We start from the raw sequence: 55773 nt of genomic DNA, 5'->3' as shown, positions 1-55773 counted from the left end.
CGCTTTCGCCAAAGATTGGTCCACAGTCCGCTTCGGCGTGGATGCGAGCTATGCGCCGTTCGAATCGAAAGCGACCGATGGCAAGCTGGTCGGCTTCGACGTCGATCTCGGCACCGAAATCTGCCGTCGTCTGAATGCGAAGTGCGTGTGGGTCGAGCAGGACTTCGACAGCATGATTCCGGCACTGAAGGCGAAGAAGTTCGACGGCGTGCTGTCGTCGATGTCGATGACGCCGAAACGTGCTGAACAGATCGCTTTCTCGTCGAAGCTGTTCAATACGCCGACGCGCCTCGTCGCGAAGCAGGGCTCGGGCATCGTGCCGACCGCTGAATCGCTGAAGGGCAAGACGGTGGGCGTCGAACAGGGCACGATCCAGGAAACCTACGCCAAGACCTATTGGGAGGCGAAGGGCGTAAAGGTCGTGCCGTACCAGAACCAGGACGCGGTCTACACCGACCTGCAGTCGGGCCGTCTGGACGCAGCGTTGCAAGACGCGGTGCAGGCTGACCAGGGCTTCCTGAAGACGCCGCGCGGCGCGGGCTTCGCCTTCGTCGGGCAGAACATCGACGATCCGAAGATCCTCGGCAACGGCGCGGGCATCGGCATGCGCAAGGAAGACGAGGATCTGAAGATCAAGGTCGACAAGGCGATCGCCGACATGATCAAGGACGGCACGTACAAGAAGATCGAGCAGAAGTACTTCGACTTCGACGTGTACGGCGGCTAAGCCCGCGCGCAACACCTCGGGCCCGCTTTACCCGATCGCCAGGCCCCGCGCGCATGCGCGCGGGTCGCTCCTTCAACAAGGACACTCCCATGCTGTTTCAAGGCTTCGGTCCGCTGCTCCTCGCGGGCACGTGGGTAACCATCAAACTCGCGGTGCTGTCGCTCGCGGCGTCGTTCGCGCTGGGACTTCTCGGCGCCGCCGCGAAGCTGTCGACCAATCGCGTGCTTTCGCGCATCGGCACGATGTACACGACGCTGATCCGCGCCGTGCCCGACCTCGTGCTGATGCTGTTGCTGTTCTACAGCATCCAGATCTGGCTCAATGAGCTGACCGACATGTTCAGCATGGAGCAGATCGACATCGATCCGTTTCTCGCCGGCGTGATCACGCTGGGCTTCATTTACGGCGCGTACTTCACCGAAACCTTCCGCGGCGCGTTTCTGTCGGTGCCGCGCGGGCAGATCGAAGCGGGCTTCGCGTACGGCATGAGCGCGCGGCGCGTGTTCACCCGCATTCTGTTCCCGCAGATGATGCGCTTCGCGCTGCCCGGCATAGGCAACAACTGGCAGGTGCTCGTGAAGGCCACCGCGCTCGTGTCGATCATCGGTCTCGCGGACGTCGTGAAGGCATCGCAGGACGCCGGCAAGAGCACCCAGTCGTTCTTCTTCTTCACGCTGGCGACCGGAGCCATCTACCTCGCCATCACCACCATTTCGAATCTGGTATTGATCCGCCTCGAGAAGCGCTACTCGATCGGCGTACGGAGGGCCGCGCTGTGATCGAACTGATTCGTCAATACTGGCAGAACTACATTTTCACGGACGGCTTCAACTACACCGGCCTCGTCATCACGCTGTGGTTGCTGGTTGCATCGATCTTGCTCGGTTTCGTGCTGGCCGTGCCGCTCGCGATCGCCCGCGCGTCGCGCAACCGTTACATCTGCGGGCCCGTCTGGCTTTTCACCTACGTGTTTCGCGGCACGCCGTTGTACGTTCAACTGCTGCTGATCTACACGGGGCTCTACAGTCTGCATTTCGTTCATTCGCACGCGATGCTCGACAGCTTCTTTCGCAATGCGATGAACTGCACGCTGCTCGCGTTCGCGCTGAACGAATGCGCGTACGCCACCGAGATCTTCGCGGGCGCGATCCGCGAGACCTCGCACGGTGAGATCGAGGCGGCCCAGGCTTACGGCATGTCGAAGTTCAAGCTGTATACGCGCATCATCCTGCCGTCGGCGCTGCGCCGGGCCCTGCCCTCGTACAGCAACGAGGTGATTCTGATGCTGCACGCGACCACGCTCGCGTTCACGGCGACCGTCCCCGACATTCTGAAAGTGGCGCGCGACGTCAACTCCGCGACCTACGCGACGTTCCAGGCGTACAGCATCGCGGCGATCCTGTATGCGGCGATCGTGTTCGCGCTGATCTGGGGCTTCCGCAAGATGGAAATCCGTTTGCTGGCTTATCTGAAACCGCAAGGGCACTAAAGCGCATTCGCGCCATGATGGAGCATACGAGCATGTACAAGCTGACAGTCGACGACCTGCACAAGAAGTTCGGCGACAACGAGGTATTGAAGGGCGTCTCGCTGAAGGCGAAGGCGGGCGACGTGATTAGCCTCATCGGGTCGAGCGGCTCCGGGAAAAGCACCTTCCTGCGGTGCATCAACTTTCTCGAATCGCCGTGCTCCGGGCGCATTACGCTCAACGGCGAGGAGATCAACACGAGCAGGGATCGCAACGGCTCGCGACGCGTGACCCATCCGAAGCAGTTGCAAACGATGCGCACGCGTCTCGCGATGGTGTTCCAGCATTTCAACTTGTGGGCGCATATGACGGTGCTCGAGAACATCATCGAGGCGCCGATCAGCGTGCTGGGATTGAGCCGCGGCGAAGCCGAGGAACGCGCTCGCAAGTATCTGACCAAGGTCGGTTTGCCGGCCAGCACGGAGAAAAAATATCCGTCGCATCTGTCGGGCGGTCAGCAGCAGCGCGTCGCGATTGCTCGCGCGCTCGCGATGGAGCCGGAAGTGATGCTGTTCGACGAACCGACTTCGGCGCTCGATCCCGAGCTCGTCGGCGAAGTGCTGCGGGTGATGCAGGCGCTTGCCGAAGAAGGCCGCACGATGATCGTCGTCACGCACGAGATGGGCTTTGCGCGCAACGTGTCGAATCATGTCGTGTTCCTGCACAAGGGCAAGATCGAGGAGCAAGGGCATCCGCATCAGGTGCTGACGAATCCGCGTAGCGAGCGGTTGCAGCAGTTTCTGGCGGGGCGGTTGAAGTAGCGGCGGCAGGGTATGGCGCGTGATTCAGTCTCGTGCCTTAGCCCGAATCATCCGCAGAACGACTGCGCCACTCACCAGGTTGCCCCCGCGTAGGAGAACTCGCGCAATCGCGCGTCGAGCGTGATCAGCGTGCCGCCAAGCGCCATCGCCGTGGATGCGATCAGCCGCTGATGCGACGTGAGCGTGGTGGGCAGCGCCGCGGCCTGGACGGCGATCGCCATATCGACCGGCACCACGCGCAGGCCCTCGACCGACGCCAAGGTCGACAACCAGCGCCGTGTATCGACACACAGTTTGAGCCGGCCATCCTCGACGTATTCCGCTACCTCGAGGACGCTAATCATCGAAATGGCGATTTCGCCCCACCCGCATACTCGAAAAGGAGTTACCGATATCGGAAGCGCCTGTTACCGCGTCACAGCCAGCGCGCGACAATACGTTGGTATGACTGATGATCAGGGGCGCACCGACGTAACTTGTTGTCCGCAATGGGCGGGTGACCGAGGCTTGGTGAAAAGCCTGTCCAGGCGCAGCGCCCCTCCCGCAGGACTTTATCCGGGGTTTTTTAGGATGGCTTCTTGTTGCACAATCGGGCCTCCTTCATTGGCTGTAAGGTACGATGACTTCACTTTCCCTCGGTTCTTTCCATGAGGTCCGTGAAAGGCGGCACCGGACATTTCTTCTCAATCAGTCTTTACAGATCGTTCAACCTTTACATCGAATCTAACTGGTTGTTTGACGTCGACCGGTGGTTCCATTTTGCATTGCCGGCGAGCGTGCCCCGCGAGTCGCACGACGACATTGTGCAGGGCATGGACGAAGCGCGCGCAGCGTGGCTGCGATATAGCCCATCCATGCTGCTGTCACTCCAGTCGTACGAGTTGCGCGATATGCTCGGCCGGAGTCACAACCGCTTTCATATGTACAGGATGAAAGACCATGAGGTTGCCAAAGCCCTGTACAACGAAGTGAAGGACGGTAGTCTGATCTTCGTCCCTGAGCGGGACGAGATACGCAAGTGCGTGCAGGCGATACGAGAGCAGCGGGAAGATGCTTCCCGGTCAGACTCTGAGCGCACTCGGCTACCGAACGACGCGGACATGCTAAGGTCGATCGACGGAAAAATCCCGCGCGCGCCGCACAATCTTGGCAACGCAAAGCCTTTCGGGTATACAAGGGACGCGCTAAGCGACGACGTGCAAAAGATTTCTGCGCGCGGAGTGAGTGAATTTCACGAGACCGAATGCTTCGCGGAGTACGAGCGAAATCTTGACGAATGCAATCTCTACAAGCGAATGACGAACGCTGCCTATACTTTCATCACATGCAAGCAAAACGCTTTCACACTCTATAACCAGTGCCGAGGATACTAAGCATGGTCGCCCCAAAATCGTTTGTTGTTTCCTATAACCCGGAATTGCAGCAATTCGAAGTATTCTCGGTGAAGGATGAGGACCTTGCCCCGCTAAGGAGCAAAAATGTTGTCGCACCGTGGCGCCTCGAAGACATTCCCGGCGAGGAATTGACAGAGAACATCGCAAGCCGACTCGGAGCGACAGCACTCGGCATCCTCTCGATATATCACGCCGAAGTGAAACAACGTTTGCGCGTAAAGCCGGATCAGTTCCCGTTTCCCTAAGCCGTTCGCCTAATAGCGCCTATTCTGACGTGGGAACGAAAGACCGTGCAGTTATCAATTTTTATGACGATGCAACACAAACGGTGAAGACTTGTGTTGTTCTTCGCGACCGGGTGCAAAGTGCAATGGATAGAGTTGTAGTACATGCCACCGAGCCGGAAAATCCTGGTGCGCCAGGAACAGATGAGCACGCCAGGTTTCTCGGTGGAACGTCACTTCTCATTATCGAGCGAAGTCGCACCGACTACGGATTCAACACCACCCACCCGTCCCCATCGACCGCAATCTTCACCGCATCGAGGCTCGCCCCCGCGCACGGCCCCTCGATACAGCGCCCATCTTCGAAGCGAAACAACGCGCTGTGATGCGCGCACATCAACACCTGCGATCGATAGCACAGCACATAGCCGGGCTCGAAATCGAGCGGCACAGAAAAATGCGGACAGCGGTTCGCGTAAGCCCACACCTGCTCGCCCCGCCGCACCACCACGACAGGCACGCCGGCGGCCGTTGCATCGACGACCCGCGCGCCGCCATCGGGCACGTCGGCGAGCGGACATAGCGGCGTTTCGTTCATCGCTCAGACTCTCCGTTCCGGGTTGCCGAGGCTCCAGTCCCACGGGCGAATCTCCACGCAATCGAACAATCCCGCCTGCATGTACGGATCGTTGCTGACGAACTCCATCACGTCGTCGATACGCTCCGCTTCGACGACCAGCAACGTGCCATTCATCGCATCGCATTGCGGCGCGAGCGTCGGACCACCAAGGCGCACGAGCACGCCGCGATGGGTACCGCCGCGCAGCCACGTGCGATGCACCGGACGCACCCGTTCGCGCACTTCGCGCATGCCGGGCTTGTCGGTCGCGAATACCGCGAAAAAACGTGCCATCGCCATCAGCTCCGATCGAGGATGAAGTCGTAGCGCGCTTCGCGGAACGGTCCATCGAAACCGAAGCGGCGCGCGAGTTCGTGATCCGCGGAGCACTCGCGGTAATCGACCATCAGCGACGGCTTCACGCCAAACACCGCGTCCGAACCCAGATAAGGGTCTTCGCGGTCGAACACATGCGTGACGAGCGTACGATGCCCCGGCGCGTCGATCATGAAGTGCAGATGCGCGGGTCGCCACGGATGCCGTCCGGTCGCTTCGAGCATGCGGCCGACCGGGCCGTCGGTCGGAATCGGATAGCTGACCGGCACGATCGTCGAAATCGCGTAGCGGCCTTCGGCGTCGGTACGAAAACGTCCACGCAGATTGCCGTGCGGCTGCTCGGTGTCCTGCCCCGAGTACATGCCGTTCCCGGCGGTCTGCCAGACGTCGAGCACCGCGTTGGCAAGCGGCTCGCCGTCCGTCGACAGCACGCGTCCATGCACGAGCGCGGGTGTGCCGGGCGTGAACGCGATGTTCTCGCCATACGCGCGCTCGGGCATGCCGCGAATGTAGAACGGGCCAAATACAGTAGTGTCGGTGGCGCCCGTCGCCAGACGATGGTTGATCGCGTCGACCAGCATCGATACGCCGAGCGTATCCGACAGCAGGATGAATTCCTGGCGCACGAGGTCGTCGCACATCTTGCCGGTGTCGGTCAGAAAGCGAATGGCCGACATCCATTCGGCCTCGGTCGGCTCGACTTCGCGCACGAACGCATGCATGTGCCGCACGAGGCTTTGCATCAGCGTGCGCAGCCGATCGTCGGGTGTCCCGGCGAAGCTTGCTACCACCTGCTCGGTCAGGGCCTGCTCGGCCTCTTTGCTGTCTGTCGACATGTCTTCCTCCATCGATTGATCTGGCGGCGCCGCGTTGCCCGGCGCTCAGACGGGTTCGGCACCCTGCCACGCCCGTTGCAGCAGCGCGCGGATCGCATCGCGTTCCACGGGACGCGGGTTCGCATACGGATTCTTGCACGCGAGATCGGCCGCTTCGTCGAGTCCCTGCTCGGGCATGCCGATCTGCGCGAGCGCCAGCGGAACGCCGAGCGCGCGATTCAGTTCGAACAGCAGCGGACCCGCGTCGGCCTCGCGCTTGCCGCCGAGCGCGCGCGCGACGCGCGCGAGCGCATCGGGCGCGGCGCCGTGGTTGTAGTGTGCCGTATGCGGCAGCATCGCCGCATGGGTTTGCGCATGCGGCAGGTTGAACGTGCCACCCAGCGTATGACAAAGCTTGTGATGCAGGGCCATGCCGACCGCGCCCAGACAGGTGCCCGCGAGCCACGCGCCGTACAGCGCGCTGCTCCGCGCGGCGGCATCGTCCGGTGCGCGCACGATCGTGGGCAGCGCTTCGCCGAGCGCGCGGATTGCTTCCTCGGCCATCAGGCTGATCACCGGATTCGCGTCCTCGGCATACAGCGCTTCGACCGCGTGCGCCATCGCGTTGATGCCCGACGCGGCGGAAATGCCCGCCGGCAACGACAAAGTCAGCGACGGATCGTAGATCACCGTGCGCGGCAGCACGCGCATATCGCGGCCCGTGCGCTTCAGACGCCCTTCGGTGAGCCCGTAGATCGGCGTCATCTCGGAGCCCGCATAGGTGGTGGGCACGGCGATGATCGGCAGCGACGATTCGAGCGCGATCGCCTTGCCGAGGCCGACCGTCGAACCACCGCCCACCGCGACGCAGCAGTCGGCATCGAGCGCGGCGGCCGCATCGCGCGCCGCGCGAGCGACTTCGATCGGCACGTGCATCACGGCTTGCGCATGCACACCCGCCGCGCGCTTGCCGAGCACCTCCGCGACCCGCTCGGCCAGCGCGTGCTGCTCGGGAGTCGCCAGGATCAGCGCGCGCCTGGCCCCTAGCCGCTCGACCTCCGCCGGCAGCGTCGCGAGCCCGCCCCATTCGAACACCACACGCGACGGCGTGCCCTGATAGACGAAGCGCTCCATGCGGCCCTCAGCGTTTGAAATGCGGCGGCACGTTGCCGTCGACGTTGACCCACACCGAGCGCGCTTCCGTGTAGTCGTGCATCGCCTCGAAGCCCATCTCGCGGCCATAGCCCGACTGTCCGACGCCGCCGAACGGGCTGCCCGGATTGACGCGCTTGTAGCAGTTGACCCAGCACATGCCCGCATGGATTCTCGCGGCCATCGAATGCGCGCGCGACAGATCGCGCGTCCACAGCCCGCTGCCGAGTCCGTAGTCGGTGCCGTTGGCGATCGCGAGCGCTTCGTCGTCGGTACGGAAACGCAGCACCGTGACGAACGGGCCGAACACTTCGTCCTGCGCGACGCGATCGTTCGGACTCGCAGCTTCGACGACGGTCGGGCGCACGTAGTAGCCGTTCGCAAGTGACGCGTCGCTCGGCGCGCTGCCACCGGTCAGTACGCGACCGCCCTGCTGACGCGCGATGTCGACGAACGCGAGCACCCGTTCCTGATGCTGCTTCGACGTGAGCGGCCCCATCTCGGTGTCGGCAATGAGCGGATCGCCGAGCCGGATCGACGACGCCAGCGACACGAAGCGTTCGAGGAACCGATCGGCGATGCGCTCGTGCAGGATCAGCCGGGAGCCCGCGATGCACGCCTGGCCCTGGTTGTGGAAGATCGCCCACGCGGCGCCGTTGATCGCGGCGTCGAGGTTCGCGTCGTCGAACACGATGTTCGCGCCCTTGCCGCCGAGTTCGAGCTGCACACGCTTCAGGTTGCCCTGCGAGGCCTCGACGATGCGCCGCCCGGTCGCAGTCGATCCGGTGAACGCGATCTTGCCGACACCCGGATGCTCAGCGAGCCGCTGCCCCGCCGTATGACCATAGCCCGCGACGATGTTGACGACGCCCTCGGGAAAACCGACCTCGGCCATCAGCTCGACGATGCGCAGCGTGGACAGCGGCGTGATCTCCGACGGCTTCAGCACGACCGTGTTGCCGGCCGCGAGCGCCGGACCCATCTTCCAGCTCGTGAACATCAGCGGGAAATTCCACGGCACGATCTGTCCGACCACGCCGATCGGCGCGCGCTGCACGTAGTTCAGAAAGCCCGCTTCGACCGGAATCACCGAGCCTTGCAGCTTGTCGGCCATGCCGCCGAAGTAGCGAAAGCATGCCGCCGTGCGCGGCACGTCGAGGGAGCGCGAATCGCGGATCGGGTGGCCGGTGTCGAGCGATTCGAGTTGCGCGAGTTCTTCCGCGTTGGCCTCGATCGCGTCGGCGAGCTTAAGCAGCAGCCGACCGCGTTCGGCGGCGGGCAGCGCGGCCCATTTCGGGAACGCGCGCGCGGCGGCATCGACAGCCAGATCGACATCGGCGGCGGTGGCCGCGGCGATCTGTGTGATCAGCGAGCCGTCGTGCGGATTGAGCACGTCGATCGTGCCGCCTTCGACGGCGTCCGTGAAACGGCCGTCGATGAACAGTTGGGTTTGCATGAATGGTCCTCGGTGAATGCGGGCGCGGGGCTCTTGAATCGAACCTTCAGAAATCGACGGGGTACGGCTTCAGCTCGCCGCTTTCGTAACGCTTCGGCAAATTCGGCGTCGCGTTCTCCCATACGAGCAGCATCGAGCGCTTGGTCGAATAACCCTGATGGCGGATATCGGCCGGCATCGCGCAGATGTCGCCCGCACGCATCGTGATGCGCGCGCGCGGCGCGCCGGTGTTCTTGTCGCCGATGTCCCAGACGATCTCATCGGACAGTTGCAGGAACCACTCGACGCGATCGTTGCCGTGAAACACCGGCAGGATGTATTCCTCGGTGGTCGGGCAGAACAGGCTCTGGCCGCACACCGACGTGACCGACGGATTCCAGGTAACGTCCGAGCGCGATAGATACTTGAACAGGTTGAACGCGTGCAGCTGGCCCTCGAAGCCGGGCTCGACATGCACCTCCGGATCGTCCTGCGTGACGTCGGCGAACGCGCGGTTCACCGGCAGATCGTCGCGCAGCGGCGAGTCGCCTTCGAGGCCCGGCATGCGGCGCGTCGCGATGCGCGTGCGCTCGATCGCGGCATCGTTGTCGCCATGCTTGCGGCCGAACGCGGTGCCGGTTTCCTCGGGTGCCGCGAACGGGTCGAAGCCTTCGTTGGTCCAGTCGTGCAGGATCGCCTTGAAGGTCGCCATGATCGTCGGCGTCTCGAAGGTCTCCATGTAATCGACACCCGCGTCCTTCATGATGCCGTTGAACGAACCCGCATACACGTCGACCTTGCCGTGGTGATTGCGCGTGCCGAACACCTGGTCGAAATTAACCCAGCCGTAGAAGAAGCCCCATGCGACGTCGCGCATCATCGCGCGCAGGAACGCATCGGCCGGCACCGCGTGGGTGCGGGTCTGGCCTTTCGCGGGCCAGTTGATCTTGACGAAGTACTCGTCGCGCAGGAATTCGAACGCGCCGAGCGTAAAGCGGCGATAGCCGGTGACCGCGTCGGGTTCGCTGGCGCGCACGGTGTCGGCGGCGAAGCCGGCCGGGTGATCGAGAGTTTCGAGGGATGCCATGTTTTGTCTCCTATGTCGACCAGAGTTGGCGCTTTAGCGCTTACTCTGGTCCCATGCAACGTAGTTGCGGGGTGGGTGCATGTTCTGCGTATCAGTGCAGGCAGATGTCGGCCCACTTCTCCACCGACAGTTCGCCGAGCATCGTTTGCACGAGCGCGACGCCGGGTTTCTGCGCGGTGAAGCGATATGCGCAGCCGGCCGGCAGCAATGCCTGATGTCCGCGACGCAGCACCACGTAACCCATCGTGCGGCCGGCGGGTTGCGCGCCCGCTGCGATGGTGCCCGTGCCGCTCCTCGGCGGGTTGTCGAGCTTGATGAAATCGATGCGTACTTCGCCGTCCATCAGGATCGCGAACTCGTCGTGCGCGCAGGCGAACCATTGCGATTGGCCTTCGGTGCGCAGCGCCTCGATCACGTAGTCGAGGTTCTTGCCGACCACGACCTTCTCGTAGGGCGCCGACCCGGAAGCGACTTCGAAGATGTTGGAAAACACGTAATGGCGCGCTTCGCCGCTCGTGATTTCGATTTCGCCTTTGCGGTAGCCGTCGAGCGAGCCAAAGACGGTGTGGAATGACGACTCGGTCATTGCTGTCTCCTAGTTGGAAGCGGGTGTCGTTTGATTCAACTTTAGAAGCGCAACAGGATGGCAACAACCGGCGATCGGGCGATTACAGCATTCGGACTTTGCAAATAATCGCCGCGTGAATAGCCTTACGTCACCCAGCCACGCTCGATCAGCGGCCGGTCCCACGCGGGCTCGGGACCCAGGTACTCGGCCAGGAACTCGACCAGCGCTTTCACCTTGAGCGCCTGTCGTTGGGTCGCCGGATACACGGCCGCGAAGTTCAGCGGCGACAGCGTGTAGCCGGTCAGAATCGGCACCAGCGAACCATCGAGCAGCGCGGCGCTCGCGACCAGCGTCGGCAGACAGACGACGCCGCCGCCAGTCAGCGCATAGTCGCGCAGCAGATGCACCGAGTTCGAACGGATCATGCCCGGCAGCTCCATTTCGACCACCTCGTCGCCGTGCGTCATGGTCCAGCGATTGCGCGACGGGTAGCCCGAATAAAGCGCGGTGGTGTGTTGCAGCAACTCGCGCGGATGCTGCGGCGCGCCATGCTCCTTCACATACGCGGGCGTCGCGCAGAACAGACGCCGCACTTTGAACAGCCGTCGCTCGATCAGCGATTCGGCGATCGGCGGAAAGATCTGGAAAGCGACGTCGAAGCCCTCTTCGATCGGATCGACCACCCGGTCGTTGACGATCACATCGAGCTGGATGCCGGGATAGCGTCGGTTGAATTCCGCAAGCGGCGCGCCGAAGTGGCCGAGCGCGAAACCCGGCAGCATCTGGATGCGCAAGCGGCCGGTCGGTGTCGCGCGCAATTCGCGCATCTGGTCGGTCAGTTCGTTGACACGCCCGACCACCTCTGCGCATTCGCGATAGAACGCCTCGCCCACTTCGGACAGGCGTACGACCCGGGTGCTGCGATGAAAGAGCGGCGCGTTGACGAACTTCTCCAGCTGCTGGATGCGCGTCGTGATCACCGAACTCGTCACGCCCAACTGCCGCGCCGCTTCGGCGAAGCTGCTCGTCTCGGCCACGCGTACGAAGGCCTCGATGCTCAGAAAACGATCCATGCTGGGTCCTTGTCCACTCGTCCAGCCTATCAGTGTATCCGGGCTGGGGCGCGTGAACGCGCCGCCCGGTCGGCGACAACGGCCTCGTTGTCGAGCGCTGCGCCGACCGGTTGCAGCGCATCATTCCGGTTGCTCGCTGGCCGGCAGGTCGAGCGACGGCGCAAGCCGCTGACGACGCACTCGGGCCGGCGCGGTTTCCTCGAGCAGCAGGCTCACGCCGATACCGAGCAGGACCGCGCAGATCGGCAGCCACAGGATGTTCTGAATGCCGAAGTGCGTCGCGACGAAGCCCGCCAATGCCGGCGCAATGCCGCCACCAAAAATCTCGCCCGCGCCGACGACGATGCCGATCGACGTCGAGATCATGCCGATCGGCGCAGCTTCGGTCGCAACCGGACCGGACAGCAGCGACACGAGTCCGAGCGTGAAGAACGACGCGACGAACAGCACCGCGAACAGCTGCACCGGCTGCGCACCGAGTCCGCGGAACAGGTACAGCATCACGGCGGTGCCGGCGAAGCCGACGATGCTTGCCACGCGCCGCCCGGTCAGATCCGACAGCCCCGGCAAACCGAACTGTCCGATAAAGCCGCCAAAGCCGATCGCCGAGACGACGACGCCCATGCGCTGCGTGTCGAGCGACAAATACTCGGTCAGGTACAGCGGCAGCATCGCGCCGAGCACGAACACGCCGGTCATCGCGCAGAAAAGCGCGGCCATCGCGATCGGGATGTTGCGGCTCTTCAGCACGTCGCGCCAATTGCCGCGTTCGGCCGGGCAGGCGGGCCGCTTTGGCGTAGCTTGCGGCGCGGCTTTCGGTTCGCGAATCACGAAGAACATCAGCACGCCGAGAATCAGCCCGGGCACCGACACCAGCGCGAACACCCAGCGCCACGTGACCACGCTGAGCAGCTGCGTCGCGATGATCGGCGACAGCGCGAGGCCGAACAGCGCGAAGCCGCTTTGCTGCAGGCCCAGATTGAAACCGCGGCGCTTCGGATGCGACGCATCGGCGGTCGCGGCGAAGCTGGTCGGGCAGAACGAGCCTTCGGCGACGCCCATCAATGCGCGCACCGCGAGCAGGCTCATCAGGCCGCCGGCAAGTCCGGAGAAACCGGACAGCAGCGAAAACGCCAGAATCGCCGGGATCAGCACCTTGCGGCGCCCGATCTTGTCGGAGATGCCGCCCATCAGCGCCGCGAAAATGCCCCAAGACAAGCCGAGGATGCCGATGCAGTTGCCGACGTCCTGCGCGGTCAGATGCAGGTCCTTCATGATGGCCGGAAAGAGCGGCGCGATCAGCCAGCGGTCGAGTCCCACGAGGCCGAAGCCGAGGGCCAGCAGCACGACGGCCTTCCATTCGTAGGCCACGTCCCAGTCGTTCGATTTCATCTGTGTCTCCATGTCTCCGTAGTCCGGCCGCATGGCGCGCGCACGGCATTCGCTTGCGCCGCGGCGCGCCGCCGGGTTCGTCGAATTCAGCAACGGGTGTCGTGCCGCGCTTCGTCGATGCGGCAGCGACGCGGCCAAGATTGGCCCAAGTGCGGCGGCTCAGGTACGGGACAAGCGGCGAATGCGGTATTCGTGAATCGCAAATAATCGCGAGGGATAGCGCGGCGGCGAGCGTGGGCAAGGCTTGGCGGTATGCGGATGGGGTGAATTGGATGCGCGTGGAGGCACCCCAGGACAAGCCCGGGTAGACGCGCGGATGTGCCGCGGGCGGGGAGGGGGCGCGGGCAAGCCGTTGCGGCGCGCTCGCGCGTGGCCGCGACATTCCGGACATACGCGCCCGATATACTCCCCTCACCTTTGAACGTCTTTCAGCCACGGGCGGTCATTCGGATCATGAAAGCAACGGACCTCGAACAACGCATCCTCAAGCAGTCGCTGCTTTGCACCGTGATGATCGCCGGACTCGGCATCGCGGTCGGGATTCTGAGCGGCTCGCTGGCGATCATCTTCGACGGCATGTTCTCCGCGCTCGACGCCGCGATGTGCAGCCTGTCGTTGCTCGTCACCCGCCTGCTTCAACAGGAGAGCAGTCGACGCTTCCAGCACGGCTTCTGGCACATCGAGCCGCTCGTGCTCGTGTTCAACGGCAGTCTGCTGGCGGTGCTGTGCTTTTACGCTTTCATCAACGCGGTCAAAGGCCTGCTCGACGGCGGCCGCGAACTCGAATTCGGCTGGGGGGTCTTCTACGCCGTGGTGGTCGCCGCGTTTTGCTTCTTCATGTTCTGGCGCGAACGGCGCGTGAATCGCGTGATCGACTCCGAACTGCTCGGCCTCGACATCAAGAGCTGGCTGATGTCGGCGTGCATCAGCTCGGCGCTGCTGCTGGCGTTTTCGATTGCATGGCTGCTCGAACGCATCGGGCAAGGCCACCTGACGCCGTACATCGACCCCGGCGTGCTGGCCCTGCTAACTCTCGTGCTGATCCCGATGCCGATCGGAACCGTGATCGGCGCGGTCAAGGAAGTGTTGCTGATCACGCCGCCGGATCTGGAGCGCGAGTTGCGCGACCTGATGCAACAACTGACCGCCGACTATGGCTTCGTCAAGCACTCGCACTACGCGACACGCGTCGGCCGAGGCCTGTTCGTCGAGGTGCATATCGTGTTGCCCGAGGCGATGGAGCACGCCGGCGTGCGCCAGCTCGATCATATCCGCGAAAGAATCTCGCGCGCGATCGGTGAGTCGGGCCCGGACCGCTGGTTGACCGTCGCGTTTACGCGCGACCCGCGCTGGTTGTAACGACGCGTTGCGGGCGTGCGTTGCCATTCCCGTTTCCAACATGCGCAGGCGATCAATAACGAACAGGGAATCGGTGTGTGTCGCGGCTAGTCACCGAACGGATTGCCGGTGTCCTCGACTTCGGTACTGAGGTTGTATTCCGCACGCATGGCCTTCAGTACACCCTCGATGTCGCGCTCGAAGCCAATCGCATTGCCGAAGTGGGTCATGTTCCAGTTGCAGCCAGTCTTGTCAGCCTCTTGCAGTTGCGGCCGCGGCACGCGAATCTTCACGCCATCATCGACGATTTCCGGCAGTCGATGAATTCTCCGATTGACCTCCTGCTGAAGCTGCGAGGCATTAAGCGTCTTGCGTATCATCCTGGGTCTCCTTCCGGTTGCTCGAGCCAGTCTAGCGCAAGCGAGGCGGTTCGCGACCCGGGCGCTGAAATGCAAGAAGCGCCGACGCGCGCGCGAGTCTGGCGGCTTTAGACGACGCTAGTTGTGCGCCGCACCACAAATCCGTCTATTTTCGCTGTCGCCCGCCTGAATTGTTTCCCCGATAGCCAGACATGCGGATTCCGAGGAACATAGTCGTGCGCTAAAAGTTGCACACGTGTAAAACCGGTGGGGGTAAGCATGGGACAACTCGACTTCAGCACCTTCGAACATGAAGGTTGGGAGCGGGTCGCGCAGGCCTATCATGAGTATTTCGGTGATTTGACCGCGCAGTCGAACCAGGCCATTCTCGAGACCCTCTGCATTCGTCGGGGTGCGCGTTTTCTCGACGTCGCATGCGGCCCCGGCTACCTCGCGGCGGCCGCCGCACTGTGCGGCGCGGATGTCGCTGGCGTGGATTTCTCGGTCGCGATGGTCGACAAGGCGAGACGCGTCTTTCCGGCACTTGAGTTCCGCGTCGGCGACGCGGAGGATTTGCCATTTCCCGACGAAAGCTTCTCGGCTGTGGGGATCAGCTTCGGAATGCTGCACTTCGCGCACCCCGAGCGCGCACTCGCGGAGGCGTTTCGTGTACTGCGACCCGATGGCAGAATTGCCTTCACGGAATGGGCGACGCCGAACAAGGCGGTGGGCTTCGACATGGTGTTGAAGGCAATCGAGCAGCACGGGACGACCGATGTGCCCCTGCCGCCGGGACCAGCCCTCTTCCGGTTCAGCGATTGGCAGGAATCGAAGCGCACGTTGCTCGATGCCGGGTTCGTCCAACCCGAAATGCGGGAGTTGGACCTCACGCTCGTGCTTCATGCTCCCAATACCCCTTTTCATGCACTCCTGCGCGGCGGCGTGCGGTTTTCCGCGTTGCTACACGCGCAAACGCCGGCCGCGCTGGCGTCTATCGAACGGGCCGTCGCACGCGACGCCGAGGCGTATCGCAGCGATAACGGGGACCTGCGGCTTCCGATGAGCTGCGTTCTGGCCTCCGCGGTCAAGCCTTAGGGCGCTCGAAGAATCAGTGTTCATGTCCGGCGGCTTGGACTGTGTAGCGTGACCCGAACTAGACCGTCGCGGCCAGCTTGAATTCATCGAACCTGGCTACCGGTGGCGACAGTTCCTTGATTTCCAGGCGGTCCACCAGCGCTCCATGCGCACCGTCAACCAGCCAGTCGCAAATTCGCTCGAGGTCTTCAGCGCGCCCTTGCAACACAGCTTCGACCGATCCATCCATCCGGTTGCGCACCCAACCCGTGATCCGTCGAGCCGTGGCCTCCTCGATGCAAGACTGCCGGTAACCTACCCCCTGCACACGACCGTAGACTCTCACCAGTCTGGTCCGCAAATCGGTATCGAACTGTGGTGTCATGGTGCACGCAACTCCAGGCTGAATAAAAGGCAGCGCAGTTGCCTCAACCTCCGCGCATCTCGTCGCTTTCGCCTGCGGAGTCAGTCGCCTCCCAATCCGCCTGGGTCGTTGCTGGTGGCGTCGCCGGCTGGACACGTGTCCACCACGCGGTATTTGCCGGTGCATGAAAGCGGAACTGCGTGCTCCATGTGGCCCAAAACTCCTGCTGCGCGGTCTGGGACGTCGGAAGAACAAAACCTAACTGCTCGGCGAGTGCCGGCAGATAAAGGTCAAACGCCGATTTGACAACGTCGCCCCAGCTTCTTGCCTCAAGAATCGCCAGCCGATACGCGATTACCGCAATAGCGGCCGCAATCGCGGCATTCTGCAAAAGATCGGCTAACACGTAATTGCCGCCCAGCCCGTCCGCAAGCCAGATGTCAAGCGCTCGCACGAACGTAAAGATGGACGTAAATGAACCCAGAACGACGAGTCCGACCAGAAAGTCAACTGGAGCTCTCGCGTCCGCAATGATTGCCTGATAGTCCTTTGGGATCACGGCTAGAAGACGCGGCCAGACGAATATGCTGTCGACCTTGTAGACTTCGCTCGAGTAACCCTCGAATGCACGCAACGTGTTCCCAAAGGCCGTAGAAAGAACGAGGTTTTCATAGCGAGGGAAATCACGCGCGTTGCGCTCCTGAGTGCGATACAGCCTCGCCCTTACGGTGGCTCTGTTCAATTCGGCTTTTCTGTATTCCGACGATTCCTTTGAGGCTTTGAGCCGCTCGATCGTACTGTTCTCAGTATCGAGTTCGGTACGGAGGCGTTCTATAAGGCCCAGCTGACGATTGCGGCGGTCGCGCTCATCGCGCTTCCAGGCCTCTCGATTGAATGGCCATTTGTATCCTTCGAGGACCTGATAAAACCAGTTGTTCAGCACCATCAAGAGCAGCGATAGAACCCATACGATTATGAGGAAAGTAAACAAGCCGCCGACCTTTTCGCTGTCCGAGGTCGCTTTGTTCAGCAAATCGCCAAACAGCGGGATGTCCGCATTAGCTGCGAGAAAACCTGTAAAGCCAAGCAGGGCTGGCAAAAAGAAGCCGAGGATAAATGCTTTGTCCAGTAGTTTAGATAGGCCCGAGAGCATCGGCGGTTATCCTTGGCAAGTTCAGCGACGCACTGGCGGCGGGTTGTCGTCATCGGGGTCTTGTTGCGACTGTCCCGGAAGACCTCCGAATTGAAGAGCCCTGTGAACGGCATTCAAATCAATGCTTGCCAGTTTGCTCGGTGGCGTTGCTGAGCCTGAGTCGTCTACCAGATGTTGATAAAGGAAATCGACTACCGCTTTGAGGGCATTGAGGGCGCTCGCGTAGTCTTGTGCGGTCGCCAGGTCATGGACTTCTACGGCCCGCCTCATCACCAGTTCGCGTAGCGGTTCCGGTGCCGATTCATATTGGCGAGCAAACGCCGCGTTGCGCTTGATCTCTTCGAGCTGGTCGATCGCTATCGACGCACTCCTGCGGGTCTGCCCCCTGGGGACATGCATGGCGGCCCGCCCGGCTACTTTGGTCAGCAGTTCGACGATATCCCGAGACGAGTTTTGTTTCATCTTGGTCCTCCAGGAGGAGGCAATTTGCCTCCCGGCCCCGCCCGGTCGTCAGTGCTCGAACCGTTACTCGATGTTAGTACAGCTGTTCGGTAGGAGGAAACAGTAAATCGTGTGCGCATGCCGCAGAGGCGTCGCGTCGGACTTCGCAATAAATGAACTATCGCGAGGCTTACACACTGCCGTCCTTCCCTGTCACAGGATGTTGCATGCGTCGCCGTCAAGGTCGAAGCGCCCGATTCTCCGCGGGAACGTGTTGGTTTCGAACCGTCTCGGCCCGCTCAAACTGTCTTGTGAATCCCACCATCGAATCCACGTTGCCGCTGTCGCGCGAGCAGCCAACGCGTATGCAGCCTTCCAGCGGCACGCTTGCCTGGCATCCCGATGCGTCGGCACAGCCTTTGCTTGCAGAAGCTGCGTCAATCGGAGATAGCCATCATGCGATGTTTTGCGGACTTCGTTCCCAGGCAAGCGGTGCGCGGCAGCGTGGCCGTACTGGCTGCCGCCCTACTCATAGCGGCATGCGGAATCGGCATTGCGGCATTCGTTGGACTGCTCCCGAAATCCGACGGGGTAGCGACTGCAGTGACTGCTACGCCGCTGGTCGAATTGCAGACCACGATGATGAATCTCATCGAATCCGGTTTCGAGGACGCTTCCGCCGCTCCTGATTGATGTTGGACAAGGTTCGGCTCCGACTCTGCCGCCATTGGCTATGCTTCTGTCTGTGTCTTGCGCCTACCGCGTACTGCACGAACATGGGAGCGAAACGTGGCAAGTATCGACTTCGAAAACCTCCAGCAGTTGTTTCCAGTCACCGACGATATTCCAGAGACCGCCCGCCTGGCGGAGCCCATTCATCAGCGCGTCTCGCTCGTCGATGGAGAACTGAAGGCATGGGATGGAAACTGCAAGACCGTGCTATCTCCGGTCTGCGTGCGACAAGCCTCCGGCGACGCTGAACAGGTCGTAATCGGCAGTTATCCCGTCATGGGCGAAGTCGAGAGCGATGCCGCGCTCGACGCCGCCGTGCGAGCCTACGACCACGGCCGCGGTGAGTGGCCGACGATGACGGTCGCGCAGCGCATCGGTTGCATGCAGGACTTCATTCGTCTGATGGCGGCCAGGCGCGATGAGATTGTGAATCTGATCATGTGGGAAATCGGCAAGAGCCTTGCCGATTCACAGAAGGAGTTCGACCGCACCATCAGCTATATGCAAGACACGATCTCGGCGCTAAAGGAGCTGGACAATAGCAACTCGCGCTTTGTCATCGCCGAGGGCACCATCGGCCAGATTCGCCGCACACCGCTTGGCGTCGTACTGTGCATGGGGCCTTACAACTATCCGCTGAACGAGACGTTCGCGACGCTCATTCCGGCATTGCTGATGGGCAACACCGTCGTATTCAAGCCGCCCCAATATGGCACGCTGCTGTTCTTCCCGCTGCTCGAGGCATTCCGCTCCGCTTTTCCGAAGGGCGTCATCAACACGATTTATGCACCGGGCGCGGTGGTCGTGCCACACATGCTCGCCTCGGGAAAGATCGACGTGCTTGCCCTGATCGGCTCGAGCAAGGTTGCAGACCATCTGAAAAAGCAGCACCCGAAGTCGCATCGGCTCCGCGCCGTTCTCGGCCTTGACGCCAAAAACGCCGCGATCGTGCTGGCTGATGCCGACATCGACCTCGCCGTAAAAGAATGTCTGCTCGGTACGTTGTCGTTCAATGGTCAACGGTGCACAGCGCTCAAGATCCTGATGGTGCACCGCTCGATCGTCGATACGTTTCTAGAACGCTTCAACGCAGCGCTCAAGAATCTCAAGGTTGGCATGCCGTGGGAAAAGGGTGTGTCCATTACACCGCTGCCCGGCATGCATCGTACAGCCTACATGACCCAGGCGATTGACGATGCGAAAGCGAAAGGCGCGGCGGTCGTGAATGAAGGTGGTGGCGTGTTCTGCAAAACGCTTTTCTATCCGGCCGTGGTGTACCCCGTCAAGGAAGGGATGATGCTCTACCGTGAAGAGCAATTCGGACCGATTATCCCAGTCGTGCCGTTCGATCACATCGATACACCGCTCGAATATGTCATCACTTCGGACCACGGTCAGCAGGTCAGCATTTTCGGCACCGACGCCGCCCAGATTGGCTCGCTGGTCGACCCGCTCGTCAACCAGGTGTGCCGTGTCAATCTCAACAGCCAGTGCCAGCGAGGTCCAGACGTCTTTCCGTTTGCCGGCCGCAAGGATTCCGCGGAAGGCACGCTATCGGTCACCGATGCGTTGCGCGCGTTCTCGATCCGGTCCATGGTCGCAGCCAAGGAGACCGACTCGAACAAGACGCTGCTCGACGCGATGGTCACGAATCATCACTCGAAGTTCGTGAACACCGGTTTTATCTTTTAGCGGCCAAGTGCGGCTTTTGGAGGTTTGACGGTTTCAGTGTCGGCGAGAATGCGCACAAATTCCCGCCGGCACCGCACGCATAAATAGTGCTTTTTTCTTGGTTCGGGATGCGCAAAGCGGTTCACTGCGGCTCCGGATGAGCCAGGCCCGCTTCCTCGATAACCTGCTCGTATTGTTCCACGCCGACTACGGCTCGGTACTCCTGCATCAGCCGGATGAGCGCCTGCGACGTCTTGGAGATCACGCCGTAGACTTCCAGCTGCTCAGCATGCACCAGCGCCTGCCCCAAAGTTATGGCCACGTCAGTCTCCTTATTGCAGTTGAACAGCGAGCAAGTCGTTGGCGAACGCGGGCCGGGCGGAGGCGAACTCCATCAGGTCGACGAAGCCTTTGCTGACCGCGAACTCATGCAGCGCATCATTGCCACTGTCAGCCTTGATGCGACCGTAGCTTTCGACCATTTTCAGGTCGGTAATCAAGTACATCATCTCAACCTCTTTCTGCCGGGAATGCCCCGAGTTGTTACGTGCGTAGTACCTATGTAGCGCGGCGGAAAGGTGCACTCAGTCGCGCCGTTTTCCTCTCCTGCTACGTTCAAAGCGTAGGTCGCGTCGCTTAATTCAAGCTTAAACAATGCCAGCGGTAGGAACGGCTCGCCGGGACAGCGATTCAGAACCGCTCGCTGCGACGACGAATGCCGAAATCATGTGGTGATTCCGCGCACAGCTCGCCGCCCACACTCCGTGTCGACCTCGAATGTTGCTGCATCGCACTAAGCGACATCCCGGTTGAAACCGACCTTATCGTTAATCAGGTATTGAATATGGTTCGGCGCCGACTTTGTCGTAATCCATTAGCAGCGGGAAGATCTGCCTTGTGTTGCATACCAGCCGGTAAAGTTAACCTACACTCAAGGCGCCTCAGCACCGCGGCCTTGTCCCCCGGTGCGTCTGCCGACCTCGCGCGACGCGTGCAACCGATGAGGACCCGTCGCGGCCCGCACAGGAGAAGAACATGCGCGCGCTCGACATCATGACTTCTTCGGTCATTACCGCCACACCGGATATGACCATCCACGACGCAGCGAAGCTATTCGTCGATCACCACATCAGCGGCATGCCGGTGCTCGGCGCCAATGGGCAGGTGATAGGCATCGTCAGCCAGGGCGATCTGCTGCATCGTGTGGAAAACGGCACCGGGCACGGCAAACGTCGATGGTGGCTCGAACTGCTGTCGTCGTCGGCGCGCGAGCAGGCCGCGAGGTATATCAAGGAGCATGGGCATGTGGTCGGCGACGTGATGTGCGAGAACGTCATTTCGATTCCCGAAGACATGCCGCTGCACCAGATCGCCGACCTGATGGAACGCCGGCATCTGAAACGCGTGCCAGTGCTGAAGGATGGGCAGCTCGTCGGCATCGTCAGCCGCTCTAACCTGATCCGCGCGCTCGCTTCCGCCGAGCCGATAATCGACACGGGCTCGCACGACGATGCGAGCCTGCGCGACGCAATCGTGCGCGAGATGCACGGACAGCGCTGGGGGCTCGCGAAGCAAGGTGTATTCGTCAAGGACGGCGTCGCGCATCTGTGGGGCATCATCGAATCCGAAGAGGAGAAGCGCGCGATCCGCATCGCCGCGGAAAACGTGCCCGGCATCAAGCGGGTGGAGAGCCATCTGGAATCGCCGAGTGTGATTCCGACAATGTAGCCGGTGCGCCCGTCAAAGTGCCGAACCTTCCCTGAGTGAGTGCGAGCGGCGCGGTTTCGGACCGCGCCGGGCTCGCCCATTTGCTGAATGACGCAGCACGCGACTGGTATTGAATGTCAGTCGGGAATCTCCGGCTCGACCAGCTTCGCAAGCTGCGCGAGCGACTCCTGCCAGCCGAGGTAACACATCTCGACCGGAATCATCTCGGGGATGCCCTCCTGCACGATGTTCAGTTCGGTTCCGCACGACACCTGCCGCAACGAAACGGTCGTATGCATCTGACCGGGCAGATTCGGATCGTCGAAATAGTCCGAGTAGCGGATCTTTTCGAACGGCACCAATTCGAGGTATTCGCCGCCGAACGAGTGGCCCTTGCCCGAGCCGAAGTTATGAAACGACATCCTGTAGGTGCCACCGACGCGCGCATCCATCTGATGCACGTCGCAGGTGAAACCATACGGCGGCAGCCATTTCGCCATCGCGGCGGGTTCGAGGAACGCTCGATAGATACGCTCGGGCGTCGTGCGCAAAACACGGTGAAATTTGACGGTTCCGGTAGCCATGATGAGTGTGCCTTTCACTGGAGGGGTTGAACATACTGTCACGACGGGCCGCCGCTGCGGGAATCGACACGCGCGAGACCAGGCAAAACCCTGGACGGCTCTCAGCACCTGCGGCTCCTCGTTCATTACGAGCCTTGTACACTCCGCCGCGATGCTAGCAACGCGTGCTTTCTCTTCGCCTAAGATGGATTGTTCCCGGCATACCCGCAAAGGACGACCATGGGCATCGACTCTACCAGCCAAACCACCATCAAAGCATTCGTGTTCGATGTCTTCGGAACCGTGGTTGACTGGCGAAGCGGCGTCGCGCGTGAAGCGCAACCGTTTCTGCAGCGGTACGCACCGAATCTCGACGCATCCGATTTCGCGGACGCGTGGCGACGCGAGTATTCGCCTGCGATGGAAGAAGTGCGTAGCGGAGGCAGACCGTATGTAAGACTCGACGTGCTGCACCGGGAAAACCTCGTCAAAGTGCTGACGCGTTTCGGCATCGTCGACGTTACCGAGCCCGAGATCGATGAGTTGAACCTGGCCTGGCATCGGCTGGACCCGTGGCCCGATTCCGTCGATGCATTGCAGCGCCTGAAGGGACGCTTCATCATCGCGCCGTTATCGAATGGCAACATTCGCCTGATGGTGGACATCGCAAAGCGTGCCGGTCTGCCCTGGGATGCCATTCTCGGCGCCGAAGTCGTCCGCGCTTACAAGCCCTCGCCGCAGGTCTATAGCGAAACGGCGGAAATTCTCGGCATCGCACCGCGCGAGCTATGCCTCGTTGCCGCACATAACAACGATCTCGCCGCCGCCCGGCGCGTCGGTCTGAGCACCGCGTTCGTGCTGCGGCCCACCGAGCATGGCCCTCAGCAGACGAGCGATCTTAAGGCGAACGAGGCATGGGACTTCGTTGTCGGCGATCTGCACGAACTCGCGACGCAACTAGGCTGCCCGCGCTGACGCAAACCCACGTAAAGCGACGTACTGCAACAGCATGATCGTCTTGCCGTCGACGATTTCCCCTGCCTCGACCGCTCGCAACGCGGCTTGCAACGGCATTTCGATCACCTCGACATCTTCCCCTTCATCTTCGACGCCGCCGCCATCGTGGACGCGCATCGACGCCTCGTACTCGCCGACATAGAAGTGGAGCTTTTCGGTCACGGACCCCGGGCTCATGTAGGCCTCGAAAATCTTGTGGACCGCGCCGACGCGATACCCCGTTTCCTCCTCGACTTCGAGCCGGATGCGCTCTTCCGGCGAAGCGTCGTCGAGCAATCCGCCCGGCGCTTCGATCATCATGCCGTCGTGACCGTTCACGAACGCGGGCATGCGGAATTGTCGCGTGAGCATCACGTTGCCGGTGCGCGGACTGTGCAGCAGGATCGTCGCGCCGTTGCCGCGATCGTAGGTCTCGCGGTTCTGGCGCTGCCATGTGCCGTCGCGGCGCAGGAAGTCGAACGTCACCTTTTTCAGCGTGTACCAGTCGTCCGACAGCAAGGTCGTGGCGACGATGCGAACCCGGTCTTTCGTTGCAGTCATGTTGCCCTCCTGTCGATCATCGACAACGATTCATGTTATCGTGCAACTTCGTGCAATTTCAAGTGATTTCGTGCAAACCAATGTTGACCACCCAACGCAAGAAAGCGATCCTCGACGAGCTCGCGCGCAACGGGCAGGTGCTCGCAGGCGAGCTGAGCGTGGCATTTGGCGTGTCGGAAGATACGATCCGCCGCGATCTGCGCGAACTGGCCGCTGAGGGGCGCTTGCAGCGGGTCCACGGCGGCGCGTTGCCGGCGTCTGCCGCGCTCGCGTCATTCGAGCAGCGTCAGGACATCGAGACGCTCGCCAAGCGGCGCATCGCGCGGCGAGCGGTCGAGCTGATCGCGCCGGGGCAAACCGTGATCGTCGACGGCGGCACCACCTCAGCGCTACTGGTCCGGGAACTGCCGGCCGATCTGCACGCGACCATCGTCACGCATAGCCCGAGCGTCGCGACGGCGCTGGCCGCGCATCCTTGCGTCGAAGTGATCCTGATTGGCGGGCGGCTCTACAAGCATTCGATCGTGGCCGTCGGCGCCGCGGCAATGGAAGGCATTTCGCGCATCCATGCCGACCTGTACTTCATGGGCGTGACCGGCGTGCATCCGAGCGCAGGGCTCACCACCGGCGACTTCGAGGAAGCCGCGATCAAGCGCGCGCTCGCCGCGCGCGCGGCGGAGACGGTCGTGCTCGCGTCGTCGTCGAAACTGAACGCCGCGTCGCGCTTCGTGATCGGCGATATCACGCTCGCGCAGACCATCGTGGTCGAGAAAAAGACCAGCGCGGAATTGACGAAGCCGATTGAAGCGGCCGGGGTGACCGTGGTGAGGGCGTAGGGTGTCTTCACGAATTGACTGATTGGCATCATCGTGGGCTCGAAGCGTTGCTCCACCGCCTCGGAACAAAGATAAAACAGACGACTTTTGGAGTGCTAGGATGACGCCGCACCCCGACATGATCCACGAAACGACACAGTCGAGTGTGAACACGATGATGAAATCGTTGCGTTGTGCAGCCTGATACTCAAGTACAGAGGAGACACTCAATGAAACTTTCGAAGCTGCTGATTAACGCGCTGGCCATCTCCGCCTTCAGTTTTACCGCAATAGCGGCTCATGCCGAAGATCTGCTCGACTCGGTCAAACGGGCTGGAGTCCTGAAGATCGGTCTCGAAGGCACCTATCCGCCGTTCGACTCGCGCAACAAGGACGGTCAACTGGAAGGCTTCGACGTCGATGTCGCAAAAGCCGTGGCGGCGAAGCTCGGGGTAAAACCGGAGTTCATTCCGACCGAGTGGAGCGGCATTATCGCGGCGCTGCAAAGTGGCAAATTCGACGTGATCATCAACCAGGTCACCATTACCCCGCAACGCAAACAGGTTCTTGATTTCAGCCAGCCATACACGTACTCGGCCGCGCAGCTGATTCAACGCGCGGACGACAAGCGTGAGTTCAAATCGCTCGACGAATTCAAGGGCGACAAGAAGATCGGCGTGACGCTCGGCACGAACTACGACCAGATGGCGCGCGCAGTACCCGGCATCAACGTGCAGACTTATCCGGGCGCACCCGAGAAGCTGCGCGATCTCGCGGCCAAGCGTATCGACGCGACCATCGACGACCGGCTGATGCTGCCTTACATCATCAAGAACTCGCAATTGCCGCTGCGAACGGGCGCGGTGCTGAAAGGCGCCGACCAGGAAATGGGCATCCCGTTCCGCAAGGACAATCCGAAGTTCGCAAAAGCACTCGACGATGCGCTGACCCAAATGAAGCAGGACGGCACGCTCAAGAAGATCTCGATGCACTGGTTCGGTACGGACGTGACGCAGCCTCTCGCGCAGTAAATTTCTCGTTGTTCTCCCATACCCGCGCCGGCCGGCAAAATGGTCGACACGGGTACGTCGCTTGCTGCGCGAGCGGTTTTTCTCGCGGAATCGCTCGCGCTCATCGCTTCCATTGCTTCGAATTACGAAGCACGCGCAAATACGCGATTGCGCGCATCTTCCCCTTCGTTCATCACGTTTCGATCTTCATGCTGAGTGCATACAGGATGTGCTGCGCCGCAGTTGCCTGATGCTTCGAAAGCGTGCGATGCTTTCGGGGCCATTGATCCGGCCACCTCGTGCTGGACTCGCATGTCGTCGGGAGACGACGTCGAATGGCGTGCGAAGAGACCAGTGACATGCCCACAACCTTGGAGGCATCATGAGCACTCAATCACTGTCTCGCAGCAGCACCGCATCCAACGCGCATCTCTTTCCCAGCTTAAATGACCACTTCGTGCCGCGACGTTCGCCGATCACGCTCGGCATCTCGTGCATCGCCACGCTCGTCTTCGCATCCGCGAGCTGTCTGGCCGATACCCAGGTGGGCGCCGCGCTGCCGCCCGCGCCCGACATCCTGTACGGCGATCTGTTCGTCGCCGTGCAAACCGCGCAGATCTTCAACGACCAGAAGACGTTCGTCGACTCGACGCCGAATGGCAGTCCCGCCGCGATCGTGCAGTTATACGAAACGCGGAAGAACCAGCCCGGCTTTTCGCTGCAGAAATTCGTCAGCCAGTACTTCACTCCGCCGCCCGATCAGAGCATCACGCCGCCGCCCAATCAGAGTCTGCGCGAGCACATCGACTGGCTCTGGAGCGGCCTCACGCGCACGACGACGAGCGCGCCCGACTACAGCTCGCTGATCCCGATGCCCAAACCGTACGTCGTGCCGGGCGGCCGCTTTCGCGAGGGCTACTACTGGGATACCTATTTCACGATGCTGGGGCTGCAGGAGTCCGGACGTGAAGATCTCGTCGACGATATGCTCGACAACTTCGCGTACATGATCGACACGTTCGGCCATATCCCGAACGGCAATCGGACGTACTATCTGAGCCGCTCGCAGCCGCCGTTCTACTCGTATATGGTCGAGCTCGCGGCGCAGAAGGAAGGCAATAAGGTTTATCAGAAGTACCTGCCCGAGCTGCGCAAGGAGTACGCGTACTGGATGCAGGGTTCGGCCAGCACGCCCCGCGGCGGCGCGACGCGCAATGTCGTCGTGCTCAACGATGGCACCGTGCTGAACCGCTACTGGGACGAGCTGGACACGCCGCGCGACGAGTCCTATCTCGAGGACGTGCAGACCGCGCAGGCGAGCGGCCGGCCGGCCAACCAGGTCTACCGCGATCTGCGCGCGACCGCCGAAAGCGGCTGGGATTTCAGCTCACGCTGGTTCGGCGACAACCAGACGCTCGCCACGGTGCGCACGACATCGATCATCCCAGTCGATCTGAACAGCCTGTTATTCCATCTCGAGACGACGATCGCGCGCGGCTGCTCGGCGACACGCGACTTCCATTGCGTCGCGCAGTTCATCGGCTACGCGGCACGTCGCGCGGAAGGCATCAACCGTTATCTGTGGAATAGCAACGGCTACTACGGCGACTACGACTGGCAACTCCGCAAGTCACGCGACAACCAGACACCGGCGATGCTGTATCCGCTGATGGCCGGCGTGGCGTGGCCCGAGCGCGCGTGGAAGACTGCGCAGACCGTGCAGAACGTGCTGTTGAAGCAAGGCGGCCTCGCGACCTCGATCTATAACACCACGCAGCAATGGGACGCACCGAACGGCTGGGCGCCGTTGCACTGGATCGCGATTCAGGGCCTCAAGCGCTACGGGCGCACCGATCTCGCTCAGTCGATCGGCACGCGCTTTCTCGCGGACGTCCAGAACGTCTACAACACGCAGCAGAAGCTCGTCGAGAAGTACATCGTCGAAGGTGCGGGGGAAGGCGGCGGCGGGGGTGGCGAGTATCCGCTGCAGGACGGCTTCGGGTGGACCAATGGTGTGACGTTGATGCTGCTCGATCTGTATGGCAATGGGCAGTGAGGCGCCGCGGCATGGTCGGGCGAGTGCACTGAGCTTGGCCTTATGATTCCAGACACATCCCGAGTGGAAGCAGAATGATCTGGCTCGCCAATGTTGTTCTCGTGCTGCACGCGCTGATCGTGGTGTTTATCGTCGGCGGACTACTCGCGATCTGGATCGCCCACGGTTTGCGACTCCCGTGGGCGCGCAATCGCGCGTTTCGTACGCTGCATGTTCTCGCCATCGGTATCGTCGCGACGCTCGCGGTGCTCGATGTGCCGTGCCCGTTGACCGTGCTGGAGGACTATCTGCGTACGGGCACGGCTGGTCCGCAAGGCTTCATACAGCGGTGGGTAAGCGCCTGGCTGTATTACGACTTTCCACCGTGGGTGTTCGTGGTCGCCTATGTCGCGTTTTTGCTGGCGGTGATTCTTACCTGGTATCGAATTCGGCCACGGGCGTGACTCGAATATCACCTTTTTAATTCGATGGAAGATACTTTTGCACCGGTTAAATTTACCATTTAATTCTATTTTTCAAACGCAATTAATTCCGACGACTTTCTCACGAAAATCCAATGCAATGCGGATAAATCCGGACAGCATTTTTCCGCGCCAAGCCGCCGAGACCGCACCGGTGCTCGCTAACAGACCATCTTTATCCCGAATAGCATAATCACCGCTCCATCCTTGACAAGACCTCATTTCGCATCTTATTTTCACTCTTGCTGTAAGCGCCGGAAAGATTCAATTTTAAATTTCTCTTGAAATGTCGAGATAAATCGACAGGAAATTCCTTTGCCCATTCAATCGATAACTCTGGAAAGCAAATAGAAATATCAACGCAAGCAATTTGAATTAATGAATTCGGAAAAGCTGTTCATGCAAGCGCTGGGTGCCTTCGAGTGCGGTGCGGGTTATTCGATCTCCCACGCGCGCGACCGGCGAAAAGCGGCCTTTGTGTAGCGGTATCACTCACCAGGGAACGAGATGAAACCAGACAGAAGGAGTACCGACGATGGTCGCGTCCGTCGTCATGGCCGGCTAGCCGCGCTAAGCGTGCTGACACTCGGAATCGTGATCGTCGCCGGATGCGGCGGCAGCGATGGAGGTTCGTCGGCGTCGGCGGTTCCGGGCAGCATGGCGCAGGTCGCCAATCAGGCGCAAGCCGCATCCGCGCCGCAGACGCCGTCCGCCAATCAGCCCTACACCGATCTCACCTCCTATTCGACGAGCGCGACGTCCGGCATTGCCTCGTCACTGGTCGCGGAGAAAGCGGCGATCATGCATTACCAATGGACGTCCGGCAGCACCACCATCAACTACACGACGACCACCGGCCATCTGACCGCAATGGATCTGACGAGCGGCGCACCCGAAGCGACGATGTCTTATGTCGCCTACACGGCGCCGAGCACGAATGGCAAACCGCGGCCCGTCACGTTCGTCTATAACGGCGGGCCGGGCTCTTCGTCGATCTGGCTGCGGCTCGGATCGTTCGCGCCGACGCGCGTCGCGACCACCGATCCGCTGCTGAACGGCACCAGCTGGCCGAACTACCCGCTCGTGAACAACACCGAGAGCCTGATCGACACGACCGATCTCGTGTTCATCGATCCGCCGGGCACGGGCCTCTCCGAGGCGATCCTGCCGAACACCAACCAGACCTATTGGAGCACCGATGCGGACGCGAACATCATGCGTGACTTCATCATTCGCTACCTGACGGTCAATTCGCGCAGCAGCTCGCCGATCTATCTGTACGGTGAATCGTACGGCACGCCTCGCACCGACATCCTCGCGCTCGCGCTCGAATCGGCCGGCGTGCACCTCACAGGGATCACGCTGCAGTCCTCGATCCTGAACTACTTCGCGGATGCGATCGAGGCGGTGGCGATCACGGGTTCGCCCAATCAGCTCGCGCTCGAAACCGATACGTTGAGCGGCTACATGCCGGGCTATGCCCAGGTCGCGGCGTACTACAACCAGGTGTCGCCCGCGCCAGTGAATCAGGCGACTTACGCGCTTCGCAGCGAGGCGTTCGTGACCGCCAACTACAACCTGTTCAAGAACTATTCGCTGTACTGGACGTTGAGCCAGCTCGGCGCGCCGACTTACGCGGGACCGCCGAACTTCCCGCCGACGTGGCTCGAGAAGTTCTGGGACGCCGAATCCGGCCTCACGTTGCAGGCGATGCAGGGTTACTTCAACATCAATCCGTTCAACATCACGCTGGTGCCGGGCTCGACGATCGGCCGCTACGATGGTCGCGTGTCGTTGCCCAACTCGGACCCGCGCCTGCAAAGCGACGGCGACCCGTCGGACATCCTGATCTCGCTGCCGTTCACCAATGCGTTGGCCACGCAGATGCCGGATTACCTCGGCTACACCGCACCGAACGCCGCGTATATGCCGCTGAACGACGCGGTCATCCAGGCATGGAATTTCTCGCACGGCGGTCAGCCGCTGCCCGACACGATCCCCGATCTGCTCGGCGCACTGAAGCTGAATCCGCAACTGAAGGTGCTGGCGGAAAACGGCTACCACGATCTGGCCACGCCATTCTTCAATACCGAGAAGCAGCTCGCGCGACTAAAGACGGTGCAGGGCCTCGAGCCGAATCTGCAGGTCAACTTCTTCCAGGGCGGGCATATGATTTATCTGGATGACGTGGCGCGCCCGCAGATGAAGGCGGATCTGGCGGCCTTCTATGACGGCACTCCGATAGCGGGCGCACTCACGCTCGCGACGCTGCCGCAGCCGTGGGCCGACGAAGCGCCCGCCGCCACGCCGACGAGCGAGGCGGTCGCCGCGGCCGCGCCCTGATCGATGGTGTTTCGCTTCGCGCGAGACCCTCCAACTACTTTTTATGGCGAGTGATCATGTCTTCAATCGATATCTTGCGACGTACGCTGGCGTTGATCGTCCTCGGCGTGGTCGTCGGTAGTGCGCACGCGCTGCCGCCTCAGCCGGTCGCGCCCGTGACGCTACCCCACGGCGGACACGGCGTCGACGGTCCGTTCTTTCCTCATGACCGTGCTAGCGCGGTCGCGCCGACCACCGGCTCGACATTGCAGCAGCAGGCTCAGCAGCGCATGGAGAGCAGGCTGGGCGCGAATTCGGTGCTCAGCAACGGCTCGTCGATCACCAAGGCTCAGGCGCAAAGCAATGGGCTCGGCTATATCGCCAGGCATTTTGACGAGATCGATAGCGCGCATTCGGGTCGGGTGACGTTGAACGACGTGCGGCAGTATCTGCAGCAGCATCAGCAGTGATACCCGGTTAGGCAAACGGTCCCGTAGGTGGGACGGCCGGCGAACGCGTCGCGATCGTGCGACTTGGCGCCGGCCGTTTGTGACTACGCGCCGCGCGGATTGCTTACGCTCACTTCTCCGCCGCCGCCTGGATCATCTTCCATCCATTGCCCGCCGGATCGCGAAAGCCCGCATCGACGCTGCCGAAACGATCCACCGGCTCCTGCGTGAATTCCACGCCGCGCGCCTTCAACTGCGCGTAGCTCGCGCGACAGTCGGCAACGGACAGCACCAACGGCGGCATCGCTCCCTTCGCGACCATCGCGCGCAGCGTTTGCGCGGTCGCTTCATCGTGGATCGGCGGCCCCGGCGCGAACAGGCCCAACTGGAAAGTCGGCTGCTGCGGGTGCTGGACCGTGAGCCAGCGGTAAGTGCCGTTGCGCACGTCCGTGTGGACGCGAAAGCCGAGCTTGTCGACGTAGAACGAAAGCGCCGCGTCCTGATCGTCGACGTACAAACCGACCACATCGATACCCTGATTCATGACTCCTCCCTCGGTGGTTGAGGGCTCGACTGTATCGCTGAGCACCGGGCGGCGCTTCTCCAAAACTGCGCTCGGCTCGCGCGCCGGTTCAATGCAATTCGTTGAACTCGAGGCGCCCGCCCTTCATCACCAGCGGGATACGCTCGCCCTGGTCCGTCAGACAACTCAGATCGCGCCTGCCGATGATCTCGGCGGGGGTCAGCACTTGCGCGCGGATCGAAAACTCATCGCTTTGCATCCGGTGGCCCGGGCCGAGCAGATCGGAACCGAAGCCCATGTTGACCCCGGCGCGCTTGAAAATCTCCAGCGACTTCAAACCGGCTTCACGCACGATGTCGATTTTGGCCGCGCTCTCGGCCGACAGGCCATAGCGCACGCCCTCGATATGCAAGGCCTCGCTATACGCGCGGGAATCGTCGACATAGCTTCCTTCCAGAAAGGGCGGCGCCGTGGCACCGGGCTTGGTCGAACGAGTATAGGAAGTCGAAATGAGCGGGTCTTGGTTGGAAACCGCATCGAATATGCGGATTCCGGCATCAAGGCGCGGCGGGCGCGAGCACTGCCCGATTCATGTTTTCTCGCTGGCAGGAGGCTCGGCAGCGTCGCCGTTCGCGCGGCGGCGCTTTTCCAGAACCGCGGTCGTCAGGTCCGGACGTTGCGCGGCCTTCAGCACACAGGCGGGCACGCGATCGAGTTCGGTCTGATTGGCGCGTGCCTGCACGCGCATCTCGCTCGGGCTCAGGCCGGTGATGTCGCGAAACACGCGGCCGAACGTGCCGAGGCTTTCCCAGCCGGTCGCGAACGCGATGTCCGTGATGCCGAGGTCGGTGTCACGCAGCAGCGTGGTGGCTTGCTCGATACGCCGCGTCAACAGATAGCGGTGCGGCGGCACGCCGAAGGCCCGCTTGAACGAACGCGCGAAGTGCGCTTCCGACACGCCGCTTACTTCAGCCAGGCGCCGCACCGGCCAGGCTTCGTGCGACGCGGCATCGATGCGGTCTTTCGCGCGCAGCAGGCGGCGCAACAGCGCCGGGTCTTCGAGCGCTTCGGCGCTGCCCGGGATGGGAAGGGGCTGGAGTTCAGGGTCGTGTGAGCGGGACATGAGTTCGCATTGGAACGGCTCGTCGAAGAACGCGCGGGTGAAAGGGCCGCCGCGGCGACCGCTTCAAGCGGTCTGCTCGGTCTTGCCGTAAGTGAGCCGGCCGTTTTTCGACAGCAGCACCGCGACCGGCCGCGTCATTTCGAACTCGGAGAAAATGATCGTCATGCTGGCGGTGATCGGCACCGCGAGAAAGGCGCCCGGCACGCCCCACAACGCCGACCACACCGCCATGCTCGCGACAATCGCGAACGGGCTCAGGTTCAGCGAATTGCCCGTCAGATACGGATCGAGAATATTGCCGATCACGAAGTGAATCGCGGACAGCGAAACCAGCACGATCAGGACCGAATTCACGTCGCCGAACTGCAGTACCGACATCAGCACCGGGAACGCAACCGCGAGCACCGAGCCGATATATGGCACATAGTTCAGCAGCGCGGTCAGTATCGCCCACAGCCCGGCGAACTCGAGGCCGACGCTGCGCATCGCGAGCCAGCAGAGCCCGCCGAGCAGCACGCCGAGAAACGTCTTCAGCGCGAGATACGCGCCAATGCGCCGGTTGATGTCGATGACCACGCCCCGGATGCGCGCCGCGTTGGTCGAATTGGCGGTCATGTTCGCCAGCTTGTCGCCGAACGTGCGGCGCTCGAACAGCAGAAAACTCGCATACAGCACGATCACGAACAGGTCGATGATCATCGACGAGAGCGACGCCAGCAGGCCCGTCACCATCGCCTGAATGTTAAGTTGCGTGAGTATGTTCCGCCGCAGTGACTCCCAGGTCGGCTCGCTTTCGAGGTGCAGCAGCGTCGAGATCTTGTGGATCATCAGCAAGACCGAGTCCTGGTAGCGCGGCGCGAGCGCGACGAGCGCGTCATAGTTGGCGACCAGCATGTCGACCGCGAAGAATATCGCGGCGCAGATCAGGAACATCGACAGCCCATAGCGCAACTGCACGGGCAGCCGCGGGCCGATCAGCGGAATGCGTTGCAGCAGCCGCGTGAGGTCGACCACCAGGTACACCGCGATCGCTCCGAACACGATCGGCACGAAAACCGCACGCCCGATATACAGCAACCAGCCCACAATCAGCAGCAGCAGCACTACGTATACGGACGCTTGCAATCTGTCGGTCATTGGTCAGTGCTCCATGAATCCGCACAGAACTGATCTTCGCACAGAACGATGACAGCTCACATAAAAAGCGCGCCAGATCGTTCCGTCCGCAAACTCCAGGCCGATACCTCGAAATGCGCCAGCAGAATGTCGCGAAACGTTGTGATGAGCCGCATTCGCTCGTGAAACCATCTGTTACGCTGTTTTAATCGGTTTCAATCACCTGACGTGATCCGACGCGAGCGCCTGCGCCACGCGGTGGTAGCGCTTGGTCAAATCCACGCAGTGAAGCCCGCGCCGCGCGTCGCGGTGCGATGTCCGCACTAGGTCTGTGCGCGATGTCCGCTGCACGCATCCCTCTCAATTCACGGCATGGAGAACGAGATGCTGCAACGGCTGGGGTCGCGATTCGTCGCATTGGGTCTGATCTGGACATTGTCCGCTTGTGGCGGCGGAGGTGGCGGCAGCGGCGCGGAGCCGGGCGGCACCGGCTCGAACGGCGCGGCCGGAGCGACCACCCCCGCATCGAGTCCCGCGCCCGCGTCGAGTCCGACACCGGCATCAAGTCCAACTCCGGCGTCGAGCCCGTCGGGCGCATCGGACGCGAGCGCGACGACGCCCAAGCTCGCCGCCGCGACGCCGATCATCGACGGCACGACACTCGGCGCCGCCATCTGGCCCGCGGGCGCCACGTCAGCGGGCGGAACCGGTCAGCCCGTCGGCGGACTGAACTGCGCGTTGCGCAGCACCGCGTACACGTATGCACACGTCTCGATCTACCAGAACGGGCAACTCCTGACGCTGCCGCCCAACATCGGCATGGTCGAGCCGACCACCGCCGCGCCGACTGGCTGCGCGTATCCGGTGCACACGGTCGATTCGAGCGGCAAGATCCATATGGACGCGACGACCGGCGCGACTTATACGCTCGGCCAGTTCTTCTCGATCTGGGGCGAGCCGCTGAGTGCGTCGAACGTGGCGGGTCTGACCGCCTCGCCGATCGCGATCTACGTGAACGACGGCGGCACGCTCACGCAATACACAGGCGACCCCGCGAGCCTCGTGCTGAAGCCGCACGACGAAATCACGATCATGGTCGGCACGCCTGTCACACAAGTGCCCACCTATACGTGGACCGATCCGCCGCCGTTCGACCCGAACCCGATCACGCTCGTCTTCGGAGGCGTGGTCGGCTCGTCGTTCTGGCCGAACGGCACGACGTCGACGGGCGGCAACGGCTCACCGGTCGACGGCCTCACCTGCGCGCCGAACATGAGTGTGCTGTACCACGTGCACGCGCACCTCGCGATCATCAAGGACGGGCAATGGCTCGCGTTGCCGGCGAACGTCGGCATCCTGTCGCAATGCACGTATGAAATGCACACGCACGACAACACCGGCATCATCCATATCGAAACGCCGGACGCAAAAACCTATACGCTCGGCGACTTCTTCGATATCTGGGGCGAGCCGCTGACGAGCACGAACGTCGCGGGCATCATGGGCAACGTGGTCGCGTATATCAACGACAACGGCGATTCGCGCCGCTATATGGGCGACTTGCGCAATATCGAACTGACATCGTTGCGCGACATCACGCTGCAGATCGGCACGCCGCCGGTGAGCAAGTTGGCGACGTATTCGTGGTACGAGCCGCAGTAACATCGGCCGCAGGCCGCGTCACTTCGCCGTGACGCGGCTTCAACGCGGCGTACCCGAATGCCCGATGCCGCCCGGCCGGCCCGGCATGATGCGCGCGACGGAGCGCGGCGCCGCGTTCGCGACCAGAATCATCGACGCGCCGGCAAGACCGCTCGACACATGCTTCAACGCATGGCCGGCGATCACGTGATGCGTGAGCTCCCATATCTGCCAATCGAGGCTTTCGAAAATCTTCGCGACCCCGTAGAAGACGATCACGAGCGTCCATGCGATCACGCCGTCCACCTTGCGCGTGAGCGTCATGCCGACGATCACCATGAGGCCGCCGAACTGCAGAATCGCGTAAGGCCACAGGCTGTTGAATACCAGCCAGTAGCCGACGGTGGCGGGCGAAACGACCACCATGATCAGCATCTGCGCCCAGCCGACGCGCTGTCCGCTCCACGACGTCCATAGCATCGCGAGGATGCCGGCGAACACGATCGTCATCGGCAGGCGATCCCAGACGAGCGTCGCGTCGTTCGGCGCGATGTGGTAGTAAGCCGAACCGAATGCGGTGAACAGCAGCCCGATCGCGGCGACGACCATGCCGGGGAATTGCGCCGGCTGGTTCGACGCATGCCGCGTGACCCAGCGCAGACAGAGCACGCCGGCGATCAGAATGACGACGTTCGAGAGCACGTCCGCCGCATTGTGCAGCGGCCCCAGCGAGCGCTGATCGGCGAAGTGGTGATACGAGGCCGGCTGCGCGAGCGGCCATATCATCTGCAGCACGGTGCCCGCCACGAAAAGCAGCACGCTAGCCAGCAGCAAGCGGGAGATCTTCACGTTGCTCGACTCCACAGTGGGGCGAAACGCTCGAAGGCGCCGTGAACCGGACCTTTTACGCTCCTGGCGACCCTTTACGCTGACGCGAAGCGGATCACGCTCGCTCGCACGGAAACCGTGCGGCCGATGCGCAGCCGGGTTGGCCCCCGTTCGAATTCGCGCAGCCTGCTCGTATCATCGGACAAAGCGCCTGGCGCAACAAGAGCGTCGGGCGGCGCACCGATGGGCATGCGCTCATAGTATTCTTCTCAACCAATGCAAGCTGCGTGCAAGAACGCGCGACCCAAAGGAAGACCCGGACTCCATGCAAGCGCAGATACACCACCCGTCGTTCCCGCATCGCCGATGGAAGGGCGCGCTGTGCGCGCTGCTGTGCGCAAGCCTGCTCGCCGGCTGCGCGCGGTTACCGTCGCTCGAGGACCGCAAGGAGTCGCATGCGTTGTCGCCCGCGGTGGCGGCCACCACGGATCTCGGTCGCGCGGTCGCCCCCGAGTTGGCCGCGCACGCGGGGCTGGCGGGCATTTATCCGCTGGCGGATGCGCATGTCGCGTTTGCCGCGCGCATGGACCTGATCCGTTCCGCGCAACGCACGCTCGACATCCAGTACTACATCTGGCGCGACGATCTGACCGGCACGCTGCTGCTCGAACAGATCCACGAAGCGGCGGACCGGGGCGTGCGGGTGCGCCTGCTGCTCGACGATCTCGGCATCGCGTCCGCGCTCGACCCGACACTCTCGGCGCTCAACTCGCATCCGAACATCGAGGTACGCCTGTTCAACCCGTTCGTCGTGCGCAGCCCGAAATTCCTCGGCTTTGTAACCGACTTCTCACGCGCCAATCGGCGCATGCACAACAAGTCACTGACCGCCGACGCCACCGCGACGATCCTCGGCGGCCGCAACATCGGCGACGAGTATTTCGATGCCACCGACGGCGTCGTCTTCGCCGACCTCGATGTCCTCGCGATCGGACCGGCCGCGGCCGACGTGTCGCGCGATTTCGACCGCTACTGGGCCAGCGCGTCGGCGTATCCGGTCGACAAGATCCTGCCGCACGAGAGCGTCGATGAACTGGCCACGCTCGAGCGTGATGCGCAGGCGATCGAACAGGACCCCGCCGCCGCGGAGTACAAGGGAGCGCTGCGCGGTCCGCGCGTCGTGCAGAACCTGCTCGACCACAAACTGCCGCTCGATTGGGCCAAAACGAAGATGATCAGCGACGACCCTGCGAAAGGCTTGAACGACGCGCCGCCGGAAGCGCTGATTCCGCACCAGCTACGCGAAGTGATGGGCCAGCCGACGAAGTCGCTCGACCTCGTCTCGCCCTACTTCGTGCCGGCGAACACGGGCACGCAGTTTCTGAGCGGCCTCGCCGCCCAGGGCGTCGATGTGCGCGTGTTGACGAACGCGCTCGAAGCGACCGATGTCACCGCCGTGCACTCGGGCTATATCAGGCGGCGCGTCGAGTTGCTGCATAACGGCGTGCACCTGTATGAATTGCGGCGCGTGGCGGGCGTCACCCAGAAGAAAGAACAGTCGCCGGGGCCATTCGGCAGCTCGGGTTCGAGCTTGCATGCGAAAACTTTCATCGCCGATTCCCAGCGGGTTTTCGTCGGTTCGTTCAACTTCGATCCGCGCTCCGCGCATCTGAATACCGAGCTTGGCCTCGTGATCGACAGCCCCGATCTCGCGACGCGGGTCGATCGAAAATTTCTCGCTTTGCTGCCGACAGTCGCGTACGCGGTGCATCTCGACGCAAACGGCAAGCTGTACTGGATCGAAACCAACGACGGCGTCGAAACCCGCCTCGATACCGAACCGAATGCGACGTGGTACGCGCGGCTCGGTGTATGGATGCTGTCGATTATGCCAATTGAGTCGTTGCTATAGCTTGCGGTTCAGAACCGTCGCAAATCGCGATCCCGCAATGGATCGGGCGAGCGCTGCGTCGCGCGCAACACGCCGTTGGTGTCGAACGCAAAATTGAACAGCATGTGGTTGATGTTGTTTTCGATGTAACGGTACGACCAGACTTCGCGTTGCGAGAGCCGGAAAAACTGCGTCTGCACGGGGCGGCCGAAATTGGTCAGCACATCCTCGCGCGTCCATTTGCCGATTTCCGCGCGATTGAATTCGCTCAACTGCAACACTTGACGCACGCTCACGATCTTGCCTGAAGCGTCGATGTCGGCGGCGACGGTGGTCGAACCCATCGGCTGGGTCGGCCACATCAGCCTGCGGCCGCCTCCGGGCAGGTCATAGGTTTCGCGCGGCGGACCCATCCGGGCGATGATCGCCGCTTGATCCTGGCCAGCCTGGAATTGCTGCCACGGTTGCGCGCAAGCCGCGAGCATCAACGCCGTCACGCACGTGAGCGCGGCGCGACGCAAACCCAGCGGCGCCCGTGCCGTTCGCGCAACAGCGTTTCGAACGTGGGCGACTCGGGCAAGCATGGGTTCCTCCCGTTACGTTCGATCGCGCGTCGATCGGGAAACCCTCACCGCGAAAAAGCCACGGCGACACGGGCAATGCGCCCGCTCGCCGATGGCTGCACTGAGGTAACCGACGCTCACTGCACGAGCTTCGCGCGCAGACGCGAGTGCTCGTCCGCAGAAATGGAACCGGACGCTTTCAACCTGTCGAGCTTTTCGATTTCATCGGCGACACTGAAGCCCACCACATTGCGCAAATCTTCGCGCATCTGCTTGGCCCGCGCCTGATCGCGTTCCGCCATGCCGCGATGCTGCGTGAGCAGATACGCGAAGATGCCGATATACGGCAGGATGATCAGGAAAATCACCCACAGAACCTTGCCCCATCCCGACACGTCATGGCGGCGGAACAGGTCACTCGACACCGTGATCAACAGCCAGAACCACAGAATAAAGATGAAGATGGAAAAAACGTCGGCCAGAAAATTCGGGAATGTGAAACCATCATTAAAGAAGAGCATTGTTGTTCTCCAGTCATTCCGGTTGCAATTGAAAGGCGTAACGGATTTCGACCTATGGTTGCCTGCTATGGATGGCGCATACGATTAGCATGGCAGCGCTGAAAATCGACCATGACCGCATGTCGATTGGGCACGTGCATTCATACTGTATGAAAGACATGCGCATGATGCGGAACTTTTTGTCTTTATAGACTATTCCGTTCAAGGAACGCGAGCAATTTTTAAGGATTCCCTTCGATTGGCCATTTCTGACGATCTGGCGATCATGCCGCTGGCATTGGACATGCATCATGTGAAAACGATGTCAAATGCGAGCGCCATTGCTATGCAAAAAAAATGCCAAAAAGAGTGCTCGCGAGATGCAGCGATTGAATGGCAGCCTTCGTTCATTTTCGTAAACAAACCTGAATAAATTCGGAGCATGCATCAGCAGCTAGCCCAGACCACGAGCGCATCCGCAGGTGCCGCAGCCGGATCGGTCACCTCAATTGTCATATGCGTGAGCGCGCTGTTCGCTGCAAACGCATCGAGCCACTGCCGTGCGAGGCGCGGCAGCACGTGCTGTTCGATAAAGCCGATCAAAAGACGCGCCCCGGTCTCCTGCACGAGGCAGCGCCCGACGATGTAGTCGACCACCTCCGACGCATAGCTCAGCGCGATGCCGTTGTTATCCGCCATGCGCCGAACGACGCGATCGAGATGCAAACGCACGATCCGCGCGAGCGAATCCGAGCCCAGCGGACGATATGGCACCAGCGTCACACGCCCGAGGAAGGCGGCCGGAAACGCCTTCAGCAATTCCGTCGCAAGCGCGGAACGCAGACCGTCAAAATCCGGTGCAAGCATTTCGTCCGCGCATAGGCTCGCGCTCAGATCGGCGCCGACATTGCTGGTCATCAGGATGGTCGTATTGCGGAAATCGATATAGCGACCATCGCCGTCTTCCATGTAGCCCTTGTCCAGCACCTGATAGAACATTTCATGCACGTCGCCGTGCGCCTTTTCAATTTCGTCGAGCAGCACGACCGAGTACGGACGTCGGCGCACCGCTTCGGTCAGCACACCGCCCTCGCCGTAACCGACGTAGCCAGGCGGCGCGCCCTTGAGTCCCGAGACCGTATGCGCCTCCTGGTATTCGCTCATGTTGATCGTGATGAGATTCTGTTCGCCGCCGTAGAGCGCCTCCGCCAACGCGAGCGCGGTTTCCGTCTTGCCGACGCCGGACGGTCCCGCGAGAAGGAAGACGCCGAGTGGCTTGCGCGGGTCCGCGAGCCCGGCGCGCGCCGTCTGCACGCGCTCGCCGATCTGTTGCAACGCGTCGTGCTGGCCGATCACGCGCGCCGCCAGCGTGGCGGGCAGCATCTGCACGGCGCTTACCTCGTCGGTGATCATGCGTCCGACTGGAATACCGGTCCAGTCAGAGACGATGTCGGCGACGATCGCTTCGCCGACTTCCGGAAACACGAATGGCGTAGCCGCCTGCAGGTTCGATAACGTGCGCTCCAGCTCGCGCAACGTCTGCAGCTCGCTCGCCGCGCTATCGCGCGCGTCGGTCTCAGGTCCGCCTGCTGCGGCGCGCGCGCTCACGGCCTCGCGCGCGCCCGCCAGCGCCTTCGCCGCCTCGGACTGGGTCTGCCAGGCGGTTTCGACAACACGATCCTCGAACTCGAGGGTTGCGATGGTCGCGTTGACGTCGGCCAGCGCGGCCTCGCTGCCAAGCCCGATACGCACCTCGTTCCCGAGCAGCTCGGCTTCGACGCGCGCCGCTTGCAAGCGCTCGCGAATCCGCTGCAATTCGCGCGGCGGCGCATGCTGCGATAGCGCGACGCGCGCGCAGGCGGTGTCGAGCAGGCTGATCGCCTTGTCCGGCAACTGACGCGACGGAATATAGCGATGCGACAGTGTCACGGCTGCGCGAATCGCTTCGTCGAGAACCACGACGCCATGATGGCTCGCGAGCGTGCGCGCGAGTCCGCGGACCATGTCGATCGCGGACGGCTCCTCGGGCTCGGCGATCTGCAGCACCTGAAAGCGCCGCGTGAGCGCCGGGTCTTTCTCGATGTGCCTCTTGTACTCGGCCCACGTCGTCGCGCCGATCGTGCGCAACGTGCCGCGGGCGAGCGCCGGTTTCAGCAGGTTTGCCGCGTCGCCGGTGCCGGCCTGACCACCGGCGCCGATCAGCGTATGAATCTCGTCGACGAACAGCACGACCGGAGCCGCCGACTTCGCCGCCTCCTCGAGTACCGACTTCAGCCTGGCCTCGAATTCGCCCTTCATGCTCGCGCCCGCAAGCAGCGCACCGACGTCGAGGCTCAACAGCCGCACGTCGGCAAGTTTCGGCGGGACTTCGCCGGCCGCGATCGCGCGCGCGAGACCTTCGACGACCGCCGTCTTGCCAACCCCGGCGTCGCCGGTCAGAAGCGGATTATTTTGGCGCCGCCGCAACAGCACGTCGATCATCGTGCGAATCTCGACTTCGCGGCCAACCACCGGATCGATTTCACCGGCGCGCGCACGTGCGGTCAGATCTGCGCAAAACTGCGCAAGTGCCGCCGCGCCCTTCGCCGAGGCTGCGAGCGCACCGGACGCCTCGCCCGGCACCGCGGACGAAAAGTCGCTCTGGTCGTACGGGGTGTCCTTCTCTTCGGGGGAACCGACGATCCAGGCCGGCAACGCATCGTGAAGGCCGTCGACGGCAATCTTGCCGAACTCCGGCGAAATGGCCAGCAGCAAGCGCCGCAAATCCGGCGTCTCGACAAGCGCCGCCATCAGCCATGCACCGCGAATCCGCGCGTCGCCGAATGCCAGCGTCGCGACGACCCACGCGCGCTCGATTGCCGTCTCGACATAATGCGAAAAATCCGTGAGCGCGCTCGCCCCGGACGGCAGCGCGGCAAGTGCCCTCTGCAGGTCCCGCTCGAGCAGCTCGCGGCTGATGCCGCAGTGTCTGACGATGCGGTGCAGGTCGCTATCGGACTGCGCGAGCAGCTGGTGCAGCCAGTGCACCAGCTCGATATACGGGTTGCCGCGCAGCTTGGAAAACGCCGTAGCGGATTCGATGCTCCTGAAGAGCGTCGCGCCGAGCTTGCCGAACAACGCGTGGCGTGAAATGGACATGATGACGTTGCAGGTGAAGATGTTTGTTGCGAAAAAGCGCGGCTCTGCCGTGGCATCCGGCACACCGCGCGCAGGTATCCGAAAAAGCGTGCTGGCCACACTGATCGAGCGACAAGGATAGCCGGTCGATCGCTGCGTGTATTTGGGCCGTCGCCCATATTCCGCTCGAGATGCGCGAAGTAGCATTCACATCTGCCAGACGCCAACCCGCATTTTTAGTTGGTGATCCTTTTATTTCTGCGTCGGGAGAGTCTTTTACCAATGCGCGCTTTACAGGCAGATCTGATTCGCCACTGCATACCGGCCAAGCCATGACTGGATATCACGCTCGCTGGGACCATTCGCCTTTCGAGGCAGGTGCGCTCAGGACGTTCGCACGAACCATCCAGTCTCTCGGGCTCGTTCGTACCGCTTCGCGCAACGGTCGCGCCGGCGTGGCGTGTTCGTCCGACGCTGCTCCGAGCGCGCATCCCGACCTTCAGCTTATGCCCGATTTGTTACTGAACCCGCCTCTCGAAAAAGCGAACGCGCCTGAAGAATCCGTCCCGACACCACCGTCGAGCGTGAATCCGCCCGCGGACCGGATCGAGCCCGTGCTCACGAAGCCGGATGACTTCAGCGACCTGATCGCACTAGCCGACGATGACGATGACGATCCGCTGCAGTTGCGGCGCGAACCGCATTCAGCGCAACGCGGCGGACACGACGGCATGGCAAAGCTTCTGGCAGCCGACATCGATGAAGCGGACCCGCTCGCCGCGCTCACGCTCGAATACCGTGACGCGCTGCTGAACCGGAAGAGCGAGAACGGGCCCGAGCCCAAGGCGTCGGCCGAAGCTCAGAGCGAGTCGCTCATCGGGTCACCTCCCGATCCGTTCGCGGAACTTGTCGATCCGTCGCAGACGGAAGCGTCCGTGTTCGACCTGCTGACGCAGGGGAAGAACATCGACACCCTGCTCGATGGTCTTGACTCGTTCGGTGCCGAGCAGATTTTCGAGGCGGACCGAACGCACGAGATCCTCGCGCTGCTCGCGCCGCGCGGAATTCCCGCACACCGTGCGAGCAGGACCGCGCTGCTCGCACGCGAAGAACATCACCTGGTCAGCATGGACAGCCACATCGCCATGCCTGAATCGATCGAATACGAAGAGCCTGCATTTTCAGATGAACATAACCGCTGACCTGCCCAAGTCGGACCCTCCAATCCTTAGCAGCCTGCTCGACGCGCAGACCTACCGCGAACTGAAGGAGCAAACCATCGACAAAGTGCGCAAGCATCCGTCGAACGTGCGCGAACGCTGGCTGCTGTTCGAGCTGTTGTGCCTGGACGGCGAATGGAACCGCGCGCTACAGCAGTTGCAGACGTGGGCCACGCTCGAGCCGGAAGGCACATCGCGCGCCCAGATGTATCGCGGGCTGATCCGCAGCGAGATGTTCCGCGCCGAGGTGTTCGCGGGTCAGCGCACGCCGGGCGAGATCGAACCGCTGCCCGAATGGGTGAAAACACTGCTGCAAGCCAACCTCGAACTCGGCGAGGGCAATCTCGCCGCCGCCGACGAACTGCGCGGCGCCGCGTTGGACGCCGCGCCGGCCACGCGCGGCGAAAGCACGCAGATCGGCGAATTCGAGTGGCTGACCGATAGCGACAGCCGGCTGGGTCCGGTGTGTGAGCTGACCGTCGCGGGCGGTTATCGCTGGGTGCCGTTCGACTCGATGAAATCGCTGACACTCGGTCCGGTCACCGCGTTGACCGACCTCGTCTGGCGCTCGGCCGTCGTGGGCCTACGCGACGCGACTGTCCTGCGCGGCTATCTGCCGGTGCGCTATCCCGGCTCGGAAACTGGCTCCGCCGCCACCCGGCTCGCGCGCGAAACCACCTGGAAAGACGTTGGAGAAACGGGCGTGATTGCGCTCGGCCAGAAAACCTGGAGCACCGACAAGGGCGACGTCGGCCTGCTCGACATCGCCGAATGCCGGTTCAATCACGACGCGCGCGTATGACCAGGTCCGACGCGCGGCACCGGCAAGCCTATATGCCGTCGCTGATCGACCGCCTGCTCGACGACGCACCCGCGCGGCGCAGCGAGCGGCCCGACGCCTATGCGCCGAACAGCGAAGGCATGCGCCGCATCATCCAGCGTGATCTGAGCCTGCTGCTCAACACGACGAACCTGGACGACGAAATGGACATCGCGCGCTACCCGATGCTAGCCGAATCGGTCGTCAATTACGGCATCCCCGCGTTGTCCGGCAGCTACCTCGCCAGTCGCAACTGGGAGACCGTCGAGAAGATGGTACGCAACGCAATCGTGCGCTTCGAGCCGCGTCTGATTCCCGAGTCGCTGCGCATCCGGCCGCTCAATAGCGAGAACCCCGTACGCTACAACCAGCTCGTGTTCGAGATTCACGGCCTCATGCGCTGGTCGCCCTATCCACTGGAATTTCGCATCCAGAGCGCATTCGACATCGAAACGAATCACGTCACGTTCGACGCGGATACCGGCAGGGGAAATTGACATGGACCCGCAATTTCTCGACTACTACAGCCGCGAACTGACGTACATGCGGGAAATGGCCGGCGAGTTTGCCGCGCAGCACCCGAAAATCGCGCGCCGCCTTGGCATGGAGGGCATCGACGTGGCAGACCCCTACGTGGAGCGGCTCATCGAGGCATTCTGCTTCATGTCGGCGCGCACGCAGATCAAACTCGATGCCGAGTTTCCGCGCTTTACGCAGCGCCTGCTCGAAGTGGTCTATCCGAATTACGTCGCGCCGACGCCGGCGATCGCGGTCGCGCAGTTGCGTCCGAGCCTGCGTGAAGGCGATTTCACGAAAGGGCTGAAAGTGCCCCGGGATAGCATGCTGCGCTCGGTCATCCCGCCCGGCGAGCAAACCGCGTGCGAATTCCGCAGCAGCCAGGACGTCACGCTATGGCCTATCGAGATCGTTGAAGCCCGGCTTACCGCCGTGCCGCCGGATATCCCCGACACCGATCGCCATCTGCTGCCGCACGTGCAATTGCGCGGCGCTTTGCGGCTGCGCCTGCGCACAACCGGCGAAGTGAAGTTCAGCCAGATGACGAACTTCGACCGGCTGCCCATCTACATCGGTGGCGACGAACGGATTGCTTCGCATCTGTTCGAGCTGATCCATGCCGGTAGCGTCGCTTCGGTCGTGCGCGCGTATGGTGCATCGCGAGACGAAGGGCACGTGGTCGCGAAAACGCCGGTCGCATTCGAAGGTCTGCGAGCGGAGCAGTGCCTGCTGCCGCTTGCCTGGAATACGTTTCACGGCCACAACCTGCTGCAGGAATACTTCGCATGCCGCCAGCGCTTCTATTTCTTCGCGCTGACCCAGCTCGCGGCCGGTCTCGCGCGCGTGGACAGCAAGGAAGCGGAGATCGTGCTGCTGCTCGACCGTCTGCCGGAAGAGCTTGCCACGCACGTCGACGCAGCGCGTTTTCTGCTGTTCTGTACACCGGTCATCAACCTGTTTCGCAAACGCACCGATCGCGTCGAAATCAATCGAGCGCAAACCGATTTTCATCTGCTCGCCGACCGCACCCGGCCGCTCGACTATGAGATTTTTTCGGTGTCCCGCGTATTCGGTCAACGGGCGCAGACTTCGCTCGAAGTCGAATTCAATCCGCTTTATCAGACACTGCATAGCGACGTGGGCAACCACGGCCGCTATTTTTCGGTGCGTCGCGAGCAGCGCGCGCTGTCGGCCAATGCGCGCAGGTACGGCACCCGCACGCCGTATATCGGCACCGAGGTCTACGTGTCGCTCGTCGATCAGGCGGAGGCGCCGTACGCCGACGACATCCGCTACCTGTCGGTCGAGGCGTGGGTCACGAACCGTGACCTGCCGCGCCTGATTCCGCGTAACGGCAAAACCGACCTCACGATGTCCGACTCCGTGCCGATCGAAGGCGTGCGCCTCGTGCATGCACCGAGCGCGCCGCGCGCGCCGTACGCGAGCGGTGAAACGGCGTGGCGTCTGATCCGGCAGCTGAGCTTCAACTACATGCCGCTCGCCGAACTCGACCACGGCGACGGCGGCCAGGCGCTGCGCAACATGCTCGGCCTCTTCATCGCGCCGGGCGAGCGCGAACAGGCACGGCAAATCGAGGCACTGGTCGGCGCACGCACCGAACCGGTGGTGCGGCGTTTGCCGGGCGACGGACTCCTCGTCTATGGGCGTGGCGTGCGCTGCGAACTGACGGTCGATGAAACCGGCTTCTCGGGCATCAGCCCGTATCTGTTCGGCGTGGTGCTCGAGCACTACCTCGCGCGCCACGTTTCGATCAACGTGTTCACGGAAACCGAACTTCGTTCGATGCAACGTGGCCTGATTACCCAATGGCGGCCGCGCATGGGCGGACGCGGAGCGGTATGAGCATGGCTGGGACATTTGCGAGCGCCGTTGCGCCGACGCGATCATCGCTCAATCCGCAATCGCTCGACGCCTGGTTCGATCCCGACACGCCGTGGCAGTCCGGCTTTCTGAGCCTGCTGCGCGCGATCGCCGCGCGCGACCCGCTGATGCCGTTGCCGGGCACCGCGAGCCTGCCGCAAGAAGAGCCGTTCCGGATCGGTCAGCAGCCCACACTGGCCTTTGCGCCGCGCGAAATCGCGTCGCTCGGCACGCGAGACGGCCGCCTCGACGTGCGGCTGTTCGGGCTCGGCCTGTGGGGGCCGCAAGGGCCGCTGCCGCTGCATATGACGGAGCTGGCGCACAGTCGTGTGGAAAGCCACCAGGATCATGCGCTCGTCGGGCTCGTCGATCTGTTCCATCACCGCGCACTGTCGCAGTTTTATCGCGCGTGGGCTTCAGGGCAAGCCACCGCGTCGCTCGACCGTGCCGGCGACGAAACGTTTTCGTTCTACGTCGCCAGTCTGATCGGCGTCGATCCGGCCGAGGCGGGGCAGTCCTGTCTGCCCACGCACTCGCGTTACAGCGCGGCGGCGCACCTCGTGCGCGAGGCGCGAACGCCGTACGGCATCGAGGCGACGCTCTCGCATTACTTCGGTGTTCCGATGACCATCGAGGAGTTCGTGCCGCACTGGATCCACCTGTGCGCATCGGAACATACGAGGCTCGGGGTGCCGGGGCCCGCGGCGATCATCGGTGAATGCGCGCAGCTCGGCGAGGCCATTCCCGACCGGCAACACAAGTTCCGGCTCGTCGTCGGTCCGCTCGACCTCGATCAGTATCTGCGCCTCACGCCGCACGGCGAGGACTTGCCGACGTTCGTCGAATGGGTGCGAGCCTTCGTCGGCCATGAATACGCGTGGGAGGTCAAGCTGCTCGTCAACCCGCGCGCGGCGCCACCCGCCTGCATCGGCACGTCTCAGAGACTCGGCTACTCGACGTGGCTTGGTGATTCCGTCGACGACCTTCCGATCGTCGGCATGGTTTTCGAACCTGAACAGTACAACGACCGACCCCGGAGTTCCTTCGCATGAACGCCAACACTCCCGCCGTCGTGCTGCGCCACGCCGATCTGCTCGAACCGGTGTCGGCGCACGCGCCTTGCGGTCCCGATCTCGAATACGATCCGGCTTTCGTGATGCTGCAGGCGGCCGCGGCCCCACGCGCCGAAGCGCAGTACGGCGACTTCGTCGACGTGCCGCCAACGGCCAACTGGGCCGACATCGAACGCGATTGCCGCGCGCTGCTGCTGCGGACGAAAGACATCCGCCTCGCGGTGATCCTGCTGCGTTGTCGAACCCGGCTCGACGGCGCGGCCGGCCTGCGCGACGGACTGGCTGTGCTGCTGGCGATGTTCGAATGCTATGGCGAAGCGCTCCACCCGCTGCCAGTGTTCGAAGGCGAACCGGACCCGGCGATGTTCGCCAACGCAATCGGCGGACTCGTCGAACCGGATGGCATGCTGGCCGATGCGCGCGACATCCCGATGCCGCGGGCGGCCGGGCTGCAACTGCATTTGCGCGATATCGAAAAATCATTCGCGACGCCGCGCCAGAAGGACGCGCTCGCCCCTGAATCCGTTGCCCGCTTGCTAAAGGAATGGTGGGGCCGACGCGACGCGGCGATTGCCGCATTGGTCGAAGCGCAGGGTCTGACGCAGCGCATCGCTGCCTGGTGCGATGAGACGCTCGGCGTCGATGCGCCCGATCTCGGCGCGTTGTCCCGAGCGCTGCAGCCATTCGCGCAGCATCGGGTGGACGGCGGCGGCGCGTCCGCGCCGGCGCCAGCGGCCGCCCGAGCCGCCAACGAGCAGGACAACGATATCGTGGGTGGACCGGCGCCGGCTAGCGTCGCTACGGCAACCCTCGCGCAGTCCGACGCGCCGGCCGATCCGCCAATCACCGCGCCGTGTCCAACGGATCGCTGGAGCGCGCTCGCAGCCATTCAGGAAACACGCATGTGGTTCGAGCAAAACGAACCGAGCAGTCCCGTCATTGTTTTGCTGCGCCAGTCGGAACGAATGGTCGGCAAACGGTTTTCAGAACTCGCCCATATCATTCCCGCCGATTTACTCGCTAAATGGGACGAGTTCGACGGTTGAGGCAATGTGCGCGCATCTGCGTACTTTCTCCGCTGTCGGCCCCTACAGTCCGCCGGTCAACCAACAAGCTCCAATGAAAAGACTCGTTCAATTTTTTATCCTGATTTGCTTCGCGATACCCCATCTCGCGTTCGCCACCTGCACCCAGTTGAAGCCTGCACAAATCTCCGAACTGCTGTCTCAAGGCTACATCGCGGGGTATCCAATAGCGGTCAACATACCGTTTCAGGAAAGCTCGGTATCGATCGATCCGGGCTTACCGGTCGGCTCGGTGATCGCCACGGGCTTGTCGCCGGCGTACGCTACCTATGGGAACTTCGCGGACTGCACCAACGGGGGCACGGTCACATTCGGCTATTTCAACGCAACGCCGTCCACGATGTCAGGGGTCTATAACACCAACGTTCCCGGAATCGGCTTTCGTGTGACCTACCTTCGCGCGAGCGGCACGAATTCGCCACTTCCGTTTACGCCATCCTTTCCCGCCGGCGAGCCCAATCAGGTGATCTACGGTCGCTTCGGCATTGGCTCGCAGTTCCTGATCGAACTGGTCAAAACCGGCGACATCGCGAGCAACGTCGACGTGGTGTTCAACACCTTGGGAACCGGCATTGCCGATGGTGACGGCAGTCGGGTCGTGACGATCACAGGCGGCAGCATCAACGTCAAGGTTCTTCCGAGTTGCTCGGTCAATACCAGCGCACTGAACATCGATTTCGGCACGTTCGGCCCAAGCGATGTGTCGACCACGAGCGGGCCGACCCAGCCAGTCGACTTTACGGTGCTCTGCACCGGTCCCACGCCACCGGCTTCGATCACCGCTGCACTTTCCGGAACCCCCGATACCGAAGATAGCAGTATGTTGAAGAACACCGGCGCGACGCATCTTGCGATTCGTTTGCGGGACGTTTCAAGCAAAACCGTTTTCCGGCCCAACGATCCGTCGAGCACCCTCGTCCACGCACCGCGGGGCGCGATGCAATCGCCGTTCGCACTCGAGGCGACCGTGCTGCGCGTCGGCACAGCGACGCCAACCGCCGGCAAGATCCAGGCAACCGCAACAGTCACGATGACCATTCTTTAAACCGACTATCAACGGCGAACGTCTACCAGAAGCAACTAGCATGACCGAGATACCCGTCGCACCACCGAACTCGATCTTCGTGCAAATCGCGAGTTATCGCGACCCGCAGTTGGTCCCCACCCTGCTGGATTTGATCGACAAAGCTGGAAGGCCAGATCTGTTGCGGATCATCGTCTGCTGGCAGCATGCGCACGACGAAACGGTGATCCAGTTCTGGCAGCAGGGCTTTGGCGATTGGCGAGCCGAACAGGCCGACAACTGGACCGTTCACCATCTCGGTCATCGTGAAGCGAAGATCGAATTGATCGACGTCCCCCACATGATGACGCAGGGCGCATGCTGGGCCCGCAATCTGGTCCAGCAGCGATACAGCGGTGAGCGCTACACGCTGCAACTCGACTCGCACCACCGCTTCGTCGACGGATGGGACACGCTCGCAATCGAGATGCTGGAGTCGCTACGCGATGAAAGCCCGAAACCGGTTCTGACCGCTTACCTTCCGATGTACGACCCCGAAAACGACGATGCTCGATCGAGCGACGAGCCGAGGATATTGGCCTATGCGAAGTTTTCCAGGGAAGGAGTCGTCCTGTTCCGCTCGAAGACACTTTCCGACTGGAGAACCCGGGCTCGCCCGGTCCGTTCGCGCTTCTTCAGCGCACACTTCGCATTTGCCGACGGTCACTTTGCCAAAGTGGTCCAGCACGATCCCGACTATTTCTTTCACGGCGAAGAAATTTCGCTTGCCGTCCGTGCGTTCACCCACGGCTATGACCTGTACAGTCCGCACAGGCTGATCGGGTGGCACGAATACCTGCGTTCCTACCGCGTCAAGATGTGGAACGACCACAGTCACGAGGCCAAGGAACGGGGCGAAATCGACGAGCCTTGGCACGAGCGCAACGAGCGCTCATTGCAGCGCAATCGTGCGCTGCTCGGTATCGACGGACAAACGCTGGCTGACGCCGAGTTCGGCGAGTATGGACTCGGGGCTGAACGCACGCTCGCCGATTACGAGGCCTACGCGGGCATCAGCTTCAAGTGGCGCGGAGTTCAGCAGTCGGTATTGAATGACGATCCGCCCGTCCCGGGCTCTCAACGTCCCGACGAAGCGACATGGAAGGCCTCTCTGCTACGCGCAAACGACGTCCGTGTGTGCATACATCGGAATGGATTCGACAGGCATGTGGTCACGCCCGGCGTCGAGCACGCGTTGCCGGCCGCAACGTCGGTAGCCGTGGTGATCTACGACAACGGCGAGACGCAGCTGCGCCGGGAAACCGTCAACGCCAGCGGTCTTTCCCGATACCGGAAAAACGACTGGCTCGACTTCCATGTGACTTTCGAATCAGAACTTGGCCGGGTCCCAGCTAGTTACGTCGTGGAGTTGTTCGACGACGCCGGCAACGTATTGAGCCGGGTCCGACGCGTCATCGATGCATGACGCGTCCGCGACGACGACGCACGAAGACGCTCCCGGCGTCGCGCGGCCAAGAGGATTGCACCACGTCAGCGGATTCGGCGCGTAGCGGTATGGACTGGCTCCGGCTTCGCCGTTGCGATCGGGGCTGATGTAGCGGCCCGCGTGAGGATCATAAAAACGCGCGCCGTTGTAATACAGCGTGGTTTCATCGTCGGCGTATTGGCCGGCATAGCGAAGCGGCTGCGCAAACGCGTCGCTGCTTTGCCACTCCGGCGTCACGAGACCGCCCCACGCACGATAACGCCCACGCCATACCACCCCGCCCGTCTCGTCCGTGAGCGCGACGGCCGTACCGGCCACGTCAGTGTGATAGTGATAGACCTGCGTGCTCTTGATCGCGCCATCATCGGCGAGGGTCTGGTCCACGCGAGCGAGCGGCGCGAAGCCGGTTGAGCCGTCGGGCTCGGGTTGATACAGGTAGGTGCGCAGTTCCATCGCGCGGTGCTGCTGGATCAGTCTGTGCCCTTGCCACAAAAAGCGCGTGAGCTCGTCGCGCTCCGGCATCGATAGCTGCTGCGTGCGCCGCGACGCAGTGGATTCGACACGCCTCGCGATACGCCGACCGATTGCGTCGTACTGGTAGCGCACGGTATAGCCGTTGCGATGCGCGGCGATGATGCGCCCCTCCGCATCCCAATCAAGCGATAGCGTATCGTCGCGGCCGCTTCTACGCACCAATTGTCCCCACACATCGTAGTCGTAACGATGTCCCCGGCATTCCCGCAACCGGTGGTCCGGATACACGGCCGGGAACCAGCTGCCGCCAGGCGTATCGAGCAGATTGCCAGCGGCGTCCCACGTGAAATACTCGATGTCCCCGTTCTCCGACACCGATCGCAACAGACACCCACGCCGGTCGTAGTCGTACCACATCTGACCGTCGCTCTCTCCGCCTGTCCTGACGATCAGGTCAGCGAGACTGTAATCGGCTTCGCGCCACAATTCGGTGACAGATTCTGTCGCGGAGCCCGGCGTATCCACGTCGCGCCCCGTCACCGAGCGCCACCACACCGGCAAGCCGAGCGGCGAAAAGCCCGTATGCGTGCGCAAGCGACCTTGCGTGCGCGCAACCGGACGCCTCATCGCGTCATACCAGAAGCGCGCAATCTGCCGTTCGCCCAGTTCGATGAACGCGATGTCGCCGGTTTCGAAGCGGCGCGTACGCAGCTCCTGCCCCTGCGGCAGCTGAGTCGCGACAACGCGTCCAGCGGCGTCGTACGTGTAACGCAGTGTGCCGTTTGCGCCGTGCTCGGCGATCAGACGGCCACCGGCGTCGTGTTCGAAGCGGATCTCATCCGCTCCGATACCGAGTAGCTCGCCTTCCGGTGTCGGCTCGCGGATCACGCCGTCGAGCAATCCGCCCGGCCCGTAGTGATAGATATAGCGGCTATGCGCGGTTTCTCGCTGGGTGAGACGGCCCGCACGGTCGTAGTCGAACGTTTCGCAACGCTGTTGCTCGCCCGCCTTCCACGTGAGACAACGGACCTGCCCGCTAGCCGCATAGTCGAAGCTGCGTTCCACGCCATCGGCGTCCGAGATCGACAGGCAACTGCTCGCATTCCACCGAAGCACCTGCACCGCGCCGTTCGCGCCTTCGATTCGAACCGGACGCCCATGTGCATCGTACCGACGCACGATCACGTGACCCTCTTCGTCGACCGCACGTAGGACATTGCCGCGCCGGTCTCGATACCAGTGCCGGCTTCGGCCACTCGGGCCAACGAACGACGTGCGCTGGCCAGCCGCATTCCACCCATGACGCTCGGCCTGTCCGTCCGGGCGCGTGATGGTCAACGGCCGGCCGAGGCCATCGCGCTCGATTCGCGTGACGGCGCCGAGCGCGTCGGTCACGCTCACGACGTAACCATTGACGTCATACTCGTAGCGCGTCGTCCTCCCGCCGACTTCCGTGCGACGCGTCACCTGCCCCCACGCGTTATGCGCGAAGGTCGTGACGGTCCCCAGCGCATCCGTCGAGCGTACGACATCACCAGCCTCGCCATATTCGAAACGCGTGAATTCTCCCGACGGGGTCTGATAGTGCAATGGCTGTAGGCGATCGTTGCGTGCCCACATCCACGCACGGCCATCGCTCAACGCGACCGACACGGGCTCGCGTGACGCAAACGCATACTGTGTCGAGCGGGTGGCGCCCTGCGGGTCCGTCTCGCACGCGACGCGTCCGAGCGCATCGTATTCGATGCGAACCTCCCGCTCGCCGGGCAGTTGCAGTGTGACCGGCGCGACGGCGGCGTCGTAGCCGAACCGGTAGCGTCGGCCGTCGAAGTCCGTGTGCGACTGCACGCGGCCCTGCTCGTCGTATTGCCAATGCGCCGCGTTGCCGAAGACATCGCTGACCTCACTGGTCTGGCTATCGAAGTCGTAAGCGAAGCGATCACGCGCGCCTTCCGACGTGACTCGTCGAACCACGCGCGCGGCGCCGCCGATCGTCTGCCATTCGTAGCGTGTCGCCATGCCGAGCGCGTCTGCTTCTTCGACGATCCGCCCATCGCGGTATGCAAAGCGACGCACGATTTCGCCGACCCGGTTGCGCACCTCGGTGAGTTCGCCATGCTGGCTGTAGCCGTACTGGACCAGCGCGCCGGTTGGACCGCCGTCGACACACTCGACAGCGCTCAGACGCGGTCCCATCCGCGCTTCATAGTGCATGCGCAGCTCGTGGCCGCAGGTCCCGCGCATGCGCAGCAAGCGCCCGTCGGGGTCCCAGATCAGGCCGATCCGCTGCTGACGCAGATCCTCGACGTATTTGAGCCGTGCGATTCCGTTGGCGTCGAATTCCCCGAACACGCGGTAATGCGGCGTCAGATCCGCAACGACGAGGCGTCCGTCGCTCCGATGCGCGATGTGCAATTGCGCAGCCGACGCAATTACCTGTGTCCCCCGCTCGGGAAACGGCACGCTGAGCGTGCTGCCGTATTCGTCGGTATAGAGCAGTTGATCGTCCCGCTTATGCAGCGTGACTTCCCAGTTCGTGCGCCAGCCAACCCCGAGCAGTCCGAGCGCATGCTGCGCGCTCGAATAACAACGCGACCATGCAAGCGGAAGACGGCCGCGCAGCCTGAAGTCGGTTTCGTCGGCAGGCAGGCAGATTTTGCTGCCGCTGATCACATCGACCGAGCCGCCGCACAGAATGCCAGACAGCGCACGACGCATTCGAAAGCGGTCGACCAGGTCGCCGAGGCGCTCACAGCGATCGACCAACGGTCCGACACAGGCGACGGGCAATACGACGCCGGGCAGTCTGACCAGCTCGCCGCCGATTCCCGCGAGTCCCGTCGTCACGCGGCCACCATCGTCATCATGAACCGATGCGCACGTCTGGCGAGCCAGCGGAACACGCGGCGCCACATGAAACCTGGCCGCCAACCAATGCCGCCGGCACGTTGTTGATCAATACCGTGCCCGAACCCGCGACCACAGCTTGCGAGCCGGGGTGCAGCGTGCAAACGGCAGAGCTCATACCGACGAGCGCAGCAGGCATTTGATTGATGAAGACCGTCGGGGAACCCCCAGCGATCGAACCGCCATGTCCGATCGCATCGCCTTTCCGAGCCGCTGGAAACATGATCGATTTTCTCCTAATGAAAATTGAAAGACCGTGCAGGGCGATGCGCGAAGGCATTCGCCGGCTGCACGGTATTGCGAAATACGCTGTTACGCGTCGTTGCCGGTTGCCGGCGGTGTTTCAATCGGCGGCGGCGGTTCTTCCGACGGTGGCGGCTCCTCCGATGGCGGTGGCTCTTCCGATGGCGGCGGCTCCTCCGATGGCGGTGGCTCCTCCGATGGCGGTGGCTCCTCCGATGGCGGCGGCTCCTCCGACGGCGGTGGCTCCTCCGATGGCGGCGGCTCCTCCGACGGTGGCGGCTCCTCCGATGGCGGCGGCTCCTCGGATGGCGGCGGCTCCTCCGACGGTGGCGGTTCTTCCGACGGTGGCGGCTCCTCCGATGGCGGTGGCTCTTCCGACGGCGGGGGCTCCTCCGACGGTGGCGGTTCTTCCGACGGTGGCGGCTCCTCCGATGGCGGTGGCTCTTCCGACGGCGGGGGCTCCTCCGATGGCGGTGGCTCCTCCGAAGGCGGCGGCTCCTCCGATGGCGGCGGCTCCTCCGACGGCGGCGGCTCCTCCGATGGCGGCGGCTCCTCCGAA

The 55773-nt window shown here is 62.5% G+C and carries 58 protein-coding genes and 1 pseudogene (1 of these 59 only partly in view); 31 read left to right on the top strand and 28 right to left on the bottom strand.

Features of this window, described 5'->3' with window-relative positions:
- From AB3X95_RS35820 to AB3X95_RS35805, 4 genes are all read left to right on the top strand, one after another.
- Positions 1–727: the 3' portion of an ABC transporter substrate-binding protein gene (locus AB3X95_RS35820; RefSeq protein WP_176121448.1), read on the top strand. 47 nt of this gene lie to the left of the window's left edge; only the last 727 of its 774 coding nucleotides appear in the window; its start codon lies off the left edge, out of view; its stop codon occupies positions 725–727.
- Positions 728–816: 89 nt separating this feature from the next.
- Positions 817–1506, top strand: coding sequence for an ABC transporter permease (locus AB3X95_RS35815; RefSeq protein WP_018434772.1), 690 nt, complete (start codon positions 817–819; stop codon positions 1504–1506).
- On the top strand, positions 1503–2216 hold the full coding sequence (locus tag AB3X95_RS35810) for an ABC transporter permease (protein ID WP_176121449.1): 714 nt from the start codon (positions 1503–1505) through the stop codon (positions 2214–2216). The genes AB3X95_RS35815 and AB3X95_RS35810 overlap by 4 nt, the downstream gene beginning before the upstream one ends.
- Positions 2217–2248: 32 nt before the next feature.
- Positions 2249–3016, top strand: a complete 768-nt coding sequence (locus AB3X95_RS35805; protein ID WP_368623733.1) for an ABC transporter ATP-binding protein — start codon at positions 2249–2251, stop codon at positions 3014–3016.
- Positions 3017–3087: 71 nt separating this feature from the next.
- On the opposite strand, the gene AB3X95_RS35800 is transcribed toward AB3X95_RS35805, so the two are convergent.
- Entirely contained in the window at positions 3088–3366 is a 279-nt protein-coding gene (locus AB3X95_RS35800; protein WP_368623771.1) for a PIN domain-containing protein, read from the bottom strand.
- Between the two features lie 306 nt (positions 3367–3672).
- Between AB3X95_RS35800 and AB3X95_RS35795 the strand changes: the two genes are divergently transcribed.
- Both AB3X95_RS35795 and AB3X95_RS35790 read left to right on the top strand, forming a co-directional pair.
- The gene (locus AB3X95_RS35795; protein ID WP_368623732.1) at positions 3673–4389 is read left to right on the top strand and encodes a hypothetical protein; all 717 of its coding nucleotides are present in this window, start codon (positions 3673–3675) and stop codon (positions 4387–4389) included.
- 2 nt (positions 4390–4391) lie between these two features.
- Entirely contained in the window at positions 4392–4655 is a 264-nt protein-coding gene (locus tag AB3X95_RS35790) for a hypothetical protein (protein ID WP_176121455.1), read from the top strand.
- Positions 4656–4899: 244 nt separating this feature from the next.
- Here the strand turns inward: AB3X95_RS35790 and AB3X95_RS35785 are convergent, their stop codons facing one another.
- The 9 genes from AB3X95_RS35785 to AB3X95_RS35745 all read right to left on the bottom strand — a co-directional run bounded on the left by AB3X95_RS35785 (position 4900) and on the right by AB3X95_RS35745 (position 13111).
- Entirely contained in the window at positions 4900–5232 is a 333-nt protein-coding gene (locus tag AB3X95_RS35785) for a Rieske 2Fe-2S domain-containing protein (protein ID WP_176111487.1), read from the bottom strand.
- 3 nt (positions 5233–5235) lie between these two features.
- Positions 5236–5547: a YciI family protein gene (locus AB3X95_RS35780; protein ID WP_176111488.1), complete on the bottom strand. Its 312-nt coding sequence runs from the start codon at positions 5545–5547 to the stop codon at positions 5236–5238.
- Positions 5548–5552: 5 nt separating this feature from the next.
- The gene (locus AB3X95_RS35775) at positions 5553–6425 is read right to left on the bottom strand and encodes an intradiol ring-cleavage dioxygenase (RefSeq protein WP_368623731.1); all 873 of its coding nucleotides are present in this window, start codon (positions 6423–6425) and stop codon (positions 5553–5555) included.
- A 45-nt stretch (positions 6426–6470) separates the two neighbouring features.
- Positions 6471–7538, bottom strand: a complete 1068-nt coding sequence (locus tag AB3X95_RS35770) for a maleylacetate reductase (protein ID WP_368623730.1) — start codon at positions 7536–7538, stop codon at positions 6471–6473.
- A gap of 7 nt (positions 7539–7545) precedes the next feature.
- Positions 7546–9012, bottom strand: coding sequence for an aldehyde dehydrogenase family protein (locus AB3X95_RS35765; protein WP_368623729.1), 1467 nt, complete (start codon positions 9010–9012; stop codon positions 7546–7548).
- Positions 9013–9058: 46 nt separating this feature from the next.
- The gene (locus AB3X95_RS35760) at positions 9059–10078 is read right to left on the bottom strand and encodes a hydroxyquinol 1,2-dioxygenase (protein ID WP_368623728.1); all 1020 of its coding nucleotides are present in this window, start codon (positions 10076–10078) and stop codon (positions 9059–9061) included.
- Between the two features lie 91 nt (positions 10079–10169).
- Complete coding sequence (locus AB3X95_RS35755) at positions 10170–10664, bottom strand: hydroxyquinol 1,2-dioxygenase (protein WP_176121460.1); 495 nt, start codon at positions 10662–10664, stop codon at positions 10170–10172.
- Between the two features lie 125 nt (positions 10665–10789).
- The gene (locus tag AB3X95_RS35750) at positions 10790–11719 is read right to left on the bottom strand and encodes a LysR family transcriptional regulator (RefSeq protein WP_176121461.1); all 930 of its coding nucleotides are present in this window, start codon (positions 11717–11719) and stop codon (positions 10790–10792) included.
- Between the two features lie 120 nt (positions 11720–11839).
- On the bottom strand, positions 11840–13111 hold the full coding sequence (locus tag AB3X95_RS35745) for an MFS transporter (RefSeq protein ID WP_176378482.1): 1272 nt from the start codon (positions 13109–13111) through the stop codon (positions 11840–11842).
- A 453-nt stretch (positions 13112–13564) separates the two neighbouring features.
- Here AB3X95_RS35745 and AB3X95_RS35740 point away from each other — a divergent pair, with 453 nt between their 5' ends.
- Entirely contained in the window at positions 13565–14470 is a 906-nt protein-coding gene (locus tag AB3X95_RS35740) for a cation diffusion facilitator family transporter (RefSeq protein ID WP_176369365.1), read from the top strand.
- A gap of 86 nt (positions 14471–14556) precedes the next feature.
- Here the strand turns inward: AB3X95_RS35740 and AB3X95_RS35735 are convergent, their stop codons facing one another.
- Positions 14557–14829: a hypothetical protein gene (locus AB3X95_RS35735; RefSeq protein ID WP_368623727.1), complete on the bottom strand. Its 273-nt coding sequence runs from the start codon at positions 14827–14829 to the stop codon at positions 14557–14559.
- 258 nt (positions 14830–15087) lie between these two features.
- On the opposite strand from AB3X95_RS35735, the gene AB3X95_RS35730 reads away from it, so the two are divergent.
- Positions 15088–15903: a class I SAM-dependent methyltransferase gene (locus tag AB3X95_RS35730; RefSeq protein ID WP_176121465.1), complete on the top strand. Its 816-nt coding sequence runs from the start codon at positions 15088–15090 to the stop codon at positions 15901–15903.
- A gap of 58 nt (positions 15904–15961) precedes the next feature.
- Here AB3X95_RS35730 and AB3X95_RS35725 read toward each other — a convergent pair whose 3' ends face one another.
- Genes AB3X95_RS35725 through AB3X95_RS35715 form a run of 3 tightly spaced genes read right to left on the bottom strand, consistent with a single transcriptional unit; the run spans position 15962 to position 17861 of the window.
- A complete protein-coding gene (locus AB3X95_RS35725) occupies positions 15962–16267 on the bottom strand; it encodes an acylphosphatase (protein ID WP_368623726.1) in 306 nt (101 codons plus the stop codon).
- A gap of 43 nt (positions 16268–16310) precedes the next feature.
- The gene (locus AB3X95_RS35720) at positions 16311–17399 is read right to left on the bottom strand and encodes a hypothetical protein (protein WP_368623725.1); all 1089 of its coding nucleotides are present in this window, start codon (positions 17397–17399) and stop codon (positions 16311–16313) included.
- 21 nt (positions 17400–17420) lie between these two features.
- Positions 17421–17861 (bottom strand): hypothetical protein, encoded by a 441-nt coding sequence (locus tag AB3X95_RS35715; protein WP_176369361.1) that lies wholly within the window; start codon positions 17859–17861, stop codon positions 17421–17423.
- Positions 17862–18263: 402 nt separating this feature from the next.
- Here AB3X95_RS35715 and AB3X95_RS35710 point away from each other — a divergent pair, with 402 nt between their 5' ends.
- Together AB3X95_RS35710 and AB3X95_RS35705 are read left to right on the top strand one after the other, a co-directional pair.
- Positions 18264–18533, top strand: coding sequence for a hypothetical protein (locus AB3X95_RS35710; RefSeq protein WP_368623724.1), 270 nt, complete (start codon positions 18264–18266; stop codon positions 18531–18533).
- Between the two features lie 96 nt (positions 18534–18629).
- Positions 18630–20264, top strand: a complete 1635-nt coding sequence (locus AB3X95_RS35705; RefSeq protein WP_368623723.1) for an NADP-dependent glyceraldehyde-3-phosphate dehydrogenase — start codon at positions 18630–18632, stop codon at positions 20262–20264.
- 121 nt (positions 20265–20385) lie between these two features.
- Here AB3X95_RS35705 and AB3X95_RS35700 read toward each other — a convergent pair whose 3' ends face one another.
- Entirely contained in the window at positions 20386–20565 is a 180-nt protein-coding gene (locus tag AB3X95_RS35700; protein ID WP_176121469.1) for a hypothetical protein, read from the bottom strand.
- Between the two features lie 10 nt (positions 20566–20575).
- The gene (locus AB3X95_RS35695; protein WP_184227111.1) at positions 20576–20743 is read right to left on the bottom strand and encodes a hypothetical protein; all 168 of its coding nucleotides are present in this window, start codon (positions 20741–20743) and stop codon (positions 20576–20578) included.
- 535 nt (positions 20744–21278) lie between these two features.
- Between AB3X95_RS35695 and AB3X95_RS35690 the strand changes: the two genes are divergently transcribed.
- Positions 21279–21971, top strand: a complete 693-nt coding sequence (locus AB3X95_RS35690) for a CBS domain-containing protein (protein ID WP_176369360.1) — start codon at positions 21279–21281, stop codon at positions 21969–21971.
- A gap of 116 nt (positions 21972–22087) precedes the next feature.
- Here AB3X95_RS35690 and AB3X95_RS35685 read toward each other — a convergent pair whose 3' ends face one another.
- On the bottom strand, positions 22088–22534 hold the full coding sequence (locus AB3X95_RS35685) for an SRPBCC family protein (protein WP_176111504.1): 447 nt from the start codon (positions 22532–22534) through the stop codon (positions 22088–22090).
- Positions 22535–22753: 219 nt separating this feature from the next.
- Here AB3X95_RS35685 and AB3X95_RS35680 point away from each other — a divergent pair, with 219 nt between their 5' ends.
- Complete coding sequence (locus tag AB3X95_RS35680; RefSeq protein WP_368623722.1) at positions 22754–23488, top strand: haloacid dehalogenase type II; 735 nt, start codon at positions 22754–22756, stop codon at positions 23486–23488.
- Here AB3X95_RS35680 and AB3X95_RS35675 read toward each other — a convergent pair.
- Positions 23471–24070, bottom strand: a complete 600-nt coding sequence (locus AB3X95_RS35675) for an NUDIX domain-containing protein (RefSeq protein ID WP_176111506.1) — start codon at positions 24068–24070, stop codon at positions 23471–23473. The genes AB3X95_RS35680 and AB3X95_RS35675 overlap by 18 nt on opposite strands.
- Positions 24071–24102: 32 nt before the next feature.
- On the opposite strand from AB3X95_RS35675, the gene AB3X95_RS35670 reads away from it, so the two are divergent.
- From AB3X95_RS35670 to AB3X95_RS35645, 6 genes are all read left to right on the top strand, one after another.
- Entirely contained in the window at positions 24103–24906 is an 804-nt protein-coding gene (locus AB3X95_RS35670; RefSeq protein ID WP_176111507.1) for a DeoR/GlpR family DNA-binding transcription regulator, read from the top strand.
- 209 nt (positions 24907–25115) lie between these two features.
- On the top strand, positions 25116–25916 hold the full coding sequence (locus AB3X95_RS35665) for a transporter substrate-binding domain-containing protein (protein ID WP_176121473.1): 801 nt from the start codon (positions 25116–25118) through the stop codon (positions 25914–25916).
- 361 nt (positions 25917–26277) lie between these two features.
- On the top strand, positions 26278–27951 hold the full coding sequence (gene treA / locus AB3X95_RS35660) for an alpha,alpha-trehalase TreA (RefSeq protein WP_368623721.1): 1674 nt from the start codon (positions 26278–26280) through the stop codon (positions 27949–27951).
- Between the two features lie 74 nt (positions 27952–28025).
- Positions 28026–28394, top strand: a complete 369-nt coding sequence (locus AB3X95_RS35655; RefSeq protein WP_176369355.1) for a DUF2784 domain-containing protein — start codon at positions 28026–28028, stop codon at positions 28392–28394.
- A 525-nt stretch (positions 28395–28919) separates the two neighbouring features.
- On the top strand, positions 28920–30755 hold the full coding sequence (locus AB3X95_RS35650; RefSeq protein WP_368623720.1) for a peptidase S10: 1836 nt from the start codon (positions 28920–28922) through the stop codon (positions 30753–30755).
- Positions 30756–30811: 56 nt separating this feature from the next.
- The gene (locus tag AB3X95_RS35645) at positions 30812–31204 is read left to right on the top strand and encodes a 2-oxoglutarate dehydrogenase (protein WP_217710705.1); all 393 of its coding nucleotides are present in this window, start codon (positions 30812–30814) and stop codon (positions 31202–31204) included.
- Between the two features lie 109 nt (positions 31205–31313).
- Here the strand turns inward: AB3X95_RS35645 and AB3X95_RS35640 are convergent, their stop codons facing one another.
- The 4 genes and pseudogenes from AB3X95_RS35640 to AB3X95_RS35625 form a co-directional block, all read right to left on the bottom strand.
- Entirely contained in the window at positions 31314–31727 is a 414-nt protein-coding gene (locus AB3X95_RS35640; protein ID WP_184227036.1) for a VOC family protein, read from the bottom strand.
- 88 nt (positions 31728–31815) lie between these two features.
- A pseudogene (locus AB3X95_RS35635) lies at positions 31816–32124 on the bottom strand (amidohydrolase family protein); the annotation flags it as partial.
- A gap of 171 nt (positions 32125–32295) precedes the next feature.
- The gene (locus tag AB3X95_RS35630) at positions 32296–32829 is read right to left on the bottom strand and encodes a helix-turn-helix domain-containing protein (protein WP_176369350.1); all 534 of its coding nucleotides are present in this window, start codon (positions 32827–32829) and stop codon (positions 32296–32298) included.
- Between the two features lie 63 nt (positions 32830–32892).
- A complete protein-coding gene (locus tag AB3X95_RS35625) occupies positions 32893–33966 on the bottom strand; it encodes an AI-2E family transporter (RefSeq protein WP_176111517.1) in 1074 nt (357 codons plus the stop codon).
- 363 nt (positions 33967–34329) lie between these two features.
- Between AB3X95_RS35625 and AB3X95_RS35620 the strand changes: the two genes are divergently transcribed.
- Positions 34330–35607, top strand: coding sequence for a hypothetical protein (locus tag AB3X95_RS35620; RefSeq protein ID WP_368623719.1), 1278 nt, complete (start codon positions 34330–34332; stop codon positions 35605–35607).
- A gap of 39 nt (positions 35608–35646) precedes the next feature.
- On the opposite strand, the gene AB3X95_RS35615 is transcribed toward AB3X95_RS35620, so the two are convergent.
- Complete coding sequence (locus tag AB3X95_RS35615; RefSeq protein WP_368623718.1) at positions 35647–36435, bottom strand: hypothetical protein; 789 nt, start codon at positions 36433–36435, stop codon at positions 35647–35649.
- Between the two features lie 304 nt (positions 36436–36739).
- Between AB3X95_RS35615 and AB3X95_RS35610 the strand changes: the two genes are divergently transcribed.
- Positions 36740–38326 (top strand): phospholipase D family protein, encoded by a 1587-nt coding sequence (locus tag AB3X95_RS35610; RefSeq protein ID WP_176121483.1) that lies wholly within the window; start codon positions 36740–36742, stop codon positions 38324–38326.
- A gap of 8 nt (positions 38327–38334) precedes the next feature.
- Here AB3X95_RS35610 and AB3X95_RS35605 read toward each other — a convergent pair whose 3' ends face one another.
- Complete coding sequence (locus tag AB3X95_RS35605) at positions 38335–38790, bottom strand: hypothetical protein (RefSeq protein WP_176121648.1); 456 nt, start codon at positions 38788–38790, stop codon at positions 38335–38337.
- A gap of 215 nt (positions 38791–39005) precedes the next feature.
- A complete protein-coding gene (locus AB3X95_RS35600; RefSeq protein ID WP_176121484.1) occupies positions 39006–39389 on the bottom strand; it encodes a PLDc N-terminal domain-containing protein in 384 nt (127 codons plus the stop codon).
- Between the two features lie 238 nt (positions 39390–39627).
- On the opposite strand from AB3X95_RS35600, the gene AB3X95_RS35595 reads away from it, so the two are divergent.
- Complete coding sequence (locus AB3X95_RS35595; RefSeq protein WP_368623717.1) at positions 39628–39801, top strand: hypothetical protein; 174 nt, start codon at positions 39628–39630, stop codon at positions 39799–39801.
- 14 nt (positions 39802–39815) lie between these two features.
- On the opposite strand, the gene tssH is transcribed toward AB3X95_RS35595, so the two are convergent.
- A complete protein-coding gene (tssH, locus tag AB3X95_RS35590; protein ID WP_368623716.1) occupies positions 39816–42506 on the bottom strand; it encodes a type VI secretion system ATPase TssH in 2691 nt (896 codons plus the stop codon).
- On the opposite strand from tssH, the gene AB3X95_RS35585 reads away from it, so the two are divergent.
- The 9 genes from AB3X95_RS35585 to AB3X95_RS35545 are packed head-to-tail and all read left to right on the top strand — an operon-like array spanning position 42499 to position 51569.
- Entirely contained in the window at positions 42499–42627 is a 129-nt protein-coding gene (locus AB3X95_RS35585) for a hypothetical protein (protein ID WP_255215254.1), read from the top strand. The genes tssH and AB3X95_RS35585 overlap by 8 nt on opposite strands.
- 49 nt (positions 42628–42676) lie before the next feature.
- Positions 42677–43687 (top strand): TagK domain-containing protein, encoded by a 1011-nt coding sequence (locus AB3X95_RS35580; protein WP_368623715.1) that lies wholly within the window; start codon positions 42677–42679, stop codon positions 43685–43687.
- Positions 43671–44507 (top strand): type VI secretion system accessory protein TagJ, encoded by an 837-nt coding sequence (locus tag AB3X95_RS35575; RefSeq protein WP_368623714.1) that lies wholly within the window; start codon positions 43671–43673, stop codon positions 44505–44507. Before AB3X95_RS35580 ends, AB3X95_RS35575 begins: the two co-directional genes overlap by 17 nt.
- Entirely contained in the window at positions 44504–45022 is a 519-nt protein-coding gene (tssE, locus tag AB3X95_RS35570; RefSeq protein WP_184227032.1) for a type VI secretion system baseplate subunit TssE, read from the top strand. Before AB3X95_RS35575 ends, tssE begins: the two co-directional genes overlap by 4 nt.
- Before the next feature lies 1 nt (position 45023).
- A complete protein-coding gene (gene tssF / locus AB3X95_RS35565; RefSeq protein ID WP_368623713.1) occupies positions 45024–46904 on the top strand; it encodes a type VI secretion system baseplate subunit TssF in 1881 nt (626 codons plus the stop codon).
- Positions 46905–46906: 2 nt separating this feature from the next.
- The gene (gene tssG, locus AB3X95_RS35560) at positions 46907–47974 is read left to right on the top strand and encodes a type VI secretion system baseplate subunit TssG (protein ID WP_368623712.1); all 1068 of its coding nucleotides are present in this window, start codon (positions 46907–46909) and stop codon (positions 47972–47974) included.
- Positions 47971–49041, top strand: coding sequence for an ImpA family type VI secretion system protein (locus tag AB3X95_RS35555; RefSeq protein ID WP_368623711.1), 1071 nt, complete (start codon positions 47971–47973; stop codon positions 49039–49041). The genes tssG and AB3X95_RS35555 overlap by 4 nt, the downstream gene beginning before the upstream one ends.
- A gap of 4 nt (positions 49042–49045) precedes the next feature.
- Positions 49046–50125 carry a fimbrial protein gene (locus AB3X95_RS35550; protein WP_368623710.1) on the top strand — a complete coding sequence of 360 codons (1080 nt, stop codon included), beginning with the start codon at positions 49046–49048 and terminating at the stop codon, positions 50123–50125.
- A 40-nt stretch (positions 50126–50165) separates the two neighbouring features.
- Positions 50166–51569: a GlcNAc-transferase family protein gene (locus AB3X95_RS35545; protein WP_368623709.1), complete on the top strand. Its 1404-nt coding sequence runs from the start codon at positions 50166–50168 to the stop codon at positions 51567–51569.
- Here the strand turns inward: AB3X95_RS35545 and AB3X95_RS35540 are convergent.
- Both AB3X95_RS35540 and AB3X95_RS35535 read right to left on the bottom strand, forming a co-directional pair.
- Positions 51474–54911 carry an RHS repeat-associated core domain-containing protein gene (locus AB3X95_RS35540; protein WP_368623708.1) on the bottom strand — a complete coding sequence of 1146 codons (3438 nt, stop codon included), beginning with the start codon at positions 54909–54911 and terminating at the stop codon, positions 51474–51476. The genes AB3X95_RS35545 and AB3X95_RS35540 overlap by 96 nt on opposite strands.
- A 16-nt stretch (positions 54912–54927) precedes the next feature.
- A complete protein-coding gene (locus AB3X95_RS35535) occupies positions 54928–55194 on the bottom strand; it encodes a PAAR domain-containing protein (RefSeq protein WP_368623770.1) in 267 nt (88 codons plus the stop codon).
- Positions 55195–55293: 99 nt separating this feature from the next.
- On the opposite strand from AB3X95_RS35535, the gene AB3X95_RS35530 reads away from it, so the two are divergent.
- A partial coding sequence (locus AB3X95_RS35530; RefSeq protein ID WP_368623707.1) for a hypothetical protein occupies positions 55294–55773 on the top strand: 480 nt, incomplete at its 3' end.

Source organism: Paraburkholderia sp. BR13444 (genome assembly GCF_040948755.1).
GTDB lineage: Bacteria > Pseudomonadota > Gammaproteobacteria > Burkholderiales > Burkholderiaceae > Paraburkholderia > Paraburkholderia youngii.
This window is presented reverse-complemented; position numbering and strand designations above follow the sequence as displayed.

Bases quoted from the DNA above. Each gene is read 5' to 3' on its own strand.
- AB3X95_RS35815 (WP_018434772.1), top strand. From the start codon at position 817: ATGCTGTTTCAAGGCTTCGGTCCGCTGCTCCTCGCGGGCACGTGGGTA.
- AB3X95_RS35805 (WP_368623733.1), top strand. From the start codon at position 2,249: ATGTACAAGCTGACAGTCGACGACCTGCACAAGAAGTTCGGCGACAAC.
- AB3X95_RS35790 (WP_176121455.1), top strand. From the start codon at position 4,392: ATGGTCGCCCCAAAATCGTTTGTTGTTTCCTATAACCCGGAATTGCAG.
- AB3X95_RS35785 (WP_176111487.1), bottom strand. From the start codon at position 5,232: ATGAACGAAACGCCGCTATGTCCGCTCGCCGACGTGCCCGATGGCGGC.
- AB3X95_RS35780 (WP_176111488.1), bottom strand. From the start codon at position 5,547: ATGGCACGTTTTTTCGCGGTATTCGCGACCGACAAGCCCGGCATGCGC.
- AB3X95_RS35775 (WP_368623731.1), bottom strand. From the start codon at position 6,425: ATGTCGACAGACAGCAAAGAGGCCGAGCAGGCCCTGACCGAGCAGGTG.
- AB3X95_RS35770 (WP_368623730.1), bottom strand. From the start codon at position 7,538: ATGGAGCGCTTCGTCTATCAGGGCACGCCGTCGCGTGTGGTGTTCGAA.
- AB3X95_RS35765 (WP_368623729.1), bottom strand. From the start codon at position 9,012: ATGCAAACCCAACTGTTCATCGACGGCCGTTTCACGGACGCCGTCGAA.
- AB3X95_RS35760 (WP_368623728.1), bottom strand. From the start codon at position 10,078: ATGGCATCCCTCGAAACTCTCGATCACCCGGCCGGCTTCGCCGCCGAC.
- AB3X95_RS35755 (WP_176121460.1), bottom strand. From the start codon at position 10,664: ATGACCGAGTCGTCATTCCACACCGTCTTTGGCTCGCTCGACGGCTAC.
- AB3X95_RS35750 (WP_176121461.1), bottom strand. From the start codon at position 11,719: ATGGATCGTTTTCTGAGCATCGAGGCCTTCGTACGCGTGGCCGAGACG.
- AB3X95_RS35745 (WP_176378482.1), bottom strand. From the start codon at position 13,111: ATGAAATCGAACGACTGGGACGTGGCCTACGAATGGAAGGCCGTCGTG.
- AB3X95_RS35740 (WP_176369365.1), top strand. From the start codon at position 13,565: ATGAAAGCAACGGACCTCGAACAACGCATCCTCAAGCAGTCGCTGCTT.
- AB3X95_RS35735 (WP_368623727.1), bottom strand. From the start codon at position 14,829: ATGATACGCAAGACGCTTAATGCCTCGCAGCTTCAGCAGGAGGTCAAT.
- AB3X95_RS35730 (WP_176121465.1), top strand. From the start codon at position 15,088: ATGGGACAACTCGACTTCAGCACCTTCGAACATGAAGGTTGGGAGCGG.
- AB3X95_RS35725 (WP_368623726.1), bottom strand. From the start codon at position 16,267: ATGACACCACAGTTCGATACCGATTTGCGGACCAGACTGGTGAGAGTC.
- AB3X95_RS35720 (WP_368623725.1), bottom strand. From the start codon at position 17,399: ATGCTCTCGGGCCTATCTAAACTACTGGACAAAGCATTTATCCTCGGC.
- AB3X95_RS35715 (WP_176369361.1), bottom strand. From the start codon at position 17,861: ATGAAACAAAACTCGTCTCGGGATATCGTCGAACTGCTGACCAAAGTA.
- AB3X95_RS35690 (WP_176369360.1), top strand. From the start codon at position 21,279: ATGCGCGCGCTCGACATCATGACTTCTTCGGTCATTACCGCCACACCG.
- AB3X95_RS35685 (WP_176111504.1), bottom strand. From the start codon at position 22,534: ATGGCTACCGGAACCGTCAAATTTCACCGTGTTTTGCGCACGACGCCC.
- AB3X95_RS35680 (WP_368623722.1), top strand. From the start codon at position 22,754: ATGGGCATCGACTCTACCAGCCAAACCACCATCAAAGCATTCGTGTTC.
- AB3X95_RS35675 (WP_176111506.1), bottom strand. From the start codon at position 24,070: ATGACTGCAACGAAAGACCGGGTTCGCATCGTCGCCACGACCTTGCTG.
- AB3X95_RS35670 (WP_176111507.1), top strand. From the start codon at position 24,103: ATGTTATCGTGCAACTTCGTGCAATTTCAAGTGATTTCGTGCAAACCA.
- AB3X95_RS35665 (WP_176121473.1), top strand. From the start codon at position 25,116: ATGAAACTTTCGAAGCTGCTGATTAACGCGCTGGCCATCTCCGCCTTC.
- treA (WP_368623721.1), top strand. From the start codon at position 26,278: ATGAGCACTCAATCACTGTCTCGCAGCAGCACCGCATCCAACGCGCAT.
- AB3X95_RS35655 (WP_176369355.1), top strand. From the start codon at position 28,026: ATGATCTGGCTCGCCAATGTTGTTCTCGTGCTGCACGCGCTGATCGTG.
- AB3X95_RS35650 (WP_368623720.1), top strand. From the start codon at position 28,920: ATGAAACCAGACAGAAGGAGTACCGACGATGGTCGCGTCCGTCGTCAT.
- AB3X95_RS35645 (WP_217710705.1), top strand. From the start codon at position 30,812: ATGTCTTCAATCGATATCTTGCGACGTACGCTGGCGTTGATCGTCCTC.
- AB3X95_RS35640 (WP_184227036.1), bottom strand. From the start codon at position 31,727: ATGAATCAGGGTATCGATGTGGTCGGTTTGTACGTCGACGATCAGGAC.
- AB3X95_RS35630 (WP_176369350.1), bottom strand. From the start codon at position 32,829: ATGTCCCGCTCACACGACCCTGAACTCCAGCCCCTTCCCATCCCGGGC.
- AB3X95_RS35625 (WP_176111517.1), bottom strand. From the start codon at position 33,966: ATGACCGACAGATTGCAAGCGTCCGTATACGTAGTGCTGCTGCTGCTG.
- AB3X95_RS35620 (WP_368623719.1), top strand. From the start codon at position 34,330: ATGCTGCAACGGCTGGGGTCGCGATTCGTCGCATTGGGTCTGATCTGG.
- AB3X95_RS35610 (WP_176121483.1), top strand. From the start codon at position 36,740: ATGCAAGCGCAGATACACCACCCGTCGTTCCCGCATCGCCGATGGAAG.
- AB3X95_RS35605 (WP_176121648.1), bottom strand. From the start codon at position 38,790: ATGCTCGCGGCTTGCGCGCAACCGTGGCAGCAATTCCAGGCTGGCCAG.
- AB3X95_RS35600 (WP_176121484.1), bottom strand. From the start codon at position 39,389: ATGCTCTTCTTTAATGATGGTTTCACATTCCCGAATTTTCTGGCCGAC.
- AB3X95_RS35585 (WP_255215254.1), top strand. From the start codon at position 42,499: ATGGACATGATGACGTTGCAGGTGAAGATGTTTGTTGCGAAAAAGCGC.
- tssH (WP_368623716.1), bottom strand. From the start codon at position 42,506: ATGTCCATTTCACGCCACGCGTTGTTCGGCAAGCTCGGCGCGACGCTC.
- AB3X95_RS35580 (WP_368623715.1), top strand. From the start codon at position 42,677: ATGCGCGAAGTAGCATTCACATCTGCCAGACGCCAACCCGCATTTTTA.
- AB3X95_RS35575 (WP_368623714.1), top strand. From the start codon at position 43,671: ATGAACATAACCGCTGACCTGCCCAAGTCGGACCCTCCAATCCTTAGC.
- tssE (WP_184227032.1), top strand. From the start codon at position 44,504: ATGACCAGGTCCGACGCGCGGCACCGGCAAGCCTATATGCCGTCGCTG.
- tssF (WP_368623713.1), top strand. From the start codon at position 45,024: ATGGACCCGCAATTTCTCGACTACTACAGCCGCGAACTGACGTACATG.
- tssG (WP_368623712.1), top strand. From the start codon at position 46,907: ATGGCTGGGACATTTGCGAGCGCCGTTGCGCCGACGCGATCATCGCTC.
- AB3X95_RS35555 (WP_368623711.1), top strand. From the start codon at position 47,971: ATGAACGCCAACACTCCCGCCGTCGTGCTGCGCCACGCCGATCTGCTC.
- AB3X95_RS35550 (WP_368623710.1), top strand. From the start codon at position 49,046: ATGTGCGCGCATCTGCGTACTTTCTCCGCTGTCGGCCCCTACAGTCCG.
- AB3X95_RS35545 (WP_368623709.1), top strand. From the start codon at position 50,166: ATGACCGAGATACCCGTCGCACCACCGAACTCGATCTTCGTGCAAATC.
- AB3X95_RS35535 (WP_368623770.1), bottom strand. From the start codon at position 55,194: ATGTTTCCAGCGGCTCGGAAAGGCGATGCGATCGGACATGGCGGTTCG.